Genomic DNA, 57,004 nt, shown 5'->3' with positions numbered 1-57,004 from the left:
TCAGCGAGTTGCAGGACCTCCGGCCGCCGGTCGGGATCACCCGCGACCTGCACGTCGAGGACGGCGCGTTCATCCTCGGCGATACCCCGGGCCTGGGCGTCACGATCGCCGAGGAGGAGATCCGCACCTATCCGCGCCGGTCGGACGTGCCCACGCCCGACGGCCCCAACGTCCGGCCGGAACGGGCCGGCCGCCGACTGCTGGCGGAGGTCGACCAGGTCGTTGCCGGGCCGGGGCGGTACGTCACCCCGCTGCCCGGCACCCCGGCGCACCACCACGACGGCCTGCCGTCCGCCGTCGGGCACTGAGACCCCGACCCGCGAGGGAGTACGCATGAAGGCAGTGGTCTACCGGAGCGCGCGGCACCTGGAGGTCGAGCGCCGCGACCCCGAGCCGCCGGGGCCAGGTCAGCTGCGGATCGCGGTGGCCTACACCGGGATCTGCGGCACCGACCTGCACGTCTACCACGGGGACATGGACGCCCGGGTGGGCGCGTCGGCGGTGATCGGGCACGAGATGTCCGGGCGGGTCGCCGAGGTCGGCGCGGGGGTCACCGGGCACGCCGTGGGTCAGCCGGTCACCGTGCTGCCCACCCGCTTCTGCGGCCGGTGCGTCGCCTGCCGGCGCGGGAACCCGCACATCTGTCACGCGATGAACTTCCTCGGCGTGGACTCGCCCGGGGCCATGCAGTCCTCCTGGACCGTCCCGGCCGAGCTGGTCGTGCCGCTCCCCGACGGGCTGCCCCTCGACGAGGCGGCCCTGGTGGAACCGGTCGCGGTCGCCGTGCACGACGTACGGCGGGGCCGGGTGACCGACGCCGACCAGGTCGTGGTGGTCGGTGGCGGGCCGGTCGGCGTGCTCATCGCCACCGTGGCCCGGCAGCGTGGCGCGCGGGTCCTGTTGGTCGAACCGGACCCGTTCCGCCGTGCGGTGGCCACCGGGATCGGGATCGACGCCGTCGACCCGGGGGAGACCGACGTGGCGGCGCTGGTCGACGCGCGCACCGAGGGTGCGGGCGCCGACGTGGCCTTCGAGGTCTCCGGTTCCGCCGCCGGTGTCGGCACCGCCGTCGACGTGCTGACCACCCGGGGCCGGCTGGTGATGGTGGCGATCCATCCGCAGCCCCGACCGGTGAACCTGCACCGGGTCTTCTGGCGTGAGCTGGAACTGCTCGGCGCCCGGCTCTATCAGCGCGACGACATGGTGGAGGCGGTCCGGCTGGTCGCCTCCGGCGCGATCCCGGCCCGGCAACTCATCTCCCGGGTGGTGCCCGCCGACGCGGCGGCGTCGGCCTTCACCGCCCTGGAGGGCGGCGGCGTGATGAAGGTGCTGCTCGACTGGCAGGAGGGGGACCGATGAGCGCCCTGTTCGACCTGTCCGGCCGGACCGCCGTGGTGACCGGCGCCCGCCGGGGCATCGGGCTGGCCATGGCCGAGGCGCTGGCCGTGGCCGGTGCCGACGTCGTCGGCGTGTCGGCGCAGCTGGAGGCCACCGGCAGCGAGGTGGAGCAGCGGGTACGCGCGGCGGGCCGCCGGTTCACCGCGCTGCGCGCCGACCTGGCCGACCGCGTCGCGGTGCGTCGCCTGGTCGGGGACCTGCACGACCTCGGCCCGATCGACATCCTGGTCAACAACGGCGGCACCATCGCCCGCGCCCCCGCCGCGGAGCACCCCGACGAGATGTGGGACCACGTCATCGAGGTCAACCTGACCAGCCAGTTCGTGCTGAGCCGGGAGATCGGCCGGGAGATGGTGGCCCGGGGCCGAGGGAAGATCATCTTTACCGCGTCGCTGCTCAGCTTCCAGGGCGGCATCACCGTCCCCGGCTACGCCGCCTCCAAGTCCGGCATCGCCGGGCTGACCAAGGCGCTGGCCAACGAGTGGGCGGCACACGGGGTCAACGTCAACGCCATCGCCCCCGGCTATATCGCCACCGACAACACCCGGGCGCTGCGGGAGGACCCGGAACGCGACCGGGCCATCCTGACCCGGATCCCGGCCGGCCGGTGGGGAAACGCCGACGACCTCGCCGGCGCGACGGTGTTCCTGGCCGCGCCCGCGTCGGACTACGTCAACGGCGTTGTCCTGCCCGTCGACGGCGGGTGGCTGGGCCGATGACCGTGCCGGCCGGACCCACCGACATCGTCGACGCCCACCACCATCTCTGGGTGCGGGCCCGGCACCCGCAACCGTGGATCGACCCGGCCACCATGGCGGCGATCGACGCCGACTTCACCGCGGCCGACCTCGACCGGGTGGCCCGCGACGCCGGGGTGACCCAGACCGTCCTGGTGCAGGCCAACTCCACCGAGGCGGAGACGGTGGACCTGCTGGGCGTCGCCGCCGACAGCCCGCTCGTGCGCGGTGTCGTCGGCTGGCTGGATCTCACCGCGGACGACGTCCCCGACCGGGTGGCCCGGCTGCGGGCGGCGCGGGGCGGCGAACGGCTGGTCGGCGTCCGGTACTCCGTCCAGGACGAGCCCGACCCGACGTTCCTCGACCGGGCCGACGTGCGGCGGGCGATCGCTGCGGTGGGCGCCGCCGGTCTCGCCTTCGACCTGCTGGTCCGCCAGCACCAACTGGCGGCGGCCAGCCGGGTGGCCCGCGACCTGCCCGAGGTGCGGTTCGTCCTGGACCATCTCGGCAAGCCCGCGCTGGGCGGAGCGGACCTCGGCGGGTGGGCCCGCGACCTGCGCGCCCTCGCGGCCTCGGCCAACACCACGGCGAAACTCTCCGGCCTGGTCACCGAGGTGGGCCACTCGCCCTGGACCCCGGAGGACCTGCGGCCGGCCGTGGAGCACGCCCTCGACGCGTTCGGTCCGGACCGGCTGATGTTCGGCTCCGACTGGCCGGTCTGCCTGCTCGCCAGCTCCTACCCCCGCTGGGTCGACACCCTGGCGGGACTGCTGGACCCACTCGACCCCGACGGCCGGGCGGCGATCTGGCGGCACACCGCCCGGCGGGTGTACCGGCTGGAGGCGTCGTGAGAGCGCACGCGCTGCCGCGCCGGCCGGCGGTGCGCCTCACCGAGCTGGGCTTCGGTGGGGCGCAGGGTGGCGACCTCTACCGGGCCACCACCGACGAGGGGTTCGCCGCCGCCGTCGACACCGCCTGGGCGGGTGGACTGCGCTACTACGACACCGCGCCGCACTACGGGCTCGGGTTGTCCGAACGGCGGCTCGGCGCGGCCCTGCGTACCCGTCCGCGCGACGAGTACGTGGTGTCGACGAAGGTCGGGCGGCTGCTCGTACCGTCGCCGCAGGACGCGCACCGGCGCGACCCGGAGGGGTTCGACGTGCCCGCCGACCACCGGCGGGTCTGGGACTTCAGCCGGGACGGGGTGCTCCGCTCGCTGGAGTCCAGCCTGGCCCGCACCGGCCTGGACCGGCTGGACATCGTCTACCTGCACGACCCCGACGACCACTGGGAGCAGGCCGCGACCGAGGCGGTGCCCGCCCTGGTGGAGCTGCGCGACCAGGGCGTGGTGGGGGCCATCGGGGCCGGCATGAACCAGTCCCACCTGCTCACCCGGTTCGTCCGGGAGACCGACGTGGACGTGGTGATGTGCGCCGGCCGCTACACCCTGCTTGAACAGGGCGCGCTTGCCGACCTGCTGCCCGCCGCCGAGGAGCGGGGCGTCGGCGTGGTGATCGCCGGGGTCTACAACTCCGGGCTGCTGTCCCGGGACCGGCCACCGGCCGACGCGACCTACAACTACCAGCAGGCCCCGCCGGAGCTGCTCGACCGGGCCCGGCGGATCGCCGACGTCTGCCAGGCGTACGGCGTCACCCTGCCCCAGGCGGCGCTCGCCTTCGTCGGGTCCCATCCGGCAGTCGTCTCGACGGTCGTCGGCCTGCGCAGCAGCGCGCAGGTCACGCAGACCCTGGCCCGCGCGGACGCCGACGTCCCGGCGACGCTGTGGCCGGCGCTGCGGGCCGCCGGTCTGCTCACCCCGGTCGCGGCATGATTCCACCGCCGGCCGGGACGTCCCATCACCCCCCACCACGATAGGAGTCCCACCCGTGTCCGTCCCGACATCCCCCACAGGGCGCAGGCAGGTGCTGGCCGGCCTGGCCGCCACGGCGGTCGCCGCCGCGGTCGCCGTGGTCGCCTCGGCCACCCCCGCCCTGGCCGCCACCACCACCCTCTACGCCTCCCCCGCCGGCAGCGGCACCGCCTGCTCCGCCAGCCAGCCGTGCGCGCTGACCGAGGCGCAGAACGCGGTGCGCTCCCTCAACACGTCGATGTCCGGCGACATCGTCGTCGAGCTGGCCGACGGCGTCTACCGGCTCGCCGCACCGTTCCGGCTGACCGCCGCCGATTCCGGCACCAACGGCTACACCGTGACGTGGCGGGCCGCCGCGTCCGCCCGCCCGGTGATCAGCGGGGCCCGGGCGGTCACCGGCTGGTCGCTGGTCGACTCCGGGAAGAACATCTGGCGGGCGAACGTCCCCGCCGGCCTCGACAGCCGGCAGCTCTACGTCAACGGCGCGGTCGCCACCCGGGCGCGGACCGCCGTGAACCGGGCCGACTTCACCTTCACCACCAGCGGCATGCGGTTCAGCAACGGCGCGCTGAGCTACCTGAACAACCTGGGCAACCAGAACCGGGTCGAGGTGGAGAGCGTCGGCTCGTTCACCGACCGGTACTCACCGGTGCAGAGCATCAGCGGCAACTTCCTGACCATGCAGCAGCCGGCCTGGAACAACAACACTTTCGGCTTCGACACCCTGTCCAAGCCGCACCGGGCCGGCCCGTTCTACCTGGCCAACGCCTACGAGTTCCTGGACAGCGCGGGGGAGTGGTACCTCAACCCCGCCAGCGGGCAGCTCAACTACATCCCGCTGGCCGGGCAGAACATGAGCAGCGTCAGCGTGGAGCTGCCCCAGTTGCAGTCGCTGGTGAACGTCGGTGGCAGCTATGACGCTCCGGCGCACCACATCGCGTTCAGCGGGATCACCTTCACCGGCACCAGCTGGCTCGGCCCGAGCAGCAGCAACGGCTTCGCCGACCAGCAGACCGGCGCGCACATCACCGGCACCTGGGCCCGTCCGGCCGACGCGCTGACCTCCTGCCAGGAGGGCTGCCAGCTGTTCGAGGCGACCCGGCCGCATTGGAACCAGATGCCGGCCGCCGTGCAGGTCTCCGCCGCCAACACCATCACCTTCAGCGACTCCCAGTTCGTCAACCTCGGGCAGACCGCCATCGGCATCGGCAACGACGCCAACGCGCACGCCAGCGGGGTCGGCCTGGGAGCCAGCAACATCACCGTCACCCGTTCCGAGATCGCCCGCAACTCGGCCGGCGGTGTCGTGGTCGGCGGGGTGCGCGCCGACGCCCACCACCCGGGCGACCAGCGGATGATCAACCGGAACATCACCATCAGCAACAACCGGGTGCACGACCTCGGCCTGGAGTACCGGGGCGTCGTCTCGATCCTGACCACCTACGTCAACACCTCGCTGGTGTCGCACAACGAGGTCTACAACATGCCGTACACCGGGCTGTCGGTCGGCTACGGCTGGGGCGCCAACGACGCGGGCGGCAGTCAGCACTACGCCAACCGGGGTCTGTACAACTACCAGCCGCGTTACTCGACGGCGACCACGGCGGCCAACAACCAGGTCATCGGCAACTACATCCACGACGTGATGCAGCAGATGACCGACGGCGGCTGCCTCTACACGCTGTCGGCCAACCCGGGCGGGACCATCAACGAGAACTACTGCCTGCGCACCAACGGCTGGTTCGGGCTCTACTTCGACGAGGGCTCCCGCTACTACACCGCCCGCAACAACGTGTTCTCCTCCACGGGCACCTGGGCGACCGCCAACTACTGGTACGCCGAGAACATGGGCAACTTCACCGTCACCAACAACTGGTCGACCAACAACAGCACCAACGTGACCAACGGTGACCGGGGCAACGTCGTCAACAACAACACCGTGGTCAGCAACAACAACTGGCCCTCGGGCGCGCAGACCGTCATCGCCAACGCCGGGGTGCAGGGCACCACCAACCCGCCGACGCAGGGCGCGCAGCTCGTCGGGGTCCAGTCCGGCCGGTGCGCCGAGGTCACCGGTTCCAGCACCACCAACGGCACCCAGGCCCAGCTCTGGGACTGCACCGGCGCGGCCAACCAGCGGTGGACCCAGACCGCCAGCCGGCAGTTGATGGTCTACGGCAACAAGTGCCTGGACGCCTCCGGGCAGGGCACCAGCAACGGCACCAAGGTGGTGATCTGGGACTGCAACGGCGGCACCAACCAGCAGTGGAACGTCAACGCCAACGGCACCATCACCGGCGCGCAGTCCGGGCTCTGCCTGGACGCGAACGCCGCCGGTACGGCCAACGGCACCAAGTTGATCCTCTGGGCCTGCAACGGCGGCACCAACCAGCAGTGGAGCCTGCGCAGCTGACCGGTCGACCATCGGGGTACGCGCAGCCGGGCCGTCCGCCCGGCTGCGCGTACCCCGACGTCGTTGTCGACCCGGTGTCGCCACCGTGACGTGCGGCCGGTCAGGAGGTGCGACGGCGGCAGCGGGCGAGTGCGGTGCGCAGGTCGCGACGCAGTGACCGGTCCAGGTCGGGTGCGGCGAGCGCGTCGGCGAAGTCCCGGGCCGCCTCGTCCCACCGGTCCAGCCGGGCCAGCGCGGTGCCCCGGTTGTAGCGGGGCACCGGTGCCGCCGACAGCGCGACCGCCCGGTCCAGGTCGGCCACGGCGGCGGCCACCTCGCCCCGGTCGAACCGGACGGCGGCCCGGTTCGTCCACGCCTCGACCAGCTCCGGATCGCCGGCCAACGCCCGGCTGAACAGCTCCTCGGCCCCGGCCGGGTCGCCGCGCTCCGAGCGGATCAGCCCGAGGGTGCACAGCAGGGCCGGCTCGTCCGGGGCCCGCATCAGCCCGGCCCGCGCCCCCGCCTCGGCGACGTCGAGCGCGCCCCGGCCGAGGTGCAGGTTGACCAGGGCGATCCGGGCGTCGAGGTGCCCGGGCTCGATGGCGAGCACCCGTTCCAGGTCGTCCCGGGCCCGCCCGGCGCGGCCCCGTTCCTGGTGCAGCACCGCCCGGTTGTAGTACGCCTCCGGCAGGTGCGGCCCGAGGCGGATCGCGCTGCCGTGGTCCCGGATCGCGGCCCGGTGCCGCCCGGCCGCCCGGTGCAGGGCGGCCCGGTCCACGTAGTACTCGCAGTTGTCGGGGTCGTGGGCGATCACGGTGTCGAGTTCGGTCAGGGCCCGCTGCGGATCGCCCAACGCCAGATAGACCTGGGCCCGGTTGTGGCGCAGCCGGGCCAGGTCCTGGGGGCGTTCACCGGGGGCGAGCACGGCCGTCAGCCGGGCCAGCCCGTCGTCGATCAGCCGCAGCGCCCGCTCCGGTTCACCCGCCCGGCTGTCCAGCAGGGCCACGCCCTGTTCGTAGAAGACGGTCGACAGCACCCGCTGCCGGGGGTCGGTGACCGTGCGGGCGAGCCGGAGCGCCTGTTCCAGCCAGTGCCGCGCCCGCGCCGGGTCCTGGGCCGCGGCGGGCAGGTGCCGGGCGTACAACATGGCGGTGGCGTACGCGGCCGACATGGTGATCTTGGGGTCGTCGGTGACGGTCCGCGCCTCGTGATAGAGGTCGAGCGCCTCGGTGGCCTGGTCCAGCGCCGCCAGGGCGGTGGCCAGGCCGGTGGTGAACGCCCACCAGTGCGGCAGGTCGTCGGCCGGGGTGACCAGGGCACGTCCGTGCCGGCCGGCGCGGGCAGCATGGTGGTAGAAGCCGCCGGCCAGGCTCTCGCCGAGGCTGGTGCGCAGGGTCGCCGGGGTCGGGTCGGCCGCCGGCCGGGCCGGGCCGTCGTCGCACAGCTCCAGTCGCACCGGGTACGCCCCGAGCCGGCCGGCCACCGAGTCGAGCAGCTCCCGGGTGGTCTCGTCGGCCGCGCCGACGTGCGCGAACCGGAGCGTGACCGGGCGTCGGAGGGTGCCCGCCCAGGCCGCCACGAACTCGGTCGCGCCGTAGGCCAGGGCGGCGGTGCGTCGGGCGGGGTGGAACCGGATCGGCGCCTCGTCGGCGGCGGTGCGGGCCGTCGGGTCGAGCCGGGGCGCGATGGCCCGCAGTTCGGTCCGGTGCCGGGCGGCCAGCCGGGGGTGGTCGGCGGCGATGCGGTGGAGCAGATCCGCGACCCCGGCGTACGGCCCGTGGTCGCGGTGGCAGTCGTACCCCGGTGGTGCGCCGGTCACGATCGGGCCGGTGCCGCCGAGGGCGGACGCCCGGGGGCGCCCGCCGGGCCGGCAGTTACCAGCACCACTCGATCCAGAGCCGGCGGGCGCCGGACACCAGACGCAGTGCACTCGTACGACGGACGGTCATCTTCTTCATGGGCACCTCCGTGGTCGTCCACTCCGGACTGCGCAGAGCCTAGTGCCGCTCAGGGGAAATGCGAAGGGTGCTCGTGGAACCGGTCGGCCCGATGGCCTGGTCGCCGACCGGTCCGGCGGGCTCGCATTGACAGATGTCCCTCAATTAGTAAGGATTGTTGCCTGAGAGCGCTCTCACATCCGTCGAATACTCTGGAGGGTGCAGAATGATCCGTCTCCTGGGTGCTGTTCTCGGGGCCGCGACGCTGGCCGGTGCGCTGGCCGCCGCGCCCGCCGCGGCCGCGCCGACCGTCCCGTCGGCCGACCCGGCCGCGTCGGCCGCCGTCGACCCGTCCGCCGGCCTTCCCGCCGGGCACCGGGCGGCGCTGCGCCGGGACCTCGGTCTGACCGACGAGCAGCTCCGCGTCCGCTCGGTCGTCGAGGCCGTTGCGCCGTCGACCGAGCGCCGGCTCCGGGCCGAGTTGGGCGTCGCGTACGGCGGGTCCTGGATCGCCGGGGACGGGAGCACCCTGGTGGTCGGGGTGACCACGGCCGCCGACGCCACGCGGGTCCGCCGCACCGGCGCCCAGCCGCAGGTGGTCCGCCGGAGCCTGGCCGAGCTGGACCGGGCCAGGGCCACCCTCGACCGGGCGGCCGGCCGGGCCGGCCCGGCCGTGCACTCCTGGTTTGTCGACCCGGCGAGCAACAGCGTGGTGATCCAGGCCGCCGACACTACCTCGGCCCGAGCGTTCGCCCAGGCCACCGGCACCGCCGAGGTGGCCCGTCCGGTCGTCGCCGCGCAGCCGTACCGCCCGGTCTACGACATCCGGGGCGGCGACCAGTACGTCATCAACAACAACACGCTCTGCTCGGTCGGCTTCGCCGTCGCCGGTGGCTTCGTCACCGCCGGACACTGCGGTGGGGCGGGCGGCACCACCAGCGGCAGCGGCGTCGCGCAGGGCACCTTCCGGGGCTCGTCCTTCCCGGGCAACGACTACGCCTGGGTGCAGACCAACTCCTCGTGGGTGGCCACGCCCACGGTGAACACCTACGACGGCGGCGCGACCGCGGTGGCCGGCTCGGCGGAGGCCGCCGTCGGCAGCGCGGTCTGCCGGTCCGGCCGGACCACCGGCTGGCGGTGCGGCACCATCACCGCCCGGGACGTCACGGTCAACTACTCCGGTTCCCTGGTGTACGGCCTGGTGGCGAGCAGCGCGTGCGCCCAGCCCGGCGACTCGGGTGGCGCGTTCATCTCCGGCAACCAGGCGCAGGGGGTCACCTCCGGTGCCGGTGGCGACTGCAACTCCGGTGGCACCACGGTCTACCAGCCGGTCAACGAGATCCTCGGCGCGTACGGGCTGTCGCTGACCACCACCGGCGGTGGCGGTGCCGGCCAGCTCGTCGGGTACGCCGGCAAGTGCATCGACGTGCCCAACTCCCACGGTGTCGACGGCCAGTACCTGCACCTGTGGACCTGCAACGGCACCAACGCCCAACGGTGGACCTTCGCCGGTGACGGCACGGTCCGGGCGCTCGGGCTGTGCATGGACGTGGCCTGGGGCTCGACCGCCAACGGAGCGGTCGTCCAGTTGGCCAGGTGCAGCGGCAACCCGGCCCAGCAGTTCGTCCTCAGTGGTGCCGGTGACCTGGTCAACCCGCAGGCCAACAAGTGTGTCGACGTGCAGGGCGCGAACAGCGCGGACGGTGCCCGGCTGGTCATCTGGGAGTGCACCGGCGGGGCCAACCAGAAGTGGCGGCGCGGCTGAGCGACCCGGGCGCGGGGCGGGCGACCCGGGCGCGGGGCGGGCGACGACCGGGTCGCCCGCCCCGCGCGCCGTCGGTACCGCCGGTTAGCATCGCCGTAGCGTCGCGTGCCGGTGGCGGACGATCGTCAGGCATGGAGGCGTGGTAGCGAAAGGTGGCACTGCCATCTCGCCGACTCAGGCAACAATCTCCGAGCGGATCACGGTCTATCCGGCCGCCGACGGTTTCACCGGCCCCCGGCCGGCCGTGCTGGTCCTCCCCGGCGGCGGCTTCCGGGAACTCCCACGGCACGAGGGGGAGGGCTACGCCCGCTGGCTGGCCAGCATCGGGCTGCACGCCTTCGTCCTCGAATACCGGCTGCTGCCCGACCGGTTCCCCGCACCGTTGCAGGACGCCCGTGCCGCGCTGGACCATGTCAGGAGCGGTGTCCACGGGCTGGAGACCGGCCCGGTCGGGGTGATCGGCTCCAGTGCCGGCGGGCAGTTGGCCGGCCTGCTGATGACCGGTGCGGTGCTGTCGATCGAGACCGGTGTGGTCGACCCGCCGCGCCCGGACTTCGCGATCCTGGCGTACGCCCTGGCCGATCTGGATCTGCTTCCCCCGCCGGCGGTCGAGGGGCTGCTGGGCGAGCTGATCCCGATCAAGGACGAGTTGTCGCCGGCGCGGCACGTGGACTCGACGGTCTGCCCGACGTTCGTGTGGGCGGCCGCCCAGGACCCGCCGGGGGTCCCCAACGCCCTGGAATGGGCCCGGGTGCTCGTGGCCGCCGGGGTCCCGGTCGAACTGCACATCTACCCGCGCGGTGGACACGGCATCGGGCTGGCCGACGGCATCACGTACGGCGGCCGGAGCCACCCCTTCATCGCCCGCGACGCGCACACGGCGACCTGGACCGACGCGTGCGAGGCGTGGCTGCGGGCCGAGGGCTTCCTGACGCCCTGACCGGCCCGTTCCCCGGGCGGGGGACCGCGCCGGACGCGCGTAGGCGGGGGCACCGTGCTGCCCACCGGCGCCGGCGACACCCTCGGTCGTCGCCGGACGATCCGCGCCGGTCGACGCCGCAGCCGTGGCGTCGACCGGCGCGGGCCGTACCGGCCGACCCGTCAGGTCGGCGTCGGGGCGCGGTCCGGGGTGGAGCGGGGGCCGCCGGGCAGCCGGTCGCGGCAGAAGTCCCGGAACGAGCGGGGTGGGCGGCCGGTCACGTCCGCGACGGTGCTGGTGGTCCGGTCCTCCGCGCCGCCCGCGATCGCCGTGTCCAGGCTCGCGAGGAACCGGGCGAAGTCGGGTGGCAGGCCGTTGGCCTCGTGGTACGCCGTGAGTTCGGCCTCGCTGACGGCACGGTGCCGGACCGGTCGGCCGCCGGTGTCGGTGAGGACGGCGGCGATCTCGGCGTAGCTCAGGCGTTCGGGGCCGGTGATGAGGTGCTCGGTGTCGTGCGACGTCGGATCGGTGAGGGCGCGGACCGCCACCTCGGCGATGTCGGCCGGATCGACGATGCCGACCCGGGCGTCGCCGGTGGCGCTGATGATCTCGCCGCGTTCCCGGGCGCTCACGCCGTGCGGATGATCGCCGACGAAGTTCTCCATGAACCAGGAGGGCCGCAGCACCGCCCACTCGGGGAAGAGCGTGCCCAGTCGGGCCTGCACCTCGCCCAGGCCGGGAGTGCCGGCCTCGATTGCCGAGGAGCTGAGCAGGACGGCCCGCCGCACTCCCCGGGTGCGGGCCAGTTCCAGCAACGGCAGCATGACCGGTGCGGGATCGACCTCACCGACGGGCGGGATCAGGTACACGCCCGTCACGCCCTCCACCGCGGCGTGGTGGGTGCCGGGGTCGTACCAGTCGAAGCGGACGTCCCCGGCGCAGGCCCGGCGGCTGGCGACGCGGACCGGGCGGCCGGCGGCGGCGAGGGTGGCGGCGACGAGCCGGCCGGTCGTCCCGGTGCCGCCGGTGACCAGGATCACGAGCGCACCAGCCCGCCGCCGAGCAGGTCCTGTGCGGCCTGCGGGTTCCAGTAGTCGCGGTAGTGCACGATGTGGCCGTCCCGGATGGTCAGCACGGCGATGTACCGCAGTCGGTAGGGCCGGTCGCTGGCGACGACGACGCCACTGGCGGTGAACTCGGCGACGAGCACCGCCGGATCGGTGGTCTCGTGCACGGTGACCTCGGTGATCTCGCGAACGTCGAGGATGTGCGGGTAGTCGATGAGGTAGTCGTGCACGGCGGCCCGGCCGGTGACCCGGCTCGGCTGCCCGGCCGGCGCGAACGGGAACTCCATGACGCCGTCGTCGGCGAACAGGGCGATGAATCCCGGCATGTCCTTGGCGAGCAACAGGTGCATGGCCCGGTGGAACAGGGCGGTGGAAGGGTTCGACACGGTTGTCCCCTGGTCGTCGGTGCCGTCCCGCTGCATGGCTACCATAGCGGACGGCTGGTCCGCTTCACTGTAGCGGACCGATAGTCCGTTTCGCGAGGGGAGAGCGTGTGCGCGCCGACGCGGCACGAAACCGGACGGCCGTACTGGCCGCCGCGGATCGGTTGTTCGATGCCGCGACCGACCCCGACCAGGTCTCGATGGACGACATCGCCGCCGCCGCCGGCGTGGGCAAGGGCACGCTGTTCCGCCGCTTCGGCGACCGGATGGGGCTGCTCCGTGCCCTGTACGCGCAGCGCGGCGACCAGTTGCGGGCGGCACTGACGGCGGCGCCACCGGCGGGCCCACCGGCGGAGCGCGCCCTGCACCTGCTCCGCGAGGTGGTGCGGTTCAAACGGGACAGTCGGGTGCTGACGTTGGCCCTGGAGAACGCGGGCGACGGCAGCCCCTACCGCACCGGGTCGTACGAGGAGTGGCACGCCCTGCTGGTCGCGCTCGTCACCGAGGCGCGCGGCCCGGCGTCGGCGGACTACCTCGCCCACGCCCTGTTGGCAGCCGTGCGCAGCGACCTGGTGGAACACCTGCGGGACTGGCCCGACGCGCGCTGGGAGGCGGGATTGGCCACCCTGACCCGCGCGGTGCTGGGCGGTGACGCGTCGCCGGCGGCAGCCGGGCGGGCGGCCCCGTACGCCACTAGGATCGGTGGGGAGGTGGACGAGGCATGAGACTCGGACTGCACTACTGGAACTACTCGACCCCGACCGATCCGGCGGCGATCGCACCGACGCTGATCGAGACCGCGACGATCGCGGAGGAGGCCGGGGTCGTATCGTTCACCGTGATGGACCACTACTTCCAGATGGAGGCGATGGCCCCGGCCGAGGAGCCGATGCTGGAGGCGTACACGACGCTGGGTTTCGTCGCGGCGCGGACCTCGCGGATGACGCTCGGCGTGCTGGTCACCGGCGTGATGTACCGCTACCCGGGGCTGCTCGCCAAGATCGTGACCACCCTGGACGTGCTCTCCGGCGGCCGGGCCCGGCTCGGCATCGGCGCGTCCTGGTACGAGCGCGAGCAGCACGGCCTCGGGGTGCCGGTGGTGCCGGTGGCCGAGCGGTTCGAACGGCTGGAGGAGACGCTGCGGATCTGCCGGCAGATGTGGAGCGACGACAACGGGCCGTTCGAGGGTCGGCACTACCGGCTGGCCGAGACGCTCAACTCGCCGCAGCCGCTGCGACGGCCCCACCCGCCCATCATGATCGGCGGCAGCGGCGAGAAGAAGACCCTGCTGCTGGTGGCCCGGTACGCCGACGCCTGCAACCTGTTCGGCAGCAGCCCTGCCGAGGTGGCGCACAAGCTGGACGTGCTGCGGGGGCACTGCGCCGCCGAGGGCCGCGACTACGACGCCATCGACAAGACGGTCCTCGTGATGCGACCGCCGCTGGCCGACGTGGACGGATTCCTGGCCGAGGTGGCCGGATACGCCGCGCTCGGCGTGACCGAGGTGCAGGTCACCCCGGACCGGCACCCGGTGGAGTTCACCCGGCGGGTCGCCGACGAGGTGCTGCCGAAGCTGACCACGATCGGCTGAGGTCGGTCACCACCGGTCGACTCCGGCCCGCCGGGTGCCGCTGCCGGCGATCCGGCCGGGCGGGATGCGCTGGCGGCGGCACGTCCGCCCGCCGGCTGTGGTCTGCCGCCGGCTGTGGTCTGCCGCCGGGTGCCGTCCGCCCGCCGGTGAGCCGGCGGGCGGACGACCTGACGGTCACTGGCTGAGCTGGGCGACCTCCTCGGCGGTGAGCCGCAGGCCGGCCGGGGCCGCGCCGCGCGCCGCCGCCGGGGTGGCCGGCGGATCGGCAGGTCGGCGCAGATGCCAGTCGGTCACCGCCTGGTAGGCGGCGGCCACCGACAGCAGCCGGTCCTCGCCGTACGGCAGGCCACCGAGGACGGTGCCGATCGGCAGGCCCGCGCCGGTGAACCCGATCGGGAAGGCGATCTCCGGCAGGCCGAGGATGTCGAACGGCACCGGGCCGGTCTGCACCACCACGTCGCAGTCGGCGAAGAGTTGGTCCAGCACCCGCTCCATCAGCAGCAGCTTGGCCCGCTGACCGGTGATGAACTCGCTGCCGCCCAGCAGCGCGCCCTGCAACCAGCCGGTCACCGAGACCCCGAAGCCGCGCAGGTCGGTGCGCAGGTAGGGCAGGAAGGGCTCGGTGCGCTCCGGCAGCCGTACGTTGTTGAACGCGGTGCCGGTGAGCAGCTCCCACTCGTCGGGCAGCGGCACGTCGACGATCGTCGCGCCGGTGATCGCGGCGAGCTTCGCCAGGTAGGCCTGCCGGGCCAGCGCGGTCTCCGAGGTGCCGGCGGTGAAGCCGGGCAGCACCCCGATCCGGGTCTTCCACCGCAGCTTCAGCTTGCCGCCCTGGTAGGTCGGGGTGGCCGCGTCGATCAGCTTGGGCACCTCGGGCAGGCCCTGGCTGCGCGGGTCGGCCGGGTCCTCGCCGGCCATCGCGGTGAGCATGATGGCCGCGTCCTTGGCGTCCCGGGCCAGCGGACCGGGATGGTCGCGGGTGTAGCTGAGCGGGATGATCCCGTGCAGCGACACCCGGCCCATGGTCGGCTTGAGGCCGGTGAGGTTCTGCGCGTTGGACGGCGCGGTGATCGACCCACCGGTCTGGGTGCCGGTGCCGGAGGTGGCGAGCCGTCCCGCCACGGCGGTGGCGGTGCCGGTGGAGGAACCGCCCGGGTCGGTGCCCGCGTTGGTCGGGGTCCAGGCGTTGACCGTGGTGACCACCCCGCTCGGGGTGGTGGCCCGGGTGGTGGCCAACGGACCCATCTGGGTCTTGCCCAGCACGATCGCCCCGCCGCCGGTGACCAACCGGGTCACCGCCGTGGCATCGTACGGTGGCCGGAAGTCGGCGAACAGGTACGAGCTGGCGGTGGTCGGCACCCCGGCGGTGTAGTAGTTGTCCTTGATGGCCAGCGGGATGCCGTGCAACGCGCCCCGGTGCGGTTTCTTCGCCATCGCCCGGGCCGCCTTGACCGCCTGGTCGGCGAGCACCAGGTTGAACGCCTGGTAGGTCGGCTCGTAGGTGGAGATCCGGGCCAGGTACGCCTCGACCAGCTGCTGTGGGGTGAGCTTGCCAGCCCGGATCAGCCAGGCCGCCTCGGCGATGGTCAGCTCGGTCGGGTCGGCCACCGCCTCCGGGCGCGGCTTGACGTAGGCGTTCGGCACGGCCAACGCCGGGTTGTAGCGGCCCGCCGGCACGGCGGATGTTCGGCTGTCGCCGGCCGCCGAGGCCACCGCGGGCAGCCCGACGATGCCGCCGGCCGCCGAGGCGGTGGCCAGCGCGGCGGTCCGGGCGAGGAAGGCGCGACGGTCGACGCCGCGGTCGGCAGGTGCTGTGCTCATCACTTCCGCCATTCCGTGCTGATCGAGGGGTAGAGCATCGGCGCGGGCTGCTGGGACAGTGCCCTGGCCACGGCCGGGTCGGTGCCGGCCGGGGCGGGCAGCTGGTAGGCGGCGAGGGTACCGACCGTGCCGCGGACGAAGGAGCGCAGCGACGCCAGGACGGAGTCCCGGCCGGGGGAGCCGGTCTGCGGGTCGGCGGTGGTGCCGGGCGGGAGCTGGTCGAGATCGATGCCGAGCGACGCGAGCCGGGCGCGGATGAGGACGTCCAGCTCGGCGTCGGTCGGTGGGGTGGGGGCCATGACGCTCCTTGAGGGGTGGGCGACGATGACCCACTGTTGAGCCGGATCGTGTCACGGGCGTGACAAGTTGATCTCGACGCGGTGAAGCCACGCAGGTCAATGCCGTGGTGAGACCTCTCGACGTCGGCCGGCCAGCCTCCGCCGTCGACAGATCGATCCGCCGCACCCCGCCGGCCGACCCGCCCTCGTCCGACACGGACGGAGTACCCGGGGCGCCGCCGACCTGTTCCGGCCCGCGGGGGTCACCCGGGGCGGTGGTTCGCCGGCCACCATGGTGTCTTCCTGCCGGATGAGGCGTACGGTGGCGTTGTCGCTCGGGTCCCCGGTGGCCCCGCCAGTTCGCCGTAAGCCGGCCTGACGGGCCTGATCCATGATGATCACCGCGACGACGTCCTCCGCGTCCCGGCCGCCCGGCGGCCGGCACCGTTCGTCGCGCGGGCGGCTGTTCTCCCCCGCACCCGCCCGGCTGGGCCCCACCGACGTGGGCCCGTACCGACGAGGACGACCAGCACGCCCTCTTCCGCACGCCGAAGGGCCCACGAACACCCCCACGGCTTCATGAGGGAGCACCCGATGAGGATCGCCAGGAACCGGATCGTCGACGCCCTACGGGAGCGGGGCCAGCCGGCCAGAGCCACCTGGGTCGAACGGGAACTGCCGGAGTGGGTGGACCCGGACAAGCACTCGGGCCTGCTCGCGACCCTGCGGCTCGATCCGGCCGCGCTCGTCGACGCGCCGTCCCCGTGAGACTGGCCCTGCTCGGGCCGGTCGCGTGGCGGACCCCGCCGTACCACTACGGCCCCTGGGAGCAGGTGACCGGCCTGCTCGCCGAGGGTCTGACCACCCGCGGCGTGGACGTGACCCTCTTCGCGACGCTGGACTCGGTCACCTCCGCCACCCTCGACGGGGTGTGCCCCCGCGGGTACGCCGACGACCCGTCGATGGACGGGCGGATCTGGGAGGCGATGCACGTCTCCCACGCCTTCGCCCGCGCGGCGGAGTTCGACCTGGTGCACAGCCACCTCGACTGGTTGCCGCTCGCCTTCGCCGAGCACTGCCGCGCGCCGCTGCTCACCACAGTGCACGGCTTCTCCGGCGCCGCCATCCTGCCCGCGTACGCCGGGGCCCGCTCGTCGTACGTGTCGATCTCCGACGCGGACCGGGCCGCCGGGCTCGACTACGTCGCGACGGTGCACCACGGCGTGGACCTCACCGCGCTGCCGTTCAGCCCGCAGGCCGGCCCGGGGCTGGTCGCCTTCGGCCGGATCCACCCGGACAAGGGCACCCACACCGCCATCGAGATCGCCCGGCTGGCCGGCCGGCCCCTGACCATCTGCGGCATCGTGCAGGACGAGCGGTACTTCGCCGAACAGGTGGCCCCGCACATCGACGGCGAACAGGTCGTCTTCCTCGGCTCGGTGGGCCCCCGCCGCCGCGCGGAGGTCCTCGGCGCAAGCGTCGCCCTGCTCCACCCGATCGCCTTCGACGAGCCGTTCGGGCTGTCGGTGGTGGAGTCGATGGCCTGCGGCACACCCGTCGTGGCGTTCGCGCGCGGATCGATGCCGGAGGTCGTCGACGAGGGGGTCACCGGGTCGCTCGTGCACACCGTCGCGCAGGCCGCCGCCGCAGTCGCCGGGATCGGGCGAATCGACCGGGCCGGCTGCCGGGAACGGGCCCGACTGCGCTTCGGCGCGGACCGGATGGTCACCGACTACCTGGCCGTCTACGAACAGCTCATCGGCTCGCCCTGGCGCGGAAGGCGCTGACCGGCCGACATCCGCCGCCCGGCCGGACCCCGCACCCGGCCACCCTGTTCCCCCGGCGACACCCGCCGGCCCGCGTCGCGCCCGTCACCCCGGGCCGCGGCCGACAATCGGAAGGCCAGACCCATGCCCCGCTACGGTTTTCTCAGCACCCACCCACCGACCCGGTGCGGCCTGGCCACCTTCAACGCCGCGCTGGCCGCGCACCTCACCGGCGGCGGCGAACCCGGCGGCGTCGTCCGGGTCACCGACGGCACCGACGACCAGGGGGCCACCCCGCCCGGCGTGGTGCACACCTGGTCGGCGCGGACCCCGGGTGGCTGGCGGGAAGCCGCCGCCGCCCTGAACACCTACGACATCGCCGTCGTCCAGCACGAGTACGGCATCTATCCGGGCGTCGACGGCCGGGACCTCCTGCCGCTGCTGCGCCGGCTCGACGTTCCGAGCATCGTGGTCCTGCACACCGTGCTGCGTCAGCCCACCCCCCGGCAGCGGTCCCTGCTGGAGCAGATCGTCGCCGAGGCGGCGGCGGTCGTCACGATGACCGACACCGCCCGGGACCGGCTGCTCGTCGGCTACGCCGTGGACCCGACCAGGGTCACCGTCATCCCGCACGGCACCGCCGACCCGGTCGGCGGGTCCGGCCCGCGCCGCACCCGCCCGCACCTGCTCACCTGGGGGTTGCTCGGCCCCGGCAAGGGCATCGAGTGGTCGTTGCGGGCGCTGGCCCGGTTGCAGGACCTCGAACCGACCCCCACCTTCACCGTCGCGGGCCGCACCCATCCCAAGGTGATCGAGCAGCAGGGCGAGCGGTACCGGGCGGGCCTGCACCAACTCGGCGCGCAACTGGGTGTCGCGCACACCGTGGACTACCAGGCGGTCTACCACGACTCGGCCACGCTCGGCGCGCTGATCCGCTCCGCCGACGTGGTCCTGCTCCCGTACGACTCCCGCGAGCAGGTCACCTCCGGCGTGCTCGTCGAGGCGGTGGCCGCCGGGATTCCCGTCGTGGCCACCCCGTTCCCGCACGCCGTGGAGCTGCTCACCGGCGGGCCGGGTCTGGTCGTACCCTATGCGGACCCGACGGCGCTGGCCACGGCGGTCCGGCGCATCCTGACGGAGTCGGGCCTGGCGGCCCGACTCGCCGGCCGCCGTCGACCGGTGGCCGCCGAGCTGCGCTGGCCGGCGGTGGCGGCCCGGTACGCGGCCCTCGCCGACCGGCTCACCGCCACCGGGCCGCCCGTGGTCAGCGGGGTGCCGGCGTGACCGCGACCGTCGGCCGGGCCGGTCCACCGGCCGGCAGCGCGGCCACCGGGCACCGACCGGCCACGCCCGCACCGAGCTTCGCCCACCTCGCCCGGTTGAGCGACGACACCGGGCTGTTCGAACACGCCCGGCACGCCATCGTGCGGCGGCGGCACGGCTACTGCACCGACGACGTCGCCCGCGGCCTCGTCGTCACCAGCCGTGAGCCGGAGCCGACCGGCGCGGTGCTCCGGCTCGCGGAGTGCTACCTCGCCTTCCTGACCCACGCGCAGAACTCCCGGGGCGCCTTCCACAACCGACTCGGCCTCGACCGGCACTGGGCCGACCAGCCCGGCCTCGGCGACTGGTGGGGACGGGCGCTGTGGGGGCTGGGCACCGCAGTGGCCCGCAGCCCGGCACCCTGGATCCGGGAGGAGGCGCTGGTCGCCTTCAGCACGGGAGCCGTGCGTCGCAGCCCGGCCCCGCACGCCATGGCCTTCGCCGCGCTCGGTGCCGTCGAGGTGCTGCGCCGTCACCCCAGCCACGCGGTCGCCGCCGCGCTGCTGTCCGACGCGGCCACCTCGATCGGTGCTCCGCCGGCCGATCCGGACTGGCCCTGGCCGCAGCCGCGGCTGAGCTACGCCAGCGCGGCTCTCGCCGAGGTCGTGATCGCGGCCAGCCAGCTGCGGCACGACGGACCGCTGCTCGACAACGGCCTGCGGATGCTGGCCTGGCTGCGCGACGTCCAACTGCGCGACGGGCGGCTGTCGGTCGTGCCGGCCGGGGGCTGGGCGCGGGGCGCGGTGCGGCTGCGCCACGACCAGCAGCCGATCGAGGTGGCCGCCTTCGCCGACGCCTGTGCCACCGCCGCCACCGTCACCGGTGACGCCGGCTGGGAGACCGGTGTGCGGCAGGCCGTCGGGTGGTTCCTCGGCGACAACGACGTCGGCACCCCGATGTGGGACCCGGCCACCGGCGGTGGCTACGACGGGTTGACCCGGCACGGGCCCAACCTCAACCAGGGTGCCGAGTCGACCCTCGCGCTCATCTCCACCCTGCAGCACGCCCGGCGGTGGTCGTGACGGGACCCCCGGTCGTCCGACGGGACCTCACCCTGCGCCCCGACCCGGGCCGGGTCGTCGTCAGGCTCTTCGTCCCCGGTGAGGACGCGGCCGTGGCCCGCAGCCGGGCGCAGGCGCTCATCGACCGGATCTGCCGACTCGACGCCGAGGAGACCGGCCGGCTGCTGCGGGACACCCGGCACCGTTTCGGCGACCGGCACCGGGACCTGGATCGCACCTTCCACCACCACCACGACCTGGTCCGGCACCGGGCCTCCCGGTCCCGGGACCTGGACCCGGCCACCCGCCTGCTGGTCGGTGCCTACTTCAGCCACGAGTACGCGGTGGAGTCCGCCGCGTTGTGCAACCCGTCCATGGTGGTCCACCCCGACCAGGGCGGGCTGGCGGCGGGTCAGCTCCGGGTCGCGATCAGCCTGCGCCAGATCGGCGAGGGGCACCTGTCGTCGATCGGGTTCGCCGACGCCGTGCTCGGGCCCGGCGACCAGTTGACCGTCGATGCCCGGTCCGGCCCGCTGACCGTGGGCCGGCGGGTTCCGCTGCGGCACCGCCGCGATCTGCTCGCCGCCGGGCTCGCCGAGATCGACTGCGACGACGAGGTGTCCGCCACCGTGCTGGATGCCCTGCCGGCCCGCTACGACGAGGCCCTGCTCGACCGGGTCATCGCCGACCTGCCGGCCGACCTGCTGTCCCGGGGCACCGCCCCGGCCACCGTGGCCCACCTGCGACGGATCGACTCGGCCAGCTACGCCGTCGAGTTCCCCGCCGACAGTCGACTGCCGCAACGGGTGCTCTGGCCGGCCACCCCGGACGAGCGGAACGGGATGGAGGACGCCCGGTTCGTCAGGTTCGTCGACGAGTCGGGACCGGTGTACCGGGCCACCTACACCGCGTACGACGGGCAACGCATCGCCACCCGGGCCCTGAGCAGCACCGACCTGCGGCGCTTCGAGATCACCCCGATGCGTGGTCCGGGCGTCCGCAACAAGGGGGTCGCGCTGTTTCCCCGTACGGTCGGCGGCCGGCACCTCGCGCTGTGCCGTGCCGACGGGGAGACCATCGGCCTGACCAGCCTGGACGGCGACAACCAGTGGCAGCGGCCGGTACCACTGCACGCCCCCCGCCGGGGCTGGGAGCTGATCCAGGTCGGCAACTGCGGTTCACCCGTCGAGACGGACGCGGGGTGGCTCGTGCTCACCCACGGTGTCGGCCCGATGCGCCGGTACGCCATCGGCGCGCTCCTGCTCGACCTGCACCGCCCGGAGCGGGTCGTCGCCGAACTGCCCGGCGCGCTACTCGCCCCCGACGAGACCGAGCGCGACGGGTACGTGCCGAACGTCGTCTACTCCTGCGGCGCGCTCGTGCACGCCGGCCTGCTCTGGCTGCCGTACGGGGCCAGCGACGCCCGGGTCGGTTTCGCGACCGTACCGGTGGCCGCGCTCGTCGCGGCGATGGCCGAACCCGCGCTGCCGCCCGGTTGACGCCGGACGGCGGCGTCGGCGTTGCCGGGGCGGTGCCCGACCAGGAGCGAGCGGTCCGAAAGGCCACCGATGGGGGAGAGGTTCGGTCGCAGGACCATGTCGATCGATGGATTCCCGCCCGTTCGGGCGCTGTCCGGGGTACGACGGCCCGTCCGTGTAGATCGGGATCCCGGCCGGCAGGCGGTGGCAGAGTCGCCAGGTGATCGGACGTCCGGAGAAGACGGTGCGCGACTGTTCCGATCCCTGGGCGCCCGCCGCCTGCTACGCCGCGTCCTGGGCATGCGCATCAACGAGGACAGCGGGCCACCCGTTCTGCCCGGTGTGCGGACGACACTCTGGGTAACCGCTCCGGGTCGTCGATGCTCATCGTCCCCTGGTTGTCGGGGGTGCCGGAGACTCAGTCGTGGAGCGTGACGTGGGGCAGTGGGCGGCCGGTGGCGTCGAACAACGCGGCGCCGCAGTCGCAGCGTTCGTCGGCCAGGGTCTGGGTCGCCGGCAGTTGCCAGACCAGCAGTTCCGCGCAGTTCGGGCAGTCCAGGCTGACCAGCGTCTCCTCGGCTGCCGAGCCCCAGGCCCGCACCGGGAGGCCCTGGTAGGTCAGCCCGGTCAACTCATCCCCACCGGTCAGCGCGACCAGTATCTCGTAGGTGTCGGTGCCGCTGTCCCACACCGCGAGCGTGCAGCCGAGATGTGCCAGCACGCCGGCCAGATGGTCGAGCTGGCGGATCGGGAAGTCACCGCGGCGTAGCGTCGGGTCGGCCTCGGCGGCCTGGTAGACGACGGTGGTGTCGACGTCTGTGGGCTCCGCCCCGAAGGCCCGTACCCGACCGGCCACGAATGCGGCCAACTGGCCGGGGTGCTCCTCGCCGGTCCAGTCCATGCCGAACAGCACGCTGTCGACCCGGACCCCCCGGGCCCGTTCGTCGGGGGTCAGGACCAGCTCTTCCAGCTCCACCATGATGATCACGCTAGCAACTGTCGGGCGGCGGACCGTCCCGGGCGGTTTGCTCACGGTCGTCGCGTACGCCATAGCGGTGCGCGACGATCGGAACACCGCCCGGATCGGCACGCCCCTTTGTGCGGCCTGCGCATGCTTGACCCCTCCGGGGGCGGAAACTAAACTCCGGCCGTTAACGTTCACAATCATTACAGTCGATATGTTTCGTCGAAACGCCGCCGGTGAGGTCGAGGTCATCCCCGTGGCGACGCAGCAGATTCGGTGCCGACCGGGTCGATGGGACCGGGAAGGCGCGTATCACCACCACCAGGAGGACGAAAGAAATGACGCAGGATCAGATTGGGCCGGTCAGCGGCGAGCGAAAGCAGTTGAGCCGCAGAGTCGTCCTGACGACGCTGGGGGCCCTGCCGGTGGCGGCGGCCACGGCGGCCCTGGGGGCCACGGAGGCCTCGGCCGCGCCGGCGAGCATCAATCCGTCGGCATCGCGGCAGACGATCAAGGGTTTCGGTGCGATGGCCCATGCCGCCTGGATCGGCGACCTGACCGCCGCCCAGCGGGATACGGCGTTCGGCACCGGCGAGGGGCGACTGGGCTTCTCCGTGCTGCGGATCCCGGTCGGCGAGAGCCAGGCGGACTTCGGCCGTGACCTGGCCACGGCGAAGCGGGCTGTCGAACTCGGGGTGACCGTCTTCGCGTCGCCGTGGAACCCCCCGGCCAGCATGATCGAGACCTTCACCCGGGGCAGCCAGACCAACGCCAAGCGGCTGCGGTACAGCTCGTACGCCGCCTATGCCCAGCACCTCAACGACTTCACCGCGTACATGCGCACCAACGGGGTGCCGCTGTACTGCATCTCGGTGCAGAACGAGCCCGACTACGCGCACGACTGGACCTGGTGGACCACCGCCGAGATGAACCGGTTCCTGCGGGAGAACGCCGGCTCGCTCACCACCAAGGTCATGGCGCCCGAGTCCTTCCAGTACGTCAAGTCCGTGTCGGACCCGATCCTCAACGACGCCACGGCGCTGGCCAACGTGGACGTCATCGGGGCGCACCTCTACGGCACGTCGTACTCCAACTTCCCGTACCCGCTGTTCAAGCAGAAGGGCGCGGGCAAGGAACTCTGGATGTCCGAGGTGTACTACCCGAACAGCAACGCGAACTCGGGGGACGCCTGGCCGGAGGCGCTCGACGTCGGGGAGCACATCCACCACGCCATGGTGGACGCCGAGTTCCAGGCGTACGTCTGGTGGTACCTGCGGCGCAGCTACGGCCCGATGCGCGAGGACGGCCAGATCAGCAAGCGGGGTGCGATGATGGCGCACTTCGCCAGGTTCGTCCGCCCGGGATTCGTGCGGGTCGACGCGACGGCGAACCCGGCGTCGAACGTCTACGTCTCGGCGTACCGGGGCGGTGACACCGTCGTCATCGTCGCGGTCAACAAGAACACCTCGGCGGTGAGCCAGCAGTTCACCCTCTCGGGCGCCACCGGGTCCCGCAGCGTCTCGAACTGGCTGACCGACGGGGGCCGGACCGTCGCACCGCAGGGCGCGCTCACCATGTCGAACGGCTCCCTGACCGTCAGCCTCCCCGCGCGCAGCATCATGACCTTCGTGACCAGCGTGAGCGGCACGACGCCGACCCCCACGCCCACCATCACCCCGACGCCGACCCCCACGCCGACCCCCACTCCCACTCCCACTCCCACTCCCACTCCCGGTGGTGGGACCGGCCCCCGGGTCACCTACACGATGAGCACCTGGGCCTCCGGTTTCACCGCCAACATCGCCATCACCAACACCGGCACCTCGACGATCGACGGCTGGACGTTGGCCTTCACCCTGCCGTCGGGCCAGTCCGTCACCTCGGGCTGGAACGCCACCTTCTCGCCCACCAGCGGTCAGGTGAGCGCCCGCAACGTCAGCTACAACGGCACGCTCGCCCCCGGTGCCACCGTCGAGATCGGCTTCCAGGCCAACCACACCGGCAACACCGCCGAACCGACCGCCTTCACCCTCAACGGCATCCCCTGCACCGTGGCCTGACCGGCACGCGGAAGGCGAGCCACCAGACGGGTACCGCCCCTCCGTCGCCGGAGGGGCGGTACCCGTTCGGGTGCGCCGGCCCGCTTGCTCCTCACGCGGCGTCAGGGCACATAGTCGGTGCCGTGGAGGAACACCTGACCGTGGGGCGGGTGGCGGAGCTGGCCGGGGTCACCGTCCGCACGCTGCACCACTACGACGAGATCGGCCTGCTGACGCCGTCCACGCGGACCCCGGCGGGGCACCGGGCATACTCCGCCGGCGATGTGCGACGGCTGCGGGAGGTGCTCGGCTACCGGCGGCTCGGCTTCGGACTGCGGGAGATCGCGGCGCTGGTGGACGACCCGGCGACCGACCCGGTCGCCCACCTGTGCCGGCTGCGGGGCCTGCTGACGGACCAACGCGACCGGGCCGCCGCCATGGTGGCGGCCATCGACCGGGAACTGGAGGCGCGGGCGATGGGGATTCCGACGACACCGGAGGAACAGCTGCGCGGGTTCGGCGCGCAGTTGTACGACACCATCGGGTCCGCCTACCCGGCGACGCGGCGCACCGAACCACGGATCGCCGCGCGCCTCTGGGCCGCGCTGGGGGACGCCCGGACGGTGCTGAACGTCGGGGCCGGCACCGGTTCCTACGAGCCGCCCGACCGTGCGGTCACGGCGGTGGAACCGTCGGCGGTGATGCGGGCCCTGCGTCCGGTGGGCGCGGCGCCGTGCGTGGCCGCCACCGCCGAGCGGCTGCCGTTCGAGGACCGGTCCTTCGATGCCGCGATGGCGGTCAGCACCGTCCACCACTGGCCGGACCCGGTCGCCGGGCTGCGGGAGATGCGGCGGGTGGCCCGCCGCGTGGTGGTGTTCAGCTACGACGCCGACGAGACCGGTTGGCGGGAACGGTTCTGGTTGACCCGCGACTACCTGCCCGAGTTCGCGGGCCTGCTCGTCGGCTGGCCCCCGCTGGGCGAGCTGACCCGGGCGATCGGCGGGCGCGCCGAGCCGGTGCCGGTCCCGTGGGACTGCGCCGACGGACTGTTCGAGGCGTACTGGCGGCGGCCCGAGGCGTACCTGGACGAGCGGGTGCGCCGGGCGATGTCGGTATGGACCAGGGTCGGACCGCCGGCCGAGCAACGGGCCGTCCGGATGCTGGGGGAGGACCTCGCCTCCGGCCGGTGGGCCGAGCGCAACCACGACCTTCTCGCCCGCGACACCGCGGAGTTGGGTCTCCGCCTGCTCGTGGCCTGACCGCCCGCACCGGGGCGCGACGTCGTGCGGCGTGCCCGCTGTCGCGGGCCAGGAGGTTGTGGACGGGCGCCCTCGTAGGGCTGACCCGGGATCACTGGAGTATGCGGTCGACGAACTCGGCTATGGCGGCGTCGACGGACAATCCGGTGTCGAGTGGCGCGGTGAGGTGGTCGAGCATCAGTCCGTCAATGGCGTAATGAAAGAGGGCGAGTTCGGTTTGCCCTCCGGGCAGACCGGAGTCGCCGTGGAATGCGACATCCTCCTGGAAGGCTCGCTGTCGCCACGCTCCGAGCGTTGCGGCGATGGCGGGGCGTCGCGCAGCTTCCAACCGCAGCTCGAAGAGGGCGAGTGACACATGCGGGTCAGCACTCAGTCGTCGCACGACGTCGCGTAGGTAGTCGGCGAAGAGTGCCCGGTCGGGAGGCCGCGTGTCACGGGAGGCAACGACCTCGGGATCGGGCGTGAGCCGCTCTCCGATGCGGTCGACCAGTGCGGAGATGAGATCGTCGCGGGTGGGGAAGTAGTTCGAGGCGGTGCCGCGTGGTGTGCCGGCTGCGGCGTCGACGGCGCGGTGAGTGAGACCGCGGGCTCCCTCCTCGGCGAGCACGCGGATCCCGGCGTCGGCGAGAGCGGAGCGTCGTTCGTTGTTGCGAGCCATGTCGCTCATGCTAGCCAAACCACGACTCCTGTTGTAGTTTTACTACGACAGATGTCGTGATTGGAGACGCCATGCGAAAGCTCGTCTACTACGTCGCCGTCAGCGTCGACGGGTACATCGCCGACCCGACAGGCGGGTTCGATGCGTTCCTCGTCGAAGGCGATCACGCGTCGGTGGTGTTCGGCGAGTACGCGGATGCGCTACCCGGGTACGCCCACGCAGCGCGGGGAATCGAGCCGCCGAGAACGCGATTCGACACGGTGATCATGGGGTGGAACACGCTCACCCCCGCACTCGATGCCGGTGTCGCCAGTCCCTACCCGCACCTGCGTCAGGTCGTCGCGAGCCGCCACCCACGCGACGTCGACCCGGCGATCGCCCTCACCGACGATCCGCTCGCCACGGTCCGCAGCCTGAAGCAGGAAGGCGGTCTGGATGTCTGGCTCTGTGGTGGCGGCGAACTCGCAGGCACGCTCCTGTCGGAGATCGACCACCTCGTCCTGAAACGCAACCCCGTCGCCTTCGGCTCCGGCATCTCCATGTTCGGCAACGCCTCCTACGCACCGCGCGCGTTCACGCTGACCGGCAGCCGCTCATTCGAGTCCGGCGTCGCGATCGAGGAGTACGCCTCCCGGGGCAGAGCGTGAGCGCCGCGATCATGCGGATCCATCGCGCGACGGTCACCCGCGCCCGAACGCTCCGTTGACGCTCCAGGGTCGTCGCCGGCTGATCGAGCCGCTGCATCAGCCCACGGCGACGGTTCCGGCGGTGGTGGCGCGGATCGAGGGGGTGAGGGCACAGGTGGTCGGCGGCGCGGATCGAGTTCGGGCTCGCTACAGCTAGCCTGCCGGCATGGTGAGCACCGAACTGGATGAGTTGATCGTCGCCGACGCGGACGCGCTGCGCGGATGGCTGTCGGCCCACCACGCCACCTCGCCCGGCGTGTGGCTCGCCCTGACCCGCAAGGGCGGCACGGTCACCACGCTGACCTGGCAGCAGGCGGTCGACGAGGGCCTGTGCTTCGGCTGGATCGACGGGCAGGCCCGCAAGCGGGACCTGGAGACCTCCTGGATCAGGTTCACCCCGCGCCGGCCGCGCAGCTCCTGGTCGCAACGCAACGTCGCCCACGTGGCCCGGCTGGAGGAGCAGGGGCGGATGCGGCCCTCGGGCCGCGCCGCGGTGGAGGCCGCGAAGGCGGACGGGCGGTGGGCGGCCGCCTACGCCCCGCCGTCGGAGGCCCAGGTGCCGGCGGACCTGCTCGCCGCCATCGCCGCCGACCCGGCCGCCCAGGCCATGTTCGACGTGCTCACCAGCGCCAACCGGTTCGCGCTCATTCACCGACTCCACGCGCTGAAACGGGCGCAGACCCGCGAGCGGAGGATCGGTGAGTTCGTCGCCATGCTGGCCCGCCACGAGACGATCTACCCGCAGAAGGCCAGGCCCCCACAGTCGCCGTGATCCCTGTCTATCGTGGCGTCGCGCGCCAGGCGTCGGCGTGCAGGGCGTAGGTGTAGCCGTCCACCCAGCCCCGTTCGGCGTGCCAGGAATCGCCGACGCCGTGCTGCTCCCGACGCATCCCGACCTTCTCCAGCACCCGCACCGAGGCGAGGTTGTCGGCGAAGCAGCCGGCGGTGATCCGGCGGACGCCCAACCCGGTGAACGCGTGGGCCACCATCGCCGCGACCGCCTCGGTGGCGTAGCCCCGGCCGGCGTGGGTCGGGTCGAAGATGTAGCCGAGCTGCGCCTCCGTGCGTGCCGGCATGCCCGGCTGGCCCATCCCGTCCACCACGTCGAGCGAGACCGTGCCGATCACCAGGCCGGCCAGGGTGACCGCCACGCTGTGGTCGTGGGGGTCCGCCGCCGCGCGTCGCCACGCCGCCCGGAAGGCCGCCGGCTCCACCTCGGTACGCAGCAGCCAGTAGGTGACCTCCGGCAGGTTGCGGTATTCGAGGATGCGGTCGACGTCCTCGTCCCGGACCGGGCGGAGTGCCAGGCGGGCGGTGCGCAGTGTGGTGCCTTCCATGCGGTCGGACTCTAACCCACCGTGGCCGGGGTCAGCCTGCCGGTCGCAGGTCGGCGAGGAGTTGCTCCACCCGGGCGCGGATCTCGTCGCGGATCGGGCGGACCGCCTCGACGCCCTGGCCGGCCGGGTCGTCGAGCTTCCAGTCCTCGTAGCGTTTGCCGGGGAAGACCGGGCAGGTGTCGCCGCAGCCCATGGTGACGATGACGTCGGAGGACTCCGCGCTGGCGTACTCCAGGAGCTTGGGGGTCTGGTCGGTGAGGTCGATGCCGACCTCGCGCATGGCCTGCACGGCGGCGGGGTTGACGGTGTCGGCGGGCGCGGAGCCGGCGGAGCGGACCTCGACGGTGTCACCGGCGAGGTGGCGCAGCCAGCCGGCGGCCATCTGGGAGCGGCCGGCGTTGTGCACGCAGACGAACAGGACGCTGGGCTTGTCGGTCACGGTGGTTCCCTTCGGGGTGGCCCGGTGGCGGGCGGGCCGCGCGGGTCAGGAGCGGGCGGCGGTGGTGGGGAAGAGGCGGTGGCGGGCCCAGCGGGAGACGTAGACCAGCCCGACCAGGACGGGCACCTCGATGAGCGGGCCGACCACCCCGGCGAGGGCCTGGCCGGAGGCGATGCCGAAGGTGCCGATCGCGACGGCGATGGCCAGCTCGAAGTTGTTGCCGGCGGCGGTGAAGGCCAGCGTGGTGGTACGCGGGTAGCCGAGGCCGACGGCCCGGCCGAGCAGGTAGGACCCGGCCCACATCACGGCGAAGTAGACCAGCAGCGGCAGGGCGATCCGGGCCACGTCCAGCGGGTGGCCGGTGATCGCGTCGCCCTGGAGGGCGAACAGGATCACGATGGTGAACAGCAGCCCGTAGAGGGCGGCGGGGCCGATCCGGGGCAGCAGGCGGGTTTCGTACCAGTCGCGGCCCCGGGCGCGTTCGCCGAGGCGGCGGGTGAGGTAGCCGGCGAGCAGCGGGATGCCCAGGAAGATCAGCACGTTGCCGGCGAGGTCCACGCCGGAGACGGCCAGCCCGGTGCCGGAAAGACCGAGCCAGCCGGGGAGCACGGCCAGGTAGAACCAGCCGAGCAGGCCGAAGGCGACGACCTGGAAGACGGAGTTGAGGGCGACCAGGACGGCGGCGGCCTCCCGGTCGCCGCCGGCGAGGTCGTTCCAGATGATCACCATGGCGATGCACCGGGCCAGGCCGACGATGATCAGGCCGGTGCGGTACGCGGGCTGGTCGGCGAGGAAGATCCAGGCCAGGGCGAACATCAGCGCCGGGCCGACGAGCCAGTTGAGCACCAGCGACGAGACCAGCAGCCGCCGGTCGCCGGTGACCGTGCCGAGCCGGTCGTAGCGGACCTTGGCCAGCACCGGATACATCATGATCAGCAGGCCGATGGCGATGGGCAGCGAGATGCCGCCGACGGCCACCGCGTCGAGCACGCTGTCCAGCCCGGGGACCAGGCGGCCCAGGAGCAGTCCGGCGACCATCGCCAGGCCGATCCAGAGCGGCAGGAACCGGTCGAGGCGGGACAGCCGGCCGACCCCGGCGGGGGCGGTGGGGGAGTCGTGGGTGGCGGTGCTCACGGGCATTCCCGGCGGGCGGTCGCCGGCACGACGGTGAGCAGCGCGGCGAGTTGCCGCAGCAGCGCCGGCCGGGCCCGGTAGTAGACCCAGGTGCCCCGCCGCTCGGCGTCGACCAGCCCGGCCTCGCGCAGCGTCCGGAGGTGGTGCGAGATCGTCGGCCCGGTCAGGTCGAACGCCGGGGTCAGGTCGCAGACGCACACCTCACCGCCCTCGGCCGAGGCGATCATCGACAGCAGCTGCAACCGCACCGGGTCGCCGAGGGCCTTGAAGGCCGGTGCGAGCACCGCGGCGGTCCCGGCCGGTAGGCGTTGCTCCACCAGGGGCGGGCAGCACGGCGCGTCGGCGCTCAGGTCGACGGGGGCGAGGGGCCCCGCTTGTTTAGACATGCATCTAGGTTGACACTAATCTAATCAGCGTGCAACTGTCTGGTCCGACGGACGTCGCCTCGTGCGGCGCTCCGGTTCCCGCCCGCCGCCGACCCGGTCCCGGGTGGTCCCGCCGATGCCGAACGGAGCCCGCCCATGGCCGACGTCACCCTCCGCAGCATGCGCGCCGACGACGCCGACCGGGTGCTGGCGATCTACCAGGCCGGCCTCGACGCCGGTGACGCCAGCTTCGAGACCACCGCGCCCACCTGGGCGGCGTTCGACGCGGGCCGGTCACCCGGGCACCGGCTCGTCGCGGTCGACGGCGACGGCGTCGTGATCGGCTGGATCGCGGTCGCCCCGACCTCGGCCCGCGCGGTCTACGCCGGGGTGGTCGAGCACTCCGTCTACGTCGACCCCGCCGCCCGGCGGCGCGGGGTGGCCCGGCTACTGCTGGACGCGCTGATCGCCTCGACCGAGGCGGCCGGCGTCTGGACCATCCAGTCCGGGGTCTTCCCGGAGAACGCCGCCAGCCTCGCCCTGCACCAGCGGGCCGGCTTCCGGGTGGTCGGCCGGCGTGAACGGGTGGGCCGGCACCACGGGCGGTGGCGCGACGTCGTCCTACTCGAACGCCGCAGCCCCGTCATCGACTGACCACCCCGCCCCACCGCCCTGAGGAGTCACCTGATGAACACCATGGACACCCTGCCGGTCGTGGTGATCGGCGCCGGCCCGGTCGGCCTCGCCGCCGCCGCCCACCTGCACGAGCGCGGCCTGCCCTGCACCGTCCTCGAAGCCGGCGACGGTCCGGGCGCGGCGGTCCGCCAGTGGGGACACGTCCGGCTCTTCTCCCCCTGGCGGTACGACATCGACCCCGCCGCCCGGCGACTGCTCGACGCCGCCGGCTGGACCGCCCCGGACCCGGAGGCGCTGCCCACCGGCGCGGAGTTCGTCGCCGACTACCTGCGACCGCTCGCGGAGCTGCCGAGTCTGCGGCCGTGGCTGCGCTACGACGCGCGGGTCGAGGCGATCAGCCGGGTGGGACTGGACCGGCTGCGGACCGCCGGCCGCGACACCACCCCGTTCCTGGTCCGCCTCGCCGACGGCGAGGAGATCGCGGCCCGTGCGGTGATCGACGCCTGCGGCACCTGGGGCACCCCGAACGTCCTCGGCGGGGCCGGCCTGCCCGCCCGTGGCGAGCGGGAGGCCAGTGATTTCCTGGAACACGCGCTGCCCGACGTGCTCGGCGCGGCGCGGGACCGGTTCGCCGGCCGGCACACCCTGGTCGTGGGGGCCGGGCACTCCGCCGCCAACACCCTGCTGTCCCTGGCCGAACTGGCCGCCACCGGGCCCGGCAGCGAGGTGACCTGGGCGATCCGGTCCGCCTCGCCGGCGCGTACCTACGGCGGCGGCGACGCCGACGCGCTGCCGGCCCGGGGCGCCCTCGGCGTCCGCCTGCGTGCGCACGTCGACGCCGGCCGGATCCGGCTGCTCCCCGGCTTCTCCGTGCACGCCCTCACCCCCGCCGCCGGGCGGGTGACGGTGGTGGTGCGGCACGCCGACGGGAGCGCGGAGACGGTCACCGTGGACCGGGTGGTGGCCGCCACCGGCTTCCGCCCCGACCACTCGATCACCACCGAACTGCGGCTGGACCTGGACCCGGTGCTGGGCGCGACCCGGGCCCTGGCCCCGTTGATCGACCCGAACGAGCACTCCTGCGGGACGGTGCCCCCGCACGGCGTGGACGAACTCACCCACCCGGAGCCCGGCTACCACGCCGTCGGGATGAAGAGCTACGGCCGGGCCCCGACGTTCCTGATGGCCACCGGCTACGAGCAGGTCCGCTCGGTCGTCGCCGCCCTCGCCGGGGACTGGGCCGCCGCCCGCGACGTGCGACTCGACCTGCCCGAGACGGGCGTGTGCCGCAGCAACCCCGACGACACGGTCGACGGCGACGACTGCTGCGGTGCCCCGACCGTCGAGCCGGCCGGGCGGGGCCTGGCCACCGGTCTCGCCGGCGGGCTGCTCGCCGCCCCGCTGAGCCTGGTCACCGTCGATGCCGCACCCGCCGGGGGATGCTGCTCCGGCTGACCCGCCCCACCGGCTCCCCGGTGCCCGCCGACCCGTCGGCGGGCACCGTCCGTGGTGGCCGGCGGTCGCCGCAGGCACCGGTCCGGAGGCGAAACCATGGTTCCGGTACGCGCAGCAGCACAGTGTCAGGTAGGCGACGCAGCCCGCGCGGCCCCTCGCCACGGCCGGATCGACACCCGCTCCAATGCCTTCTGAGCTGGGAAAACTGGTAGGAACAGATCGAGATTCGACTTCCCGTCGACGGCGGGGAGCGGGTCGATTTCCGCCGGTCACCTTCGCGGTACGGGGCATCAGGCACGCGGTCCAGAGCCGAACGGCTGCCTCATCCCTTCCTCCGTGGTGGCCCACCGCCCCCCGATGAGGGAGAACACTTCATGTCCCTGGTGCACCGTCTCCACCCACGGGCGGCCTTCGTCGCCGCCCTGCTGCTGCTCGTCGGCCTGCTCACCGCACCCACCTCCGCCTCGGCGCGTGACCCCGGCCGGTCCGTCCCGCCCCCGGCGTCCACACTCCACCGCCCGCTTCCTGCCGCGCCGGCCACCACCGTGGCGGCCCGGCCGAAACCCCCGGCGGCCCCGGCCGCACCCACCGCCACCCGCTTCCGCACCACGGCCACGGTCACCTGGAAGGCGCCGGCCTCGCCGGACACCGCCATCACCGGGTACGCGGTGACCGCCTACCGGGACGGAAAGAAGACCCGCTCGGTCTCCTTCGACGCCTCGACGACCAGCCGGAAGGTCTCCGGGCTGACGGCGAAGGGCAGCTACACCTTCACCGTGGCCGCGAAGAACGCCGCCGGGACCAGCCCGGCCAGCGCGCGCTCGAAGGCGGCGAAGCTGCTCGCCCTGCCGGGCGCCCCGACCATCATCGCGGTCACCGCAGACACCGCCTCGGCGGTGCTGAGCTGGACCCCCGGCCCGGACGGCGGCTCGCCGATCCTCGGCTACCGGATCACCCCGTACGTCGCCGGGGTGCCGCAGGCCGCCCAGACCTTCGGGCCGGCCACCACCAACACGGTGACCGGCCTGGTCCCGACCACCACGTACACCTTCACCGTGGCGGCCCGCACCGCCGCCGGCACCGGCCCGGAGTCCGCGCCGTCGTCGGCGGTGACCGCGAACGTGTCGCCGACCCTGCTGTTCGACGCGCCCACCGAGGCCACCCTCGGGGTCGCCTACACCGCCACCCTGAACGTCACCCACGGCGTGCCGCCGTTCATCTGGTCGGTGGCCTCCGGCACGCTGCCACCCGGGTTGATCCTCAACCCCACCACCAACGGCATCTCCGGGGTGCCGACCGTCGCCGGTCAGTACCCGGTGGTGATCCGGGTGGTCGACGCGGTGGCCCGCTCCGGCACCCGGTTGATCGTGATGACCGTCAACAAGACGCCCATCCTGAACTTCCCGCCGCCCCCGCTGGCCGAGGTCGACGCGATCTACTCCGACCTGCTCACCGTGGTCGGTGGCACCGCGCCGTTCACCTGGGGGTTGGCCGACGGCGTGCTGCCGCCGGGGCTGACCCTCGACCCGGCCACCGGCCTGATCTCCGGCCGGCCGACCACGGTCGGCACCTTCCCGGCCACCGTCCAGATCACCGACGCCAACGGAGTCACCGCCACCAAGCAGATCCGCCTGGTGGTGCAGCCCAAGAGCATGGTCACCCTGACCGCCTCCACCGCCGCCACCACCTTCGGCACCTCGGTGCACTTCGCGGCCGTCATCGGGCCGGGCCAGGCCGACGGGACCGTGACGCTGATCGAACAACAGCCCAACGGCGTCGAGACGCGGCTCGGCACGTTCCCGGTGGCGCTCAACCGGTCGGAGTTCGACCTCAAGCTGCCGGCCTTCGGGCTGAACGCGTTCCGGGTCCAGTACGACGGGGTCTCCCCGCTGGCCGAAGCGGTGTCCAACGAGGTCACGGTCGAGGTGTCGGCCGTGCCGGGCCAGGTGTTGATCAACCAGTTCGCCCAGTCCGGCATCAACGGGCCGAACGACCAGTTCGTTTCGGTGATCAACACGACCGGTATCGACCTGCCGATCGCCGGGTTCCGGATCGAGTACCCCGGCGGCGGGACGGTCCTGGTGCCGGGCTCCGCCCGCGCGCTGCCCCCCCGCCACGCCTTCCTGTTCACGTCCCCCGGCTACTCGCTGTTCAACATCCAGCCCGACCTGGTGGTGTCCAACCTGGGCCAGAACGGCCTCCGGCTACGCGCGCCGGACACCGCGCACACCGTCGTCGACGCCGCCGGATCCACGGTCGGCTACGCCGAGGGCACCCCACTGCCGGCGTTCGGCAGCCCGCCGTTCGTGCCGCACGCCTGGAACCGGCTCGGCGTCGCCGGCGTGCCGCAGGACACCAACGACAACGTGGCGGACTTCCGGCTGGTGGCCACCGTCTTCGGCCCGATCAACGGGGTGCCGTCCGCGCTCGGCACCCCGTCGCCGCAGAACAGCCTGGGCACCTACCAGCAGAACGCCGCGGTGCAGTCGACGCTGCTCGACCCGGTCGTCGCCCAGGGCAGCCCGCCCAACCGGGTCCGGGTCGACGGCAGCCCGGGGTCGCTGACCATCCGGCGTACCCTCACCAACCGGTCCAGCGCGCCGATCACCCAGGCCCGGATCAGGATCACCAGCCTGAGCCAGGAGAACGGGGCGCCGCTGCCCGGTGCGTCGTCCCCGCCCGTGCACGCCCACATGCGGGTGGTCAACCCGGTCAACCCGACCAGCTCGATCACCATCAGCAACGGTCAGACGCTGCTGGTGCGCAACCTGTCGATGGACGCGCCGGCGACCAGCCCGCCCGGCGGCGGGCTCGGCACCACCCTGACGATCCCGCTCGAACTCGGCGGGCTGCGGCCCGGTGGTGAGCTGCACATCGCGCTGACCTTCGCCGTCGACACGCCGGGGACCTTCTGGATCGCGTACGACGTCGACGCGCTCGGCGGCGGTGCCGTGCCCACGGTGGCCGGGTCCGGCAAGACGGCCAAGAAGGCCACGGCGGCCAAGTCGGCCAAGCAGCGGGCGCTCGACGCCCGCCGGTTGGCCGAGTCGAAGAAGTTGAGCCTGATCACCGGCACCGTGCGCTGAGGCACTGCCGCATCAGGGGTGCGGGTGGCGGGTCACCACGACCGCCACCCGCACCGCTGCGCCGACGACGGTCGTTGACCAGGACATGAACGGGGCGGTGATGGGGGCGACCGGGCGGTCCGTCTACGGGCTGTGCGTACACGGGTTGGACGAGGTCGAGGAGCTTCCCCCGGCCGAGGCCCACCCGGATCGTCCGGCGGTACGCGTCCGGCAGACCACCGCCGCGCCGCCACCGCCGGTGCCGGTCGACCTCGACGGCGGGGTGCGGGTCCTCGCCGACGGGCGGACCCTCGCGGTGGACCGGCGGCGGGGCACCGCCACCTTCCACGGCCCGCCGCTCGCCCCCGACGTGCTCGCCCACCCCTACCTCGCCCCGGCGGCGACCGTCTTCAACCGGTGGGCCGGCCGGGAGACGTTCCACAGTGGCGCGTTCGTCCACGCCGGGCGGGCCTGGGCGGTGCTCGGCCCGCGTACCGCCGGCAAGAGCAGCCTGCTCGCCGCCCTGGCCGCCCGGGACGTCCCGGTGGTCGCCGACGACATCCTGGTGGTCGGCCAGACCGAGGTCTACGCCGGCCCGCGCTGCATCGACCTGCGGGAACCCGTGCCGGGGCCGGCGTTGGCCACCCGGACGGTCCGGGCCGGTGAGCGGCTGCGGGTGGCCCTGCCGCCGATCGCCGACCGGACCCCGCTGGGCGGCTGGCTCTTCCTCGGCTGGGGCCGGACGCCGGCGACGACCCCGGTGCCCCCGGCGGAGCTGCTGGCCCGGCTCGCCGGCTGCCGGTCCTGGCACCGGTTGCCCACCGACCCGGCCGCCCTGCTGGGCCTCGCCGCCCTGCCGGCGTGGGACCTCACCCGGCCGCGTGACTGGGCCGCGCTCGGGCCGACCCTGCGGCTGGTCGAGCGGACCCTCACCGCCGCGCGGGCCGTGGCGGCGTCCCGGTGACCGCACCGCAGGCCACCGGCGTGGCGGTCCGGCACCTCGCCCTCGACGCGACCGCCGTGGCGACCTGCGCCCGGCTGGCCGACCGGGGCATACCGGCCATCCTGCTCAAGGGGGCCGGGCTGGCCCGCCGTCTCGGCACCGAGGGACGCCGGGTCTATTCCGACGTCGACCTGCTGGTCGCGCCCGACGACTTCGACCGCGCCGAAGCGCTTCTCGCCGGATCGGGCTTCCGCAGCGCGCTGCCGCCGGGCCGCCCCGATCCCCGCCTGCACTGGTATGAGCGCCCCTGGTATGCGCCCGGCCCGGCCCCGATCGTCGTCGACCTGCACCGGGGCTTCCACGGGGTGACCGACCCGCAGGCGTTCTGGGCCCTGCTGTCGGCGTCGGCGCAGCGGCTGCCGTTGGCCGGCGGCACGGTCGCCGTACCCGATGTGGCCGCCACCGCCCTGCTGGTCGCCCTGCACGCCGCGATGCCCGGTCGCTCCGACCGGCCGTACGCCGACCTACTGCGTGCGTTGGTGGTCTTCCCGGTCGAGGCGTGGCGGGCGGCCACCGTGCTCGCCACACGGACGGGCGCGCTGCCGGCGTTCGGCTTCGGGCTGCGCCTGGCACCGGGCGGCGCGGAGCTGGCGGACCGCCTCGGCCTGCCCCGGCAGACGAGCCGGACGCAGTGGGCCGCCGTGCGTCGGGTCTCCGGCCCCGCGTACGTGCTGGCCCGGCTCGCCGAGCTGCCCACCGGACGGGACCGGTGGCGGCACCTGGTGCCGTACCTCCTGCCACCACCCACCGCGATGCGGCACGGCAGCCGGCTGGCCCGGCGCGGTCCGGTGGGCCTGTCGGCCGCCTACCTGCTGCGTTTCGCCCGGCACGTGGTCAGCCTGCCGACGGCGGTGCGGGAGCTGCGGACCGCCACCCGGTTGGCGCGGCGCTCCCGCCATGGCTGACCGGCACCGGTCGACCCTGCGTGCCATGGCGCGGGCGCTGCGCCGGGGTGGCCTGCCGGCGGCCCGGACGGCCCTCTGGGCGGGCCGGGCGGTGCGTCAGGCGCGTCGGCAGCTCGCCCGGCAGGGCATGACCGACCTGCGGCTGCCGGCCCCGCCGCCCGGCGCGGCCGCCCACCGCGCGGTGGTGCTCGGCGTGCTGCGCCGGACGGGGGCCAACTGCCTGGAACGCTCCCTGGTGCGGCAACGCTGGTACGGCGCTCAGCTGGTCGCCCGGACGGTCGTCATCGGGGTGACCGCCCCGAGCACCGGTTTCCACGCCCACGCCTGGCTCGACGGCGACACCGACGCCGAGCGGGAGGCCATGGTGGAGATCCTCCGCCGGCCCACCCCGCCGGCCTGGCTGGGCGAACGGCCCTGACGCCGGTCACCCGGGCCTGGCGGTCGGCCCTGACGTCGGGTCATCCGGGCCGGTCGGGCTGGCGGGCCGACAGCGGGTCACGGCCCCGGTAGCAGGCCGTGTCGGCGCAGGTCGTCGAGGAAGGCCGCGACATCGGCGCTCGCCCGGTCCCGATCCACGGCGGCGTCGGCGACCAGCACGGTCACCAGTTCCCGCTGCGTCGCGCCGCCGACCAGGCGCTGCCACAGCAACGCCCCGCAGCGGTCCAGCCCGAAGTAGACGGAGCGGTCGGTGTCCAGCACGACCACCTCGTCGCCGGCCCGCCGCCAGGCCACCCGGGTCGGGTCCACCCGGTGCACGGTCTCCGGCCGGCTCATCCGCTCACCTCCGCGTCGGCCCCGGCGCGTCGCCCTCCGGCCGGCGGCAGCGCCCGGATCGGCGTGGCTCGTGGTGGGAACCGGGGGGCCGCGGGTGGTGTGGTCGCCAGCCAGAGCTGCTGGACCAGGGCGGCGGTGCCGCCGGGGATCGGCCAGCGGGACCAGGTGTCGCGCAGCGCGGCCACGTCGACCAGTTCCGGGTCCGCGCCGGTGCCGTCCCAGGAGCGGACGAACTCCCGGGTCGGGGTGCGCAGGAAGACGTCGCGGAAGTGGGCCTTGCGGCGGGGCGCGGTGACCTCGGGCGGCAGGGCGTCGCCGACGATCTCGGCGAGCAGAGCGTCGCGGGAGGTGTGGTGCCGTCGCCCGGCCAGTGCGGTGAGCGCGTCCAGGAACCCGTGGTCGAGCAGCGGGTGGACCGGGGTGACGTCGTGGTCTTCGGCGACGGCGGTGAACGCCGACCGGGTGATCACCAGGTCGCGGCGGCGGAGGTGCCACGCGACGCGCGGGCCGAGCCGGCGCGGCTCGGCCCGCTGCTCCGCCCGCAGCGCGCGGTTGACCTGCCGGGCCGTCTCCGCCGGCAGCCACGGGAACAGCCGCCTCGGCCGGTGCCGGCGCGACAGCTCACGGGCGAGGACCCGGACCCGGCCCAGGCGGGCCCGGGCCGACCGGGGTGGCGGACGACGCCACCCCGACAGCACCTGGTCCCCGCCGAGGCCGGTGAGCAGGCTTCCGCCACCGGCCAGCTCCAGCAACGGCAGGTGCAGGTGCAGGTTCACCGGATGCCGTACCCCGTACCGGTGCAGGAAACGGCCGGCTACCGGGCCGATCAGGTCCAGGTCGTCGTCGGCCCGCAGGATCTCCCACGAGGCCCCGACGCCGAGCGCCGCGACGACCCGGTCCTGCCAGGACGACTCGTCGGCCCGGGGCGCGCCGGTGAACCGCCAGGTGACCGGGACCGGGTCGGGCAGGCCCTCCCACCGGGCCATCCGGACGGCCACGGCGAGCACCAGCGACGAGTCCAGCCCGCCGGAGAAGCTCACCACGCACGGCGGTCGGCGCAGCGCGGGCAGCACCGCCCGGCCCAGCGCGGCGAGCGGGTCCGGGGCGACCGGCGGGACGGCCCGCAGCGTCGGTGGCCCCACGCCCAGCACGGTGCCGGACGCGATGTCGAACGGGGTCGGACGGAGCATGGGCACCTCAATCACGGGTGAGGGTTCCCCGGGCGGCGGCGATCCGCAGCGCGCGCCCGAAGACCCAGGTCGACAGGGGTAACAGCAGCACGGTGGCGGCCAGCAGGGTGAGTGCGGAGGCGGCCCAGGCGCCGCCGGACAACGCGGCGCGCAGGCCGTCCAGCGCGATCCGGCTGGGCAGCACGGCGGTCAGGGTGGGCAGGACGCCGGGAAGCGCGGCCACCGGGAAGTACGTCCCGGACAGGAAGGACAATCCGACGATCAGCAGCCGGGCGGCGCTCTCGCCGTACCCGACGGCAACGGCGAACGCGGTCAGCCCGATGCCGATCCCCATCATCGCGGCGCTGCCGGCCACCAGGACCGTGACGACGCCCCACCAGTCGGCCCGCGCGGTGTGCAGGCCGAACAGCGCGTGCAGCAGGACCAGGTAGAACCCGGCGCGCAGCAACGCCAGCAGGAACGGGTACGCGGCCGTGCCCACCGCGAGGGCGGACGCCGGCACCGGCTGGGCGGCCAGCAGTTCCAGCGTGCCCCCGCGTTGCTCCCGGGTCATCCGGGAGGTCAACTGGGTGCTCGCGGCCTGGAGGACGAGCATGAAGGTGATGCCGACCGCGACGAAGTCGAAGTAGGTCGTCGCACCCAGCAGGCGGTGCGCCTCCGGTGGCGTCAACACCCGGGAGATGAACAGGAAGACCAGCAGGTTCACCACCCCGAACACGAGATCCAGCAGCAGTGGCAGCCGGATCAGCTGTCGCTCGCCCAGGTCCCGCCGGGCCAGGGCGAGCACGGCTCGACCGCCCGCCGCCGGCCCGAGCCGGGGAGCCGGGCCGGCGGCGGGCGGTGCCGGCCGGGGGTGCAGACGCGGGCCGGTCAGTGGCGTCATCCGGCCGCCGTCAGGGTGAGCCGCTGCTGGCAACGGTTACCGTCGTCGGCGTGGTGGGAGGCGACCACACAGGTCAGCTCCGTCCGCCGGTCGATGGTCTGCCAGAGCAACCGCCGGCCCTCCTCGTCGAGGGAGCGCCCCGGCTCGTCGAGCAGCAGGAGCGCGGGGGTGGCGACGAGCGACCGGGCGATGCTGATCCGGGCGCGCATGCCGGCCGAGCAGCGGACGGCCGGCATGCTGGCGTAGCGGGCGATGCCCAACTCCTCCTCGATGGCGTCGACGGCGGCGCGGACGGCCCGTCCGGGGAGCCGGAGCCGGGCGACGAGCGTGATGTTCTGGTGTGCCGTGAGCTGTTCGTAGAGGCCCTGTTCCGGCGCCAGGCACACGCCGGTCGCGCGCCGGGCGCCCGGCGAACCGACCGGATGGCCGGCCACGGTGGCCTGCCCGGCGCTCAGGGCCAGCGTGCCGGACAGGCACCGCAGCAGGGTGGTCTTGCCGGATCCGTTGGGCCCCGCCAGGAGCACCCGTTCGCCGGCCGCCGCCTCGAAGTCGAGGTCGGTGAAGACACTGCGGTGACCGAACCGTCGGGTGGCCCGCACGAGACGCAGCATCGGCATCCGGCCCTCACCGTTGGTTCAGAGCAGCGAGGCGTCGCCGTTGCCGCCCAGCCCGTCGTCGGGCCCGACGGTGCCGCCCTGGGTGAGTTCGGCGAGGGTGCCGAGCCGGGTGACGGTCGGGGGCCGGTAGCCCGGGGCGTCGGGTGGGGTGGGGGTGCCGTCGAGGTCGCGGAGTGAATCCATGTCAGTTCCCTGCTTCGGTAGGTGGACGCCGGAACGACAACCTTGCAGGCGTTCCGGGGTATTTGGGCGATAGTATCCGATATGGAGTTTTCCTGGGGCAGGCTCCCGTGGTGTGGCCGTCGCGGGAATCAACGCTTCAAGACTGCGGTGGTCACGCCGCTCGGCGGCCTCGTTCCACGAAGTGCGGGCCGTGGGCGGCGTCGCCGCCGGTGCGGAGACCCGGCGCGGGTCGGCCGGGCGCGTGGACCGTCTGATGACTGCCGCCGGCGGCCTGTGTCGGAGCGGTTCCCGGGCTGCCGCCGCCGCCCACTGTGCTCTGTCGTGCGAGCCTTCTATGCTGGCCAAGCTGCGGTGTCCGGCCGGCGGGGCACGCGACGGGTGGTACGCCCCGGGGTGATTTCGACCCGGCCGCTTCGCCTTTCGCAACCCTTTCTCGTGAGCGAAAAATCTGTTTTGGCGCTGCTCGGATCTGTTTTGCTTTCGCCTTTCACCACCTTGATGCGCGTATCGAGAATGTGTGGCGCGACTAGGGTGCCCGATCCGGGGTAGTACAGCTGGGGCATTCCGCGATGTCGCCTATAGTGCGGCATTGTTAGATTTTCACCGCCCGGTGCGTGGCCGGGCGGTGTGGCCACGGGAGGGCACCGGATGGCGGGCTACCGGCCGCCCCTTTCCCGGCGATCGACGGCGCAATCAGCCGTGGAAGCCGATCCTGAGGCCGGGGTGCAGCCATTGCCCTGGCAGCGGTACACCATGACCGACGCCGACGAGGTGCGCGCGTTCTTCCGGGCCACCTTCGCCGACGTTACCGCCGTGTTGTCCGAATTCGGGGCCGGGGGGGCGAAACCGCAGGGCATGAGAACCATGCTCGGCGATGTCATGCTGCACGGACTGCGATACTCGGCGCGTATCCGGGTGGAGGGCGTCGCGCACGGACTGGTCAACATCATCCACGTGCGTGACGGTCGGTTGTCGGTCAGCGACCGCGGGGACGTCCACCGGGTCGCACCCGGCCAGGTGGCCCTCCTGCCGGCGGAGCAGTTGCTGGAACTGGAGTGTGAGGCCGTCGAGTCGTTCACCGTCGGGCTGCCGACGTCGCTGGTCGACGAGGTCGCCCACAGCCGGCTCGGAGGCGACGGTGGGCGGGTGCGGTTCGCGGGAACCCGTCCGGTCTCGGCCGGACTGGAGCGGCACTGGCTGGGGACGCTGGCGTACGTCCGGCAGGTGGTGCTGGCCGACCTCGACCTGGCGACCAACCCGCTGATCATCGGGCAGGTCCGGCACATGCTGGCGACGGCGGCGCTGGCGGTCTTCCCGAGCGCCGCCGTCGTGCCCCAGCCGCGCGGCCCGGGTGACATCGCGCCCTCGGTGGTGCGCCGGGCGATGGACCACGTGGAGGCGCACAGCGATCGGTACGTGTCGCTGACGGAGCTGGCCGAGGCCGCCGGCGTCTCCGCCCGGGGTCTGCAGTACGCGTTCCGCCGATACCAGGACACCACCCCCGCCCGGTACGCCCGCCGGGTCCGGCTGGGCCGCGCCCACGAGGACCTGCTCCGGGGCGATCCGGCAGCGGGCGACACGGTGGCCGCGATCGCCGCCCGCTGGGGGTTCACGGACGCGAAGCGCTTCGCCACCGACTACCGGGCCGCCTACGGCCAGCCGCCGAGCCGCACGCTGCGATCCTGACCCCGACGTCGCGTGTTTGGATGGTCCGGTGGAGTTCACCGTGACAGACGCGCCGGACCGGCAGCGGTTCGAGGCGCGCGACGAGACCGGAACGCTGGCCGGGATGGTCACCTACCAGTTGACCGGCACCATCATCGCCTACACGCACACCGAGGTCGATCCGGCCTTCGAGGGACGGGGTGTCGGGTCGACCCTGGCCCGCGCGGTCATGGACGACGCCCGCGTCCGGGGGCGCACGGTGGTGCCGATCTGCCCGTTCCTCGGTGACTGGCTGGGCCGGCACCCGGAGTACGCGGACATCGTGGTCCGGTCCACCCGCAAGATCAAGTAGGGTGCCGGGGCGGTTCCGGGTCGCTCGACGGTGTCGAGGCGGCCGTCGGTCGCCCTGCGGTGAGCGGGCGTGCGCGCAGCGCATCGCCGGGGTTCACCTCCTTGACGGGGTCTGTTTGTTGCGCTGACAATTCCAGCCTGTTAACGCTCACATGACACCGAGGAATCCCCCCATGCGCTCAGCAGTTCCCCGGGACCACCACGCCACCCCCGCCCCCACCCGCCGCCGTACCCTCGCCGCCGCCACCCTGCTCACCCTGCTCGCCGCGCTGACCCCCGCCGTGGCGACACCGGCCGATGCGGCGACCGCCGACGTCACCGACGGGCTGCTGCTGCGCTACGACCTCGACCAGCGCACCGGCACCACGATCACCGACACCTCCGGGCGCGGCAACGACGGCACCCTGGTCGGCGGCGGCACCTGGACCGGCCCGGACGGGCTGCTGCTCGACGGTGTCGACGACCACGTCAAGCTGCCGAACAACATCCTGGCCGGCCTGTCGTCGGTCACCGTCGCGGTCGACGTCCTCGTCGACCCGGCACAGCAGACCCCGTACTTCCTCTGGGGACTGGGCAACCCGGCCACCTCCGCCGCCGGCACCGGTTACCTGTTCGCCAGCGGCGACGCGTTGCGTGCCGGCATCACCACCACCAACTGGTCCGGTGAGAAGGTCACCGGCACCGGCGGCAACCTGGCCCGGGGGGTGTGGAAGTCGGTCGTCTACACCCAGACCGGCACCACCGGCACCCTCTACGCCGACGGCGTGCAGGTGGCCCGGAACACCGCCGTCACCGTGCCGCCCAGCGCCGTCGGCAACGGCGTCACCACCGCCAACCACCTCGGCCGGTCGAACTACGGCACCGACCGGTTCCTCAAGGGACGGGTGGCGAACTTCCGGATCTACGACCGGGCCCTCACCGCCGCCGAGGTCGCGGTGGTCGCGCAACCCGAGGAGTCCGACCAGACCCGGGCCGAGACGGCCGCCGCCGCCCTGTCCCTGGTGCACGCCGACGACGTACGCGGCAACCTGACCATGCCCGCCACCGGCCGGCACGGCGCGACAGTCACCTGGCGCTCGGCCCGACCGGAGGTGGTCGCCGCCGACGGCGTGGTGCGTCGCCCGGCGCACGGCGCGGGCGACGCGACGGTCCCGCTGACCGCCACCGTCACCGTCGGCAGCGCCACCGCCGAGCGGACCATCCCGCTGACCGTCCGTGAACTGCCGGCCCCCGCGCCGTACGCCGGCTACGCGTTCAGCTACTTCACCGGCAACTCGATCGCCGGGGAGAAGATCTACTTCGCCGCCAGCCGGGGCAACAACGCCCTGCAGTGGACCGAGGTCAACGGCGGCCAGCCGAAGCTGGAGTCGACCCACGGCACACTGGGCCTGCGCGACCCGTTCCTGATCCGCAGCCCGGAGGGGGACCGGTTCTTCCTGATCGCCACCGACCTGTCGATCGGGCGTAACGGCGACTGGGACGCCGCCCAGCGCCGGGGCAGCCGCTACCTCGAGGTGTGGGAGTCCACCGACCTGGTGAACTGGTCCGCCCAGCGGCACATCGAGGTGTCGCCCCCCACCGCCGGCAACACCTGGGCGCCGGAGGCGTACTGGGACGCCGAACGCGGTGAGTACCTGGTGTTCTGGGCCTCGAAGCTGTTCGCCGAGAACGACCCGAACCACACCGGCAACACGTACAACCGGATGTTGGCCGCCACCACCCGCGACTTCGTCACCTTCAGCCCGGCGACGATCTGGCAGGACCGGGGCGAGTCGCGGATCGACTCCACGATGATCCGCGAGGGCGACACCTACTACCGGTTCACCAAGGACGAGGGCGGCGGCGGCACCGGCTGCTCCGACATCATCCAGGAGAGGTCGACCTCGCTGACCGCCGTCGACCTGCCCGGCCGGCCCGCGTGGACGATGCTCGACTCGTGCATCGGCCGCGACGCCGGCACCTCCGCCGTCGAGGGCCCCACGGTCTTCAAGGCCAACCCCGGCGACACCTCCGGCTCGCGGTACTACCTCTTCGTCGACGAGTACGGCGGCCGGGGCTACATCCCGCTGGGCACCGACGACCTGGCGAAGCCCAACTGGAAGGTGCCGGCCTCCTACCGGCTGCCGGCCAGCCCCCGCCACGGCACCGTCATCCCGGTCACCCGCGCCGAACTCGACGCGCTGACCGACGCGCCGCCACCGGTGAGCGCCAACGCCGACGGTGTGGTCGCCCACTACCGGCTCGACCAGGCAGGCGGCGGCACGGTCACCGACGACTCCGGCAACGGACACCACGCCACGCTGGCCGGCGATGCCCGCTGGGACGACGGCAGCCTCACCCTCGGCGGCACCAACGGTCACGTCGACCTGCCCGACAACATCATGGCCGGGCTGGACGAGATCACCGTGTCGATGGACGTCAACATCGCCGCCGACCAGGCCACCCCGTACTTCCTCTGGGGGCTCGGCAACACCGACTCCGCAGGTGCCGGCAACGGTTACCTGTTCACCACCGGCAACGACTACCGCACCTCGATCAGCCTGGGCAACTGGACCGGCGAGCAGACCGTCACCGGTGGCCGGGCGGTGCCCCGGGGAGCGTGGAAGACGTTGACGTACACCCTGAACCGGGCCGGCACCGCCCGGATCTACCTGGACGGGGTGCGCGTCGCCGAGAAGACCGGGCTGACCGTCGCGCCCGGCGACATCGGTGGCGGCCGGACCACCGCCAACTACCTCGGCCGCTCCCAGTACGCCAGCGACCGCTACCTCAAGGGCCGGGTGCGCGACTTCTCCCTCTACAACCGGGCGCTCACCGACGCCGAGGTCGCCGCGCTCGGCAGCAACGGCACCAGCGTGGTCTCCGTCGAACTCGACAGCCTCAAGGTGCCGGCCATCGTGGACGCCGCCACCGGCACCATCACCCTGCCGGTCCGGCCCGGCACCGACCTGACCACCCTCGCCCCGCGCTACCTGGTCGCGCCGACCTCCACGGTCAAGCCCGCCGGGCCGCGCAACTACACCCGGCCGGTGACGGTCACCGTCACCAGCGCCGCCGGGGCCAGCCGGGCCTGGACGGTCCGTGCGGTGCCGATGAACACCCCGGTGCTGCCCGGCTTCAACGCCGACCCGAACATCGTCCGGTTCGGCGACACCTACTACATCTACGCCACCACCGACGGCTTCCCCGGCTGGGGCAGCTCGACGTTCACCGTCTGGTCGAGCCGCAACCTGGTCGACTGGACCGCCCACGACACCATCCTCGACCTCGGGCCGGACATCAGCTGGGCGGACACCAACGCCTGGGCGCCGGCGGCGATCGAGAAGAACGGGAAGTACTACCTCTACTTCTCGGCGCAGCAGAACATCGGTGTCGCGGTGGCCGACTCGCCGCTCGGGCCGTTCGTCGACCCGCTCGGCAAACCCCTGGTGAGCAAGGCCGACTACGGCAACGCCCAGCAGATCGACCCGGCGGTCTTCACCGACGACGACGGGAAGAGCTACCTCTACTGGGGCAACGGCACCCCGTACGTGGTGCCGCTCAACGACGACATGATCTCGTACGACGTCGGCAAGCGGGTCCGGTTGACCGGGCTCACCGGCTTCCGCGAGGGCCTGTTCCTGCACAAGCGCAACGGGGTCTACTACCTGTCCTGGTCGATCGACGACACCGGCAGCGAGAACTACCGGGTCGGTTACGGCATCGGCAGCAGCCCGCTCGGGCCGTTCACCAGCAAGGGGGAGATCCTCACCAAGGACCCGGGCCAGGGCATCCTGGGCACCGGTCACCACTCGATCATCCAGGTGCCGGGCACCGACGACTGGTACGTGGCGTACCACCGGTTCGCCATCCCGGGCGGCGACGGCACCCACCGGGAGACCACCATCGACCGGCTGTACTTCGCGGACGACGGCACCATCAAGCCGGTGGTGCCGACGTTGAGCGGCGTCGAGCCGCTGCGCTACCGGGGCGGGCAGCCTCGGCTGCGGATCACCGACCCGGGCACCGACGGCTGGTACGGCGCCAACGCCACGCTCACCCTGGCCCACGGGGAGCTGATCCGGCTGGTGGAGTACCAGATCGACGGGGGAGGCTGGTTCCCGTACCGGGAGCCGGTGGCCCTGCCCGCCGGCCGGCACACGGTGGAGTACCGGGCGCAGGGGGTCAACCTGTTCTGGAGCGCGCCCTGGTCGACGTCGGTGCAGGTGGACCGGGTCGCGCCGACCGCCGAGGCGACGCTGACCGGCCGCGCGTTGGTCGTCACCGGTCGGGACGCCGACTCCGGGGTGGCCCGGGTGGAATACCGGCTCGACGGTGGGGAGTGGACCACCTGGAGCGGTCCGGTGCCACTCGACGACCGGGCGCACGGGGTCCGCTACCGCGCGGTCGACGTGGCCGGCAACGTCGGCGAGGTGGCCGTCCTGCGGGTCCCCGCGATCCGGTAGCCGCCACCCGGACGCGCCGCCCGACCGGAGCACGGTCGGGCGGCGCGTCTGCGCGGCGGTGTCCCCGCCGATGGCCATGCCCGCCGTCGGCCATGCCAGCGGCGGTGTCCCCGCCGTCCTCCATGCCCGCCAGCGTCCACTGTCGGTCACGTCCGCTGTCGGTCACGTCCCGGCGGCGACGGCCGGGCTGCTGCTCGGGGTTCTCGGCGGCCCCGGGCCGGAGCACGATGCGACTCCGGCATCTCACATGCCGGTAGCCCGGGTGGACGGGTCCCGCGCCGCAGGCCGGTCGGCTGACACCGACGCGCCTGAAGTCCGTTGATGATGTCGGGCGAGCGCCTGACGCATCTCCTCCGGGGTGGTGATCCACCGTGTCGGCGGCTCCCCGACGCCGGCGGGCCCGCCCCCGCCGGGAGGGACCGGCCCGGCACCGTCCGGATGCCGGGCGGCGAGCAGGCCCGACCAGCGCCGGACCTGGTCGGCCCAGGACCCCCCGGCCGGGGTCAGGTGCAGGTGGAAGCGGGGGTGCCGGGTCAGCCAGCCCCGGACCGCCGGGGCGTCGTGCCGCGCCGGGTCGTCGGCGACCACGTGCACCAGCAGGCCGGCGGGCACCACTCGGTCCACCGCCACCAGGAACCGACGGTACGCGGCGGCGCGACGCCGCCGCTGCGGGGCATCCTCCGCCACGGGTATGGACGATCCCGGTCGGTCCGGGCCGGCCCCGGGTGGGGTCGGCCCGGACGGCGTGAGTAGGCCCAGCGATCCGAGCGGGGCGGGCGCGGGCCGGGCCGGGCCGGGCGCGAGCTGCCCCGGCCGGACCGGGGCCGTGCTGCCGCTGGTCGGCGGCCGGTCGTCCCGGGGCACGGCGCAGAGCACCAGGGCCTGCTCCGGGGGGTGGCGGTAGAGCCCGACCAGGGCCACGACCGAGTCGACGAACCCCGGGTCGGCGGCCAGGGTCAGGCCGTCCTGGAGGTGCGGGCGCAGGTCGAACTGTCGCCAGATCCGGCCGACCGTGGACGCCGACAGGCCGGTCCGGGCGGCCATCGACGCCCGGGACCATCTCCGGGCGGGGGCGGGCGTGCCGTCGAGGGTGTCCGCCACCACCCGGTCCACCTGCTCGGGTCGGACCGAGGGGGGCCGGCCGGCCCGCGGTTCGTCGGCGAGCCCCGGCAACCGTGCGGCGGCGAACCGTGCACGCCATTTCCCGACCGTCGCCGGTGAAACGTTCAACCGGGTCGCGACCTCGATATTCGTGGCCCCTTCGGCGCATGCCAAAACGATTCGGCAGCGAATGGCGAATGACTGCGGGGAGTGCGCCGCCCGCGCTCCCCGGATCAGCGCGTCCCGTTCCTCGTCGGTGAGTGTCAGTCCTGCCTTCGGCCGCCCTCTCCCCATGCCATGATCCTATCCGGACATGTTACGGACTAATGACGCATGACGATGGTGGGAGCGGTTGCTGACGATTGCTCCGACGGTTGCCCTGGACGGTTCACGACGCGACTGAGTATGGTCCCGACGGGTCCCGAGACATGTTGGGGGAAGGGACCGCTGCCGCAACGTTGCCGTGGCCCGTGTGGTGATCTGACATGGGGGGACCGCTTCAGTGACCACGACCGATCTGCACGAGAACATGACCTCGATCTGCGCCGAAGTCCTGAACAGACTCACCCTCGGCCCCGACGACGACCTCGTCGCGCTCGGCATGGACTCGGTGGGCGCGGTCGAGATCGTGACCCGGGTCGAGGCGGCGTACGGCGTCGACGTGGTCGACGTCATCTTCGACACGCCCACGGTCAACCGGCTCTGCGCGGTCGTGCAGGGGTCCGCCGCCCGCGACGAGTCGCATGCCTAGTCCGCTGGCCGAGCCGGATCTCACCGTCACGGCGAACCTGCTGGACCTCGTCTCCCAGGCCGCGGCGGCCTACGGCGACGATCCGTACCTGCTCCCGGCGGAGCCCGGCGGGCGGGTGGTCAGCTTCGCCGACGTGCTGACCTTCACCCGGGGTTGTGCGGCGTTGCTCGACGAGCACCGGGTGCCACCGGGTGGCCGGGTGGCCGTGGTCCTGCACAACTCCTCGCTGGCGGCGCTGCTGTTCCTCGGGATCATCGCCGCCCAGCGGATGCTGGTGCCGCTGAACCCGAAGTCCGGCCCGGCCGAACTGGACACCCTGCTCGCCCACGCCGACGTCGCGTTGGTGCTCGGTCCGTCGTCGACCGCGGCGAAGGCGTCGCCGGGCCGGCGCTGGCTGACGGTGGACGACGCGGAGGGGTTCCTCACCGAGGTCCTCGGCCGGGGTGTCGCCCACCGGGGGGAACTGGTCGCGCCCGCCGACGGCGGGGCGGGCGACGCCGAGATCGTCTACACCTCCGGCTCGACCGGCGCGGCCAAGGGTGTCGTGCTGTCCCACCGCGCCCTGCTCGCCAACTCGCTGGCCATGGTCAAGTGGGCCGACGCGGGCCGCGACGACGTCTTCCTCAACGTCATTCCCATGCTGCACGTCGGCGGGCAGGGCCTGCCCACGCTGACGCCGCTGTGGTCCGGGGGGCGTACGGTCTGCGTCCGCTCGGAGGTGGCGCTGGCCCGGTTCTGGACCTACGTGGACAGGTTCCGCCCGACCTGGACGCTGGTGGTCAACGCCTACCTCGCGCACCTGGTCGAGCGACCGCAACGGCCGGCCGCGAGCCGGCTCAAGGGCGTTCTCGCCGGCGGCTCGGCGCTGAGCCCCGAGCTGATCCACCGGTTCGAGGACACCTTCGGCATTCCGGTGTTCCAGGTCTACGGCATGACGGAGCTGACCTCCCTGACGGTGGTGGAGCCCCGGGACCGCCGGCCGGGGGACCGCCGCACGGCCGGGCTGCCGGTGCCGTTCGCCCGGGTCCGGGTCGTCGACGAGGCCGGCCGGGACGTCCCGCCGGGGGAGAGCGGCGAGGTGCTGCTCAGCGGCCCGAGCATCTTCACCCGGTACGAGAAGGCACCCGACCTGACCGCCGCCCGGCTGGTCGACGGCTGGGTCCGCAGTGGCGATCTCGGCCACCTCGACGAATGCGGCGAGCTGACCATCGTCGACCGGATGGACAGCATGGTCATCGTCAGCGGCGAGAACGTCTACCCCGCCGAGATCGAGAACGTCGTGCCGCAGCTCGACGGGATCGAGGACGCGGTGGTCGCCGCGCTGCCGCACCCGGTGACGGGGGTGGAACTGGTGCTGGTCTACACCCTGCTGCCCGGCGCGGTCGTCCGGGACGACGAATGGCGCGCGCTGCTGATGAAACAGCTCAGCGCCTTCAAGGTGCCGCGCCGGTTCGTGCCGCTCAAGGAGATCGGGGTCGACAGTTTTCCGCGTACTCCGCTTGGCAAGATCCAACGGTCGGACGTGCGAAGACTGGCGATCGAGAACCTGACCTGAGTCACCGTCGGTGGCGGGCGAGGAGGAACGGGGGGATTTCTCAGGGGATCGGGTCACCGGGAGTCACCCCGGGCCCGTCGTGATGGCGCAGCAACGCCGGTGTCCCCTTTTCCGTAATTTGCGGGTGTGAATGTCGACAGGAGGCGGTCTGCGCCATGCCGGTGGAGATCTTTGACGACGAAGAAGTAGTGGTACGGACCCCCGAAGAGTTGAAGCGCATGCCTCGGGGTTACCAGAAGGCGCTGATCAGTCAGATCATGATCAATACGGAGGGTGAGCTCTCCGGTGGCGACGACTACACCATGATGTTCCTTCCGCTGGCACCCAACGCCGAGGAGCGTCAGGTGTGCGCGGAGCGGGCCGCCGAGGAGTACGACCACTACAAGATCGGTAAGCGGGTGCTGGCCGAGATCGGCATCGACACCTCGCACATGGAGAGCCAGTCCATCGAGGAGCGTCGGCTCTTCGCCGACAAGCGGCTGCACCAGTGCACCACCTGGGCCGAGCGGGGGATCTACTCCTACATCGGCGAGGAGAGCGCACTGATCATGATCAAGGAGTTCGCCCTGGGCAGCTACAAGCCGTGGGCGGACGCGGTGCGGACGATCATCCTGGACGAGAAGATCCACATCGCCCACGGTGCCCGGGTCTGCCGCAACCTGGCCACCACCGACGAGGGACGCGAGCAGTTGCAGGCCGCGCTGGACCGGCTCTGGCCGGTGTTCCGCGACCTGTTCGGCACCCCGGAGTCCGAGCGCTCCAAGCGGGCGGTCCGCTACGGCCTGCGGCGCACCACCAACGGCGAGGCGTTGCAGCAGTGGGAGGACGCCGTCATTCCGCGGATCCACGCGCTGGGACTCGTCGTCCCGACCGCGAGCAGCTGAGAGGACGGCCGCCCATGCCCACCCCCATCGCGATCAATCCCCGTCCGCTGTCCCGGCGGGAGGCGAAGACCCGCCTGGCGTCCCTGCTGGCCGACCGGCCCGACCTGGCCGCGCGGTTGCAGGTCGTCCGGGACATGGGCCGCCGGGTCAGTGCGACCGAGGTGCACCTCACCACCACCTGCAACATCCGGTGCAAGGGCTGCTGGTACTTCGAGGGCGGCTTCGACGCGGCCGTCCCGGAGACCTCGGACCCGGCGCTGATCTCCCGGTTCGTGGACTCGCTGGTGGCCAAGGGCGTCACCCAGGCGACCCTGATCGGCGGCGAGCCGACCCTGGTGCTGCCCCGGGTGGTGCCGTTCGTCGAGCGGCTGCCCTACGTGACCATCTCCACCAACGGCATCCGGCCGCTGCCCATGGTCGGCTTCGCGCACGTCGCGGTCGCCATCAGCCTGTTCGGCGGCGGCCCGCTCGACGACGCGCTGCGCGGCTACCGGGTCAACGGGTCGTCGTTCTCCGGGCTCTTCGAGACCGCCCTCGGGCACTACCGCAACGACCCCCGGGTGATCTTCGTGTACGCGCTGTCGGAGGAGGGCCTGCAGTACGTCGAGCCGACCGTCCGGGCCATCCAGGACAACGGCAACCAGGTCACCTTCAACTTCTACTCCGCGCACGGCAGCGACCATGCCCTGCGCATCGAGAACGAGCAGCGCACCCTCGCCGAGGCGCTACGGGTCAAGCAGGCGTACCCCGAGACGGTGGTCTGCCACCCGTACTTCATCGAGGCGCTGATCACCGGCCGGACCCACTGGGACGGCCAGTTCGGCTACGACGTCTGCCCCAGCATCAGCGTGGACCACCCGGACCACGCCGAGCGGCTCCGCAACGGCAACCCGGTCCTGGACGGCTTCTCGGTCTACGGCGCCGACTACCAGACCCTCCAGTTCTGCTGCACCTCCGGCAACTGCGCGGACTGCCGGGACAGCCAGGGCGTCTACAGCTGGCTGCTGGTCAGCATGAACCGGTTCCTCGACGACACCGGCCGACTGGAGACCTGGCTGGAACTGGCCGAGAGCTACTGGCGGCAGTGGTACTGGGCGCAACGGCACGCCCCCAACTTCGCGCGCCAGGCCCCGTTCGCGGCCTAGGCGACTCCCACCCGAGAAAAGGAGCACCGGATGTCTTCCCCTTCGACTGAGATCACCGCGTCCGCCGTCGAGGAGCGCCTGCGCGCCGAACTGATCGACCTCGGCGTCGAGGAGGACGCGATCAGCGCCGACGCCAAGTTCGACTCGCTGGACATCGACTCGCTGGACGTCGCCGACCTGATGGCCATGGTCGTCAAGGAGTACGGCGTGGAGATCCCGCGCAGCGAACTCGCGGACGTCACCATCGGTCAACTCGTCGAGCGGATCGTGGCGGGCGCGTCGCATTGAGCTCGTTGCTGAGCCTGGACAAGCGCACCTACCTGGTCACCGGGGTCCTCAACAACGAGTCCATCGCCTGGCACGTGGCGGCGGCCCTGCAACGGGAGGGCTGCGAGGTCATCCTGACCTCGTACGGGCGGGTCGGCCGGATCACCCGGAAGGTGGCCGACCTGCTGCCGTCCCGGCCCGAGGTGCTCGAACTGGACGTGATGTCCGACGAGAGCGTCGACGCGCTGGCGGACCGGATCGGGAGCCGCTGGGGTCAGCTCGACGGGGTGCTGCACAGCATCGCCGCCGCCCCGCCGGACGCGCTGGGGGCCGGATTCGTCACCGCCGGGGCCGCCGGGGTGCTCGACGGGTTCCGCGCGTCGGCGTACTCCTTCCAGCAGCTCACCACCGCGCTGTCGCCCCTGCTGCGTCAGGCGCCCGGTGGCGGCGCGGTGGTCGGGCTCACCGTCGACTCGACCCGGGCGTTGCCCGGCTACGGGTGGATGGGGGTGTACAAGTCGGCGCTGGAGGCGGTCTGCCGCTACCTGGCGATGCACCTCGGGCCGACCGGGATCAGGGTCAACCTGGTCGCCGCCGGGCCGGTCGAGACCGTGTCGGCGCGCGGGGTGCGCACCTTCTCCGCCCTGGCCGACCAGTACGAGCAGTGGGCGCCGCTGGGCTGGGACCGCGCCGACCCGGCCCGGGTGGTGGGGGCGGTGCTGTTCCTGCTGTCGGACCTGTCCCGGTACACCACCGGGCAGGTGGTGCACGCCGACGGGGGCATGCACGCCGTGTTCGGCGGCGTCCCGGCTCCAACTCCGGCGGCACCGTCGCCACCAGACACCGCCGGCTGACACACACTGCGGGGAGGGACTGTGCGTCTCGTCATCAAGGGCACGGCCGAGCCACTCGTGGGTGAGTTCGACGTCCCGGCGTCGAAGTACCACGCGCACCGGGCGTTGATGCTCGCGTCGCTGACCGACGGGACCAGCCACATCCACGGCGCCTGCCACGCGGGTCACGTGCAGCACACCATCCGGGCGCTGCGTGACCTCGGCACGGCCATCACCGTCGAGAACGACGCCTTCGTGGTGCGCGGCGGCCGGTACCGTCCGGTGCGTCCGGAGATCTCGGTCGGCAGCTCGGGTACCACGCTCTACTTCCTCACCGGGCTCGCCGCCCTGGCCGACACCCCGGTCGGCATCACCGGCCAGAAGTACTTCCGGCGGCGACCGATCCGCCCGCTGCTCGACGCCCTGGCCGGCATCGGCGTGGAGATCACCTCGACCGGTGGACTGCTGCCGATCCGGGTCGCCGCCCGCCCGCCCACCGGCGGCCGGGTGCAGATCCCCGGCACCCTCTCCCAGTGGATCTCCAGCCTGCTGCTGGTCAGCCCGTTCGCCACCGGCCCCACCGTGATCGAGGTGGTCGGTGAGTTCAACGAGCGGTCGTACGTCGACCTGACCGTGGCGATGATGCGCCAGTTCGGTCTGCACGTGCAGGTCGGTGGCGACGGCCGGCGGTACGACATCGAACCCGGCCAACGGCCCACCCCGGCGGTGGTCCGGTTGCCGCCGGACGTCGGCGCCGCCGCGTTCGGCCTGGCCGCGACCGCCCTGCACCCCGCCGACGTGTTGTTCCGGGGACTGCCGGCAGTGGGCCCGGGGGAGCTGGACCATCCGGAGGCCGACCTGTTGGAGAGCCTGACGACGATGGGCGTGCCGCTGTCCCGGGACCCGGCCACCGGCTGGGTCCGGGTGCGTCACGACGGCCTGCGGCTGGCACCGGTGCGGGTGGACTGCCGCACGGTGCCCGACATGCTGCCGGTGCTCAGTGTGCTCGGCTCCCACGCGCACGGCACGACCGTGCTGGACAACGTGGCCCACGTACGCCTCAAGGAGTCCGACCGGGTGACGGCGATGCTGCAACTCAACCGGATGGGCGGCCGGCTGCGGCTCGACGGCGACCGGCTCGTGTGCGAGGGGGTCGGGCAGTTGCGGGAGGCGGACCTGTCCTCGTTCAACGACCACCGGGTGCTGATGGCGCTGGCGGTGGCCGCCTCCCGGGCCACCGGTGAGAGCCGGCTGACCTATCCGAACGCCCACCGGATCTCCTTCCCGCAGTTCCTCGACCAGATGAACTCCGTCGGCCTCCACATGTCGGTCGACCGGGCCCGCGCCCGCCGGCTGCCCCGGCCCGCCGCCGAGCCGGCCGGTCGGCAGCGCCACGAGATCGCTCCGGCGACCCGCCCGGCGCCGGCGCGGCCGGCCGGGCCGCCGTCGTCACCGGTGCGGTCGGCTGGCACGTCGTCGTCGGTGCGGTCGGCTGCGGTGCCGGCGCCGGCGCGGTTGGCCGCGACGCCGGTCGCCGAGCTGGTCCGTCGGCACGCCGGCGCGCACCCCGACGACGAGGCCGTGATCGAGGCGGCCTCGCCGGGGCGGTCGGGCACCACGCTGAGCTGGGGTGAGCTGGACCGCCGCGCCGACCAGGCCGCGTCGTTGCTGCTGGAGCTGGGGGTGGGCCCCGGCGAGGTGGTCGCCTGGCAGTTGCCGAACTGGGCCGAGTTCGTGGTGCTCACGCTGGCCACCACCCGGATCGGGGCGGTCTGCTGCCCACTGATGCCGTTCTTCCGGGAACGGGAGATGGCCCGGCTGCTGGATCGGTCCCGGGCCCGGGTGCTGGTGATCCCCGACCGGTTCCGCAGCCGTGCGCACCTCGCGGAGACCGCGTCGGTGCTGTCCGGACCGGACGCCCCGGCGGTGGCGCACGTCCTCGTCGTCCGCGCCACCGACGATCCGCCTGCCGGCCCTGCCGGGCCGCCGTCCGACGCCCTGACCCGGCCGTCGTCCGGTGCCGCCGATCGGCCGGGCGACGCCGCGCTGTCCGGGGACGCCGCGCTGTCCGGGGACGCCGCGCTGTCCGGGGACGCCGCGCTGTCCGGGGACGCCGCGCTGTCCGGGGACGCCGCCCTGTCCGAAGACGCCGCGCTGTCCGGGGATGCGGCCTCGGCGGGAGACGGCGGGCTGCCGGTGGACACCGCTGCGGTGCGGTGGCAGTGGTTCGGTGAGGCGCTGGGCCGGCAACGTCCCGACGGCGCGGTGCTGGCCGCCCGCCGGCCCGCACCGGGGGCGCTCGCCCAACTGATGTTCACCTCCGGCACCTCGGGCGAGCCGAAGGGCGTGCTGCACCGCACCGACACGCTGACCCGCGCCGCGGCGATGCAGGCCCGGCAGCTCGGGCTGACCGTCGCCGACCGGCTGTTCATCCCGTCGCCGCTGGCCCACCAGACCGGGTTCCTCTACGGGATGTGGCTGGGGTTCACCCTCGGCGCGCCGGTGGTGCTGCAACCCGTCTGGGACGGCCGGACCGCGCTGGCGACGTTGCACCGCACCGGGGCCACCTTCGTCCAGGCGGCCACGCCGTTCCTCGCCGACCTGGTCGAGGCCGTCGAGACCGGCGGGGAGCCGGCCCCGGCGCTGCGGGTCTTCGTCGCCACCGGCGCGGCGGTGCCCCGGACCCTGG

The 57,004-nt window shown here is 73.2% G+C and carries 52 protein-coding genes (2 of these 52 only partly in view); 35 read left to right on the top strand and 17 right to left on the bottom strand.

Translation table 11 applies throughout. From position 1 onward, the window contains the following. The 6 genes in view from ACQP1S_RS18825 to ACQP1S_RS18800 are tightly spaced (at most 55 nt apart) and all read left to right on the top strand, a layout consistent with a single transcriptional unit that may run on beyond the window. On the top strand, positions 1-308 hold the final stretch of the coding sequence (locus ACQP1S_RS18825) for a mandelate racemase/muconate lactonizing enzyme family protein (protein ID WP_432897089.1). 931 nt of this gene lie to the left of the window's left edge; 308 of the gene's 1,239 nt are visible here — the last part of the coding sequence; its start codon lies off the left edge, out of view; it ends in the stop codon at positions 306-308. 25 nt (positions 309-333) lie between these two features. Then, the gene (locus ACQP1S_RS18820) at positions 334-1,359 is read left to right on the top strand and encodes a zinc-dependent alcohol dehydrogenase (protein ID WP_432897086.1); all 1,026 of its coding nucleotides are present in this window, start codon (positions 334-336) and stop codon (positions 1,357-1,359) included. Beyond that, on the top strand, positions 1,356-2,117 hold the full coding sequence (locus ACQP1S_RS18815; RefSeq protein WP_363675452.1) for an SDR family NAD(P)-dependent oxidoreductase: 762 nt from the start codon (positions 1,356-1,358) through the stop codon (positions 2,115-2,117). Before ACQP1S_RS18820 ends, ACQP1S_RS18815 begins: the two co-directional genes overlap by 4 nt. Next, positions 2,114-2,986 (top strand): amidohydrolase family protein, encoded by an 873-nt coding sequence (locus ACQP1S_RS18810; protein WP_432897082.1) that lies wholly within the window; start codon positions 2,114-2,116, stop codon positions 2,984-2,986. The genes ACQP1S_RS18815 and ACQP1S_RS18810 overlap by 4 nt, the downstream gene beginning before the upstream one ends. Beyond that, positions 2,983-3,966 (top strand): aldo/keto reductase, encoded by a 984-nt coding sequence (locus ACQP1S_RS18805; protein ID WP_432897079.1) that lies wholly within the window; start codon positions 2,983-2,985, stop codon positions 3,964-3,966. Before ACQP1S_RS18810 ends, ACQP1S_RS18805 begins: the two co-directional genes overlap by 4 nt. A gap of 55 nt (positions 3,967-4,021) precedes the next feature. Then, positions 4,022-6,418 (top strand): RICIN domain-containing protein, encoded by a 2,397-nt coding sequence (locus ACQP1S_RS18800; RefSeq protein ID WP_432897076.1) that lies wholly within the window; start codon positions 4,022-4,024, stop codon positions 6,416-6,418. Positions 6,419-6,518: 100 nt separating this feature from the next. Here the strand turns inward: ACQP1S_RS18800 and ACQP1S_RS18795 are convergent, their stop codons facing one another. Further along, positions 6,519-8,216: a tetratricopeptide repeat protein gene (locus ACQP1S_RS18795; RefSeq protein ID WP_432897073.1), complete on the bottom strand. Its 1,698-nt coding sequence runs from the start codon at positions 8,214-8,216 to the stop codon at positions 6,519-6,521. 344 nt (positions 8,217-8,560) lie between these two features. On the opposite strand from ACQP1S_RS18795, the gene ACQP1S_RS18790 reads away from it, so the two are divergent. Together ACQP1S_RS18790 and ACQP1S_RS18785 are read left to right on the top strand one after the other, a co-directional pair. After that, the gene (locus tag ACQP1S_RS18790; protein WP_432897070.1) at positions 8,561-10,099 is read left to right on the top strand and encodes a ricin-type beta-trefoil lectin domain protein; all 1,539 of its coding nucleotides are present in this window, start codon (positions 8,561-8,563) and stop codon (positions 10,097-10,099) included. Between the two features lie 139 nt (positions 10,100-10,238). Beyond that, positions 10,239-11,039 (top strand): alpha/beta hydrolase, encoded by an 801-nt coding sequence (locus tag ACQP1S_RS18785; protein ID WP_432897067.1) that lies wholly within the window; start codon positions 10,239-10,241, stop codon positions 11,037-11,039. Positions 11,040-11,200: 161 nt separating this feature from the next. Here the strand turns inward: ACQP1S_RS18785 and ACQP1S_RS18780 are convergent, their stop codons facing one another. Together ACQP1S_RS18780 and ACQP1S_RS18775 are read right to left on the bottom strand one after the other, a co-directional pair. Beyond that, positions 11,201-12,058, bottom strand: a complete 858-nt coding sequence (locus ACQP1S_RS18780; RefSeq protein WP_432897064.1) for an NAD-dependent epimerase/dehydratase family protein — start codon at positions 12,056-12,058, stop codon at positions 11,201-11,203. Next, positions 12,055-12,507 carry a nuclear transport factor 2 family protein gene (locus tag ACQP1S_RS18775; protein ID WP_432897061.1) on the bottom strand — a complete coding sequence of 151 codons (453 nt, stop codon included), beginning with the start codon at positions 12,505-12,507 and terminating at the stop codon, positions 12,055-12,057. The genes ACQP1S_RS18780 and ACQP1S_RS18775 overlap by 4 nt, the downstream gene beginning before the upstream one ends. A 71-nt stretch (positions 12,508-12,578) precedes the next feature. Here ACQP1S_RS18775 and ACQP1S_RS18770 point away from each other — a divergent pair, with 71 nt between their 5' ends. Both ACQP1S_RS18770 and ACQP1S_RS18765 read left to right on the top strand, forming a co-directional pair. Continuing rightward, positions 12,579-13,193, top strand: a complete 615-nt coding sequence (locus tag ACQP1S_RS18770; protein WP_432897058.1) for a TetR/AcrR family transcriptional regulator — start codon at positions 12,579-12,581, stop codon at positions 13,191-13,193. After that, positions 13,190-14,059: an LLM class F420-dependent oxidoreductase gene (locus ACQP1S_RS18765; protein WP_432897055.1), complete on the top strand. Its 870-nt coding sequence runs from the start codon at positions 13,190-13,192 to the stop codon at positions 14,057-14,059. Before ACQP1S_RS18770 ends, ACQP1S_RS18765 begins: the two co-directional genes overlap by 4 nt. A 174-nt stretch (positions 14,060-14,233) precedes the next feature. Here the strand turns inward: ACQP1S_RS18765 and ACQP1S_RS18760 are convergent, their stop codons facing one another. Together ACQP1S_RS18760 and ACQP1S_RS18755 are read right to left on the bottom strand one after the other, a co-directional pair. Next, the gene (locus tag ACQP1S_RS18760) at positions 14,234-15,880 is read right to left on the bottom strand and encodes an amidase (RefSeq protein ID WP_432897053.1); all 1,647 of its coding nucleotides are present in this window, start codon (positions 15,878-15,880) and stop codon (positions 14,234-14,236) included. Then, positions 15,880-16,179: a hypothetical protein gene (locus tag ACQP1S_RS18755; protein WP_432897050.1), complete on the bottom strand. Its 300-nt coding sequence runs from the start codon at positions 16,177-16,179 to the stop codon at positions 15,880-15,882. Before ACQP1S_RS18755 ends, ACQP1S_RS18760 begins: the two co-directional genes overlap by 1 nt. Before the next feature lie 573 nt (positions 16,180-16,752). Here ACQP1S_RS18755 and ACQP1S_RS18750 point away from each other — a divergent pair. The 5 genes from ACQP1S_RS18750 to ACQP1S_RS18730 all read left to right on the top strand — a co-directional run bounded on the left by ACQP1S_RS18750 (position 16,753) and on the right by ACQP1S_RS18730 (position 21,747). Next, positions 16,753-16,926, top strand: coding sequence for a hypothetical protein (locus ACQP1S_RS18750; RefSeq protein WP_432897047.1), 174 nt, complete (start codon positions 16,753-16,755; stop codon positions 16,924-16,926). After that, positions 16,923-17,945, top strand: a complete 1,023-nt coding sequence (locus ACQP1S_RS18745; RefSeq protein ID WP_432897045.1) for a glycosyltransferase family 4 protein — start codon at positions 16,923-16,925, stop codon at positions 17,943-17,945. The genes ACQP1S_RS18750 and ACQP1S_RS18745 overlap by 4 nt, the downstream gene beginning before the upstream one ends. Before the next feature lie 123 nt (positions 17,946-18,068). Beyond that, positions 18,069-19,208 carry a glycosyltransferase gene (locus ACQP1S_RS18740; protein WP_432897042.1) on the top strand — a complete coding sequence of 380 codons (1,140 nt, stop codon included), beginning with the start codon at positions 18,069-18,071 and terminating at the stop codon, positions 19,206-19,208. Beyond that, positions 19,205-20,269 (top strand): glycosyltransferase, encoded by a 1,065-nt coding sequence (locus tag ACQP1S_RS18735; protein WP_432897039.1) that lies wholly within the window; start codon positions 19,205-19,207, stop codon positions 20,267-20,269. Before ACQP1S_RS18740 ends, ACQP1S_RS18735 begins: the two co-directional genes overlap by 4 nt. Further along, positions 20,266-21,747 (top strand): glycoside hydrolase family 130 protein, encoded by a 1,482-nt coding sequence (locus ACQP1S_RS18730; protein WP_432897036.1) that lies wholly within the window; start codon positions 20,266-20,268, stop codon positions 21,745-21,747. Before ACQP1S_RS18735 ends, ACQP1S_RS18730 begins: the two co-directional genes overlap by 4 nt. Positions 21,748-22,144: 397 nt before the next feature. Here ACQP1S_RS18730 and ACQP1S_RS18725 read toward each other — a convergent pair whose 3' ends face one another. Continuing rightward, the gene (locus ACQP1S_RS18725; RefSeq protein WP_176738910.1) at positions 22,145-22,705 is read right to left on the bottom strand and encodes a hypothetical protein; all 561 of its coding nucleotides are present in this window, start codon (positions 22,703-22,705) and stop codon (positions 22,145-22,147) included. A 368-nt stretch (positions 22,706-23,073) separates the two neighbouring features. Here ACQP1S_RS18725 and ACQP1S_RS18720 point away from each other — a divergent pair, with 368 nt between their 5' ends. Together ACQP1S_RS18720 and ACQP1S_RS18715 are read left to right on the top strand one after the other, a co-directional pair. Next, complete coding sequence (locus ACQP1S_RS18720; RefSeq protein WP_432897032.1) at positions 23,074-24,750, top strand: cellulose binding domain-containing protein; 1,677 nt, start codon at positions 23,074-23,076, stop codon at positions 24,748-24,750. Positions 24,751-24,872: 122 nt separating this feature from the next. After that, positions 24,873-25,988: a MerR family transcriptional regulator gene (locus ACQP1S_RS18715; RefSeq protein ID WP_432897029.1), complete on the top strand. Its 1,116-nt coding sequence runs from the start codon at positions 24,873-24,875 to the stop codon at positions 25,986-25,988. Positions 25,989-26,079: 91 nt separating this feature from the next. Here ACQP1S_RS18715 and ACQP1S_RS18710 read toward each other — a convergent pair whose 3' ends face one another. After that, positions 26,080-26,646, bottom strand: a complete 567-nt coding sequence (locus ACQP1S_RS18710) for a TetR/AcrR family transcriptional regulator (RefSeq protein WP_432897026.1) — start codon at positions 26,644-26,646, stop codon at positions 26,080-26,082. Between the two features lie 71 nt (positions 26,647-26,717). On the opposite strand from ACQP1S_RS18710, the gene ACQP1S_RS18705 reads away from it, so the two are divergent. Further along, positions 26,718-27,293 (top strand): dihydrofolate reductase family protein, encoded by a 576-nt coding sequence (locus ACQP1S_RS18705; protein WP_432897023.1) that lies wholly within the window; start codon positions 26,718-26,720, stop codon positions 27,291-27,293. Positions 27,294-27,498: 205 nt separating this feature from the next. Continuing rightward, a complete protein-coding gene (locus tag ACQP1S_RS18700) occupies positions 27,499-28,104 on the top strand; it encodes a YdeI/OmpD-associated family protein (RefSeq protein WP_432897020.1) in 606 nt (201 codons plus the stop codon). A 7-nt stretch (positions 28,105-28,111) separates the two neighbouring features. Here the strand turns inward: ACQP1S_RS18700 and ACQP1S_RS18695 are convergent, their stop codons facing one another. From ACQP1S_RS18695 to ACQP1S_RS18680, 4 genes are read right to left on the bottom strand one after another with little or no spacing between them, the layout of a single operon-like run. Further along, positions 28,112-28,669 (bottom strand): GNAT family N-acetyltransferase, encoded by a 558-nt coding sequence (locus tag ACQP1S_RS18695; protein WP_432897017.1) that lies wholly within the window; start codon positions 28,667-28,669, stop codon positions 28,112-28,114. A 31-nt stretch (positions 28,670-28,700) separates the two neighbouring features. Next, positions 28,701-29,108: an arsenate reductase ArsC gene (locus ACQP1S_RS18690; RefSeq protein WP_432897014.1), complete on the bottom strand. Its 408-nt coding sequence runs from the start codon at positions 29,106-29,108 to the stop codon at positions 28,701-28,703. Between the two features lie 45 nt (positions 29,109-29,153). Continuing rightward, positions 29,154-30,242 carry an ACR3 family arsenite efflux transporter gene (gene arsB, locus ACQP1S_RS18685; RefSeq protein WP_432897011.1) on the bottom strand — a complete coding sequence of 363 codons (1,089 nt, stop codon included), beginning with the start codon at positions 30,240-30,242 and terminating at the stop codon, positions 29,154-29,156. Next, positions 30,239-30,628, bottom strand: coding sequence for an ArsR/SmtB family transcription factor (locus ACQP1S_RS18680; protein WP_432897008.1), 390 nt, complete (start codon positions 30,626-30,628; stop codon positions 30,239-30,241). The genes arsB and ACQP1S_RS18680 overlap by 4 nt, the downstream gene beginning before the upstream one ends. 135 nt (positions 30,629-30,763) lie before the next feature. Here ACQP1S_RS18680 and ACQP1S_RS18675 point away from each other — a divergent pair, with 135 nt between their 5' ends. From ACQP1S_RS18675 to ACQP1S_RS18650, 6 genes are all read left to right on the top strand, one after another. Continuing rightward, a complete protein-coding gene (locus ACQP1S_RS18675) occupies positions 30,764-31,261 on the top strand; it encodes an N-acetyltransferase family protein (RefSeq protein ID WP_432897006.1) in 498 nt (165 codons plus the stop codon). 33 nt (positions 31,262-31,294) lie between these two features. Continuing rightward, complete coding sequence (locus tag ACQP1S_RS18670; RefSeq protein ID WP_432897003.1) at positions 31,295-32,698, top strand: FAD-dependent oxidoreductase; 1,404 nt, start codon at positions 31,295-31,297, stop codon at positions 32,696-32,698. A 374-nt stretch (positions 32,699-33,072) separates the two neighbouring features. After that, positions 33,073-35,784: a fibronectin type III domain-containing protein gene (locus ACQP1S_RS18665; protein WP_432897000.1), complete on the top strand. Its 2,712-nt coding sequence runs from the start codon at positions 33,073-33,075 to the stop codon at positions 35,782-35,784. Positions 35,785-35,869: 85 nt separating this feature from the next. After that, positions 35,870-36,727, top strand: a complete 858-nt coding sequence (locus tag ACQP1S_RS18660; protein WP_432896997.1) for a hypothetical protein — start codon at positions 35,870-35,872, stop codon at positions 36,725-36,727. Beyond that, entirely contained in the window at positions 36,724-37,671 is a 948-nt protein-coding gene (locus tag ACQP1S_RS18655) for a nucleotidyltransferase family protein (RefSeq protein WP_432896994.1), read from the top strand. Before ACQP1S_RS18660 ends, ACQP1S_RS18655 begins: the two co-directional genes overlap by 4 nt. Continuing rightward, entirely contained in the window at positions 37,664-38,089 is a 426-nt protein-coding gene (locus ACQP1S_RS18650; protein WP_432896991.1) for a lasso peptide biosynthesis protein, read from the top strand. Before ACQP1S_RS18655 ends, ACQP1S_RS18650 begins: the two co-directional genes overlap by 8 nt. A gap of 77 nt (positions 38,090-38,166) precedes the next feature. On the opposite strand, the gene ACQP1S_RS18645 is transcribed toward ACQP1S_RS18650, so the two are convergent. The 5 genes from ACQP1S_RS18645 to ACQP1S_RS18625 are packed head-to-tail and all read right to left on the bottom strand — an operon-like array spanning position 38,167 to position 41,318. Next, entirely contained in the window at positions 38,167-38,445 is a 279-nt protein-coding gene (locus tag ACQP1S_RS18645) for a PqqD family protein (protein WP_363673743.1), read from the bottom strand. Beyond that, complete coding sequence (locus ACQP1S_RS18640) at positions 38,442-39,635, bottom strand: asparagine synthase-related protein (RefSeq protein WP_432896988.1); 1,194 nt, start codon at positions 39,633-39,635, stop codon at positions 38,442-38,444. The genes ACQP1S_RS18645 and ACQP1S_RS18640 overlap by 4 nt, the downstream gene beginning before the upstream one ends. Positions 39,636-39,642: 7 nt before the next feature. Then, positions 39,643-40,518 (bottom strand): ABC transporter permease, encoded by an 876-nt coding sequence (locus ACQP1S_RS18635; RefSeq protein ID WP_432896985.1) that lies wholly within the window; start codon positions 40,516-40,518, stop codon positions 39,643-39,645. Then, a complete protein-coding gene (locus tag ACQP1S_RS18630; RefSeq protein WP_432896982.1) occupies positions 40,515-41,135 on the bottom strand; it encodes an ABC transporter ATP-binding protein in 621 nt (206 codons plus the stop codon). Before ACQP1S_RS18630 ends, ACQP1S_RS18635 begins: the two co-directional genes overlap by 4 nt. Positions 41,136-41,153: 18 nt before the next feature. Continuing rightward, entirely contained in the window at positions 41,154-41,318 is a 165-nt protein-coding gene (locus ACQP1S_RS18625) for a lasso RiPP family leader peptide-containing protein (RefSeq protein WP_141723044.1), read from the bottom strand. A 732-nt stretch (positions 41,319-42,050) separates the two neighbouring features. Between ACQP1S_RS18625 and ACQP1S_RS18620 the strand changes: the two genes are divergently transcribed. The 3 genes from ACQP1S_RS18620 to ACQP1S_RS18610 all read left to right on the top strand — a co-directional run bounded on the left by ACQP1S_RS18620 (position 42,051) and on the right by ACQP1S_RS18610 (position 47,779). Then, positions 42,051-43,004, top strand: coding sequence for a helix-turn-helix domain-containing protein (locus tag ACQP1S_RS18620; protein WP_432896978.1), 954 nt, complete (start codon positions 42,051-42,053; stop codon positions 43,002-43,004). A 40-nt stretch (positions 43,005-43,044) separates the two neighbouring features. After that, positions 43,045-43,335 (top strand): GNAT family N-acetyltransferase, encoded by a 291-nt coding sequence (locus tag ACQP1S_RS18615; protein ID WP_432896975.1) that lies wholly within the window; start codon positions 43,045-43,047, stop codon positions 43,333-43,335. 172 nt (positions 43,336-43,507) lie between these two features. Next, on the top strand, positions 43,508-47,779 hold the full coding sequence (locus ACQP1S_RS18610; RefSeq protein WP_432896972.1) for a family 43 glycosylhydrolase: 4,272 nt from the start codon (positions 43,508-43,510) through the stop codon (positions 47,777-47,779). 243 nt (positions 47,780-48,022) lie between these two features. On the opposite strand, the gene ACQP1S_RS18605 is transcribed toward ACQP1S_RS18610, so the two are convergent. After that, positions 48,023-49,174, bottom strand: coding sequence for a helix-turn-helix domain-containing protein (locus ACQP1S_RS18605; protein WP_432896969.1), 1,152 nt, complete (start codon positions 49,172-49,174; stop codon positions 48,023-48,025). Positions 49,175-49,382: 208 nt separating this feature from the next. On the opposite strand from ACQP1S_RS18605, the gene ACQP1S_RS18600 reads away from it, so the two are divergent. The 7 genes from ACQP1S_RS18600 to aroA all read left to right on the top strand — a co-directional run. Next, positions 49,383-49,631 carry an acyl carrier protein gene (locus tag ACQP1S_RS18600; protein WP_432896966.1) on the top strand — a complete coding sequence of 83 codons (249 nt, stop codon included), beginning with the start codon at positions 49,383-49,385 and terminating at the stop codon, positions 49,629-49,631. Further along, entirely contained in the window at positions 49,624-51,186 is a 1,563-nt protein-coding gene (locus tag ACQP1S_RS18595; protein ID WP_432896963.1) for a class I adenylate-forming enzyme family protein, read from the top strand. Before ACQP1S_RS18600 ends, ACQP1S_RS18595 begins: the two co-directional genes overlap by 8 nt. A gap of 161 nt (positions 51,187-51,347) precedes the next feature. Continuing rightward, complete coding sequence (locus ACQP1S_RS18590; protein WP_218108163.1) at positions 51,348-52,070, top strand: Phenylacetic acid catabolic protein; 723 nt, start codon at positions 51,348-51,350, stop codon at positions 52,068-52,070. Between the two features lie 14 nt (positions 52,071-52,084). After that, positions 52,085-53,215: a 4Fe-4S cluster-binding domain-containing protein gene (locus ACQP1S_RS18585; protein ID WP_091243249.1), complete on the top strand. Its 1,131-nt coding sequence runs from the start codon at positions 52,085-52,087 to the stop codon at positions 53,213-53,215. A gap of 30 nt (positions 53,216-53,245) precedes the next feature. Then, on the top strand, positions 53,246-53,503 hold the full coding sequence (locus ACQP1S_RS18580) for an acyl carrier protein (RefSeq protein ID WP_091243247.1): 258 nt from the start codon (positions 53,246-53,248) through the stop codon (positions 53,501-53,503). Then, positions 53,500-54,336, top strand: a complete 837-nt coding sequence (locus ACQP1S_RS18575; RefSeq protein WP_432896958.1) for an SDR family oxidoreductase — start codon at positions 53,500-53,502, stop codon at positions 54,334-54,336. Before ACQP1S_RS18580 ends, ACQP1S_RS18575 begins: the two co-directional genes overlap by 4 nt. A gap of 21 nt (positions 54,337-54,357) precedes the next feature. Then, on the top strand, positions 54,358-57,004 hold the 5' portion of the coding sequence (aroA, locus tag ACQP1S_RS18570) for a 3-phosphoshikimate 1-carboxyvinyltransferase (RefSeq protein WP_432896955.1). Its footprint extends 671 nt past the window's final position; the window shows 2,647 of its 3,318 coding nt (coding positions 1-2,647); it begins with the start codon at positions 54,358-54,360; its stop codon lies off the right edge, out of view.

Source organism: Micromonospora matsumotoense (assembly GCF_050951065.1).
Taxonomy (GTDB): Bacteria; Actinomycetota; Actinomycetes; order Mycobacteriales; family Micromonosporaceae; genus Micromonospora; species Micromonospora matsumotoensis.
This window is presented reverse-complemented; position numbering and strand designations above follow the sequence as displayed.

Bases quoted from the DNA above. Each gene is read 5' to 3' on its own strand.
- ACQP1S_RS18820 (WP_432897086.1), top strand. From the start codon at position 334: ATGAAGGCAGTGGTCTACCGGAGCGCGCGGCACCTGGAGGTCGAGCGC.
- ACQP1S_RS18815 (WP_363675452.1), top strand. From the start codon at position 1,356: ATGAGCGCCCTGTTCGACCTGTCCGGCCGGACCGCCGTGGTGACCGGC.
- ACQP1S_RS18810 (WP_432897082.1), top strand. From the start codon at position 2,114: ATGACCGTGCCGGCCGGACCCACCGACATCGTCGACGCCCACCACCAT.
- ACQP1S_RS18790 (WP_432897070.1), top strand. From the start codon at position 8,561: ATGATCCGTCTCCTGGGTGCTGTTCTCGGGGCCGCGACGCTGGCCGGT.
- ACQP1S_RS18775 (WP_432897061.1), bottom strand. From the start codon at position 12,507: ATGCAGCGGGACGGCACCGACGACCAGGGGACAACCGTGTCGAACCCT.
- ACQP1S_RS18765 (WP_432897055.1), top strand. From the start codon at position 13,190: ATGAGACTCGGACTGCACTACTGGAACTACTCGACCCCGACCGATCCG.
- ACQP1S_RS18760 (WP_432897053.1), bottom strand. From the start codon at position 15,880: ATGAGCACAGCACCTGCCGACCGCGGCGTCGACCGTCGCGCCTTCCTC.
- ACQP1S_RS18755 (WP_432897050.1), bottom strand. From the start codon at position 16,179: ATGGCCCCCACCCCACCGACCGACGCCGAGCTGGACGTCCTCATCCGC.
- ACQP1S_RS18750 (WP_432897047.1), top strand. From the start codon at position 16,753: ATGAGGATCGCCAGGAACCGGATCGTCGACGCCCTACGGGAGCGGGGC.
- ACQP1S_RS18740 (WP_432897042.1), top strand. From the start codon at position 18,069: ATGCCCCGCTACGGTTTTCTCAGCACCCACCCACCGACCCGGTGCGGC.
- ACQP1S_RS18725 (WP_176738910.1), bottom strand. From the start codon at position 22,705: ATGGTGGAGCTGGAAGAGCTGGTCCTGACCCCCGACGAACGGGCCCGG.
- ACQP1S_RS18710 (WP_432897026.1), bottom strand. From the start codon at position 26,646: ATGGCTCGCAACAACGAACGACGCTCCGCTCTCGCCGACGCCGGGATC.
- ACQP1S_RS18705 (WP_432897023.1), top strand. From the start codon at position 26,718: ATGCGAAAGCTCGTCTACTACGTCGCCGTCAGCGTCGACGGGTACATC.
- ACQP1S_RS18700 (WP_432897020.1), top strand. From the start codon at position 27,499: ATGGTGAGCACCGAACTGGATGAGTTGATCGTCGCCGACGCGGACGCG.
- ACQP1S_RS18695 (WP_432897017.1), bottom strand. From the start codon at position 28,669: ATGGAAGGCACCACACTGCGCACCGCCCGCCTGGCACTCCGCCCGGTC.
- ACQP1S_RS18680 (WP_432897008.1), bottom strand. From the start codon at position 30,628: ATGTCTAAACAAGCGGGGCCCCTCGCCCCCGTCGACCTGAGCGCCGAC.
- ACQP1S_RS18675 (WP_432897006.1), top strand. From the start codon at position 30,764: ATGGCCGACGTCACCCTCCGCAGCATGCGCGCCGACGACGCCGACCGG.
- ACQP1S_RS18670 (WP_432897003.1), top strand. From the start codon at position 31,295: ATGAACACCATGGACACCCTGCCGGTCGTGGTGATCGGCGCCGGCCCG.
- ACQP1S_RS18665 (WP_432897000.1), top strand. From the start codon at position 33,073: ATGTCCCTGGTGCACCGTCTCCACCCACGGGCGGCCTTCGTCGCCGCC.
- ACQP1S_RS18660 (WP_432896997.1), top strand. From the start codon at position 35,870: ATGAACGGGGCGGTGATGGGGGCGACCGGGCGGTCCGTCTACGGGCTG.
- ACQP1S_RS18650 (WP_432896991.1), top strand. From the start codon at position 37,664: ATGGCTGACCGGCACCGGTCGACCCTGCGTGCCATGGCGCGGGCGCTG.
- ACQP1S_RS18645 (WP_363673743.1), bottom strand. From the start codon at position 38,445: ATGAGCCGGCCGGAGACCGTGCACCGGGTGGACCCGACCCGGGTGGCC.
- ACQP1S_RS18640 (WP_432896988.1), bottom strand. From the start codon at position 39,635: ATGCTCCGTCCGACCCCGTTCGACATCGCGTCCGGCACCGTGCTGGGC.
- ACQP1S_RS18635 (WP_432896985.1), bottom strand. From the start codon at position 40,518: ATGACGCCACTGACCGGCCCGCGTCTGCACCCCCGGCCGGCACCGCCC.
- ACQP1S_RS18630 (WP_432896982.1), bottom strand. From the start codon at position 41,135: ATGCCGATGCTGCGTCTCGTGCGGGCCACCCGACGGTTCGGTCACCGC.
- ACQP1S_RS18625 (WP_141723044.1), bottom strand. From the start codon at position 41,318: ATGGATTCACTCCGCGACCTCGACGGCACCCCCACCCCACCCGACGCC.
- ACQP1S_RS18610 (WP_432896972.1), top strand. From the start codon at position 43,508: ATGCGCTCAGCAGTTCCCCGGGACCACCACGCCACCCCCGCCCCCACC.
- ACQP1S_RS18605 (WP_432896969.1), bottom strand. From the start codon at position 49,174: ATGGGGAGAGGGCGGCCGAAGGCAGGACTGACACTCACCGACGAGGAA.
- ACQP1S_RS18595 (WP_432896963.1), top strand. From the start codon at position 49,624: ATGCCTAGTCCGCTGGCCGAGCCGGATCTCACCGTCACGGCGAACCTG.
- ACQP1S_RS18585 (WP_091243249.1), top strand. From the start codon at position 52,085: ATGCCCACCCCCATCGCGATCAATCCCCGTCCGCTGTCCCGGCGGGAG.
- ACQP1S_RS18580 (WP_091243247.1), top strand. From the start codon at position 53,246: ATGTCTTCCCCTTCGACTGAGATCACCGCGTCCGCCGTCGAGGAGCGC.